This is a genomic window from Noviherbaspirillum agri (genome assembly GCF_054780595.1).
The window spans coordinates 57,672-113,482 of record NZ_BAAGWA010000009.1 but is presented as its reverse complement, the minus strand read 5'-3'; the positions used below and the strand labels follow the sequence as shown (position 1 = coordinate 113,482).

The 55,811-nt window shown below is 59.9% G+C and carries 54 protein-coding genes, 2 tRNA genes and 1 pseudogene (2 of these 57 cut by a window edge); 23 read left to right on the top strand and 34 right to left on the bottom strand.

The window, feature by feature from the left end; all coding sequences use genetic code 11:
• The 6 genes and pseudogenes from ACYVIA_RS15880 to ACYVIA_RS15855 form a co-directional block, all read right to left on the bottom strand.
• Positions 1-11: the beginning of a DUF485 domain-containing protein gene (locus ACYVIA_RS15880; RefSeq protein ID WP_460842443.1), read on the bottom strand. The gene continues 295 nt to the left of window position 1, outside the view; only the first 11 of its 306 coding nucleotides appear in the window; it begins with the start codon at positions 9-11; the stop codon falls past the left edge of the window.
• A gap of 273 nt (positions 12-284) precedes the next feature.
• Positions 285-422: pseudogene (locus ACYVIA_RS15875) on the bottom strand (IS3 family transposase); the annotation flags it as partial.
• A gap of 96 nt (positions 423-518) precedes the next feature.
• Positions 519-594, bottom strand: a tRNA-His gene (locus ACYVIA_RS15870).
• Positions 595-675: 81 nt separating this feature from the next.
• A complete protein-coding gene (murI, locus tag ACYVIA_RS15865; RefSeq protein WP_460842441.1) occupies positions 676-1,491 on the bottom strand; it encodes a glutamate racemase in 816 nt (271 codons plus the stop codon).
• A gap of 244 nt (positions 1,492-1,735) precedes the next feature.
• Complete coding sequence (locus ACYVIA_RS15860) at positions 1,736-3,274, bottom strand: fumarate hydratase (protein WP_460842440.1); 1,539 nt, start codon at positions 3,272-3,274, stop codon at positions 1,736-1,738.
• 25 nt (positions 3,275-3,299) lie between these two features.
• The gene (locus tag ACYVIA_RS15855) at positions 3,300-3,917 is read right to left on the bottom strand and encodes a YqhA family protein (protein ID WP_460842438.1); all 618 of its coding nucleotides are present in this window, start codon (positions 3,915-3,917) and stop codon (positions 3,300-3,302) included.
• A gap of 284 nt (positions 3,918-4,201) precedes the next feature.
• On the opposite strand from ACYVIA_RS15855, the gene acs reads away from it, so the two are divergent.
• The 3 genes from acs (at position 4,202) to ACYVIA_RS15840 (ending at position 7,611) form a co-directional block, all read left to right on the top strand.
• Positions 4,202-6,184: an acetate--CoA ligase gene (gene acs / locus ACYVIA_RS15850; RefSeq protein ID WP_460842437.1), complete on the top strand. Its 1,983-nt coding sequence runs from the start codon at positions 4,202-4,204 to the stop codon at positions 6,182-6,184.
• A 157-nt stretch (positions 6,185-6,341) separates the two neighbouring features.
• Positions 6,342-6,432: transfer RNA gene (locus tag ACYVIA_RS15845), tRNA-Ser, on the top strand.
• Between the two features lie 825 nt (positions 6,433-7,257).
• Positions 7,258-7,611, top strand: coding sequence for a CzcE family metal-binding protein (locus ACYVIA_RS15840; protein ID WP_460842435.1), 354 nt, complete (start codon positions 7,258-7,260; stop codon positions 7,609-7,611).
• A gap of 40 nt (positions 7,612-7,651) precedes the next feature.
• Here the strand turns inward: ACYVIA_RS15840 and ACYVIA_RS15835 are convergent, their stop codons facing one another.
• Positions 7,652-7,939 (bottom strand): hypothetical protein, encoded by a 288-nt coding sequence (locus ACYVIA_RS15835; protein WP_460842434.1) that lies wholly within the window; start codon positions 7,937-7,939, stop codon positions 7,652-7,654.
• Between the two features lie 65 nt (positions 7,940-8,004).
• Here ACYVIA_RS15835 and ACYVIA_RS15830 point away from each other — a divergent pair, with 65 nt between their 5' ends.
• Entirely contained in the window at positions 8,005-8,301 is a 297-nt protein-coding gene (locus ACYVIA_RS15830; RefSeq protein ID WP_460842432.1) for a DUF378 domain-containing protein, read from the top strand.
• Positions 8,302-8,409: 108 nt separating this feature from the next.
• Here the strand turns inward: ACYVIA_RS15830 and ACYVIA_RS15825 are convergent, their stop codons facing one another.
• The gene (locus ACYVIA_RS15825) at positions 8,410-8,688 is read right to left on the bottom strand and encodes a WGR domain-containing protein (RefSeq protein ID WP_460842430.1); all 279 of its coding nucleotides are present in this window, start codon (positions 8,686-8,688) and stop codon (positions 8,410-8,412) included.
• Between the two features lie 391 nt (positions 8,689-9,079).
• On the opposite strand from ACYVIA_RS15825, the gene ACYVIA_RS15820 reads away from it, so the two are divergent.
• From ACYVIA_RS15820 to ACYVIA_RS15790, 7 genes are all read left to right on the top strand, one after another.
• Positions 9,080-9,340 carry a hypothetical protein gene (locus ACYVIA_RS15820; RefSeq protein ID WP_460842428.1) on the top strand — a complete coding sequence of 87 codons (261 nt, stop codon included), beginning with the start codon at positions 9,080-9,082 and terminating at the stop codon, positions 9,338-9,340.
• A 70-nt stretch (positions 9,341-9,410) separates the two neighbouring features.
• On the top strand, positions 9,411-9,620 hold the full coding sequence (locus ACYVIA_RS15815) for a hypothetical protein (protein ID WP_460842426.1): 210 nt from the start codon (positions 9,411-9,413) through the stop codon (positions 9,618-9,620).
• Between the two features lie 291 nt (positions 9,621-9,911).
• The gene (locus ACYVIA_RS15810; protein ID WP_460842425.1) at positions 9,912-10,466 is read left to right on the top strand and encodes a hypothetical protein; all 555 of its coding nucleotides are present in this window, start codon (positions 9,912-9,914) and stop codon (positions 10,464-10,466) included.
• 213 nt (positions 10,467-10,679) lie between these two features.
• Positions 10,680-12,107 carry an amidase gene (locus ACYVIA_RS15805; protein ID WP_460842423.1) on the top strand — a complete coding sequence of 476 codons (1,428 nt, stop codon included), beginning with the start codon at positions 10,680-10,682 and terminating at the stop codon, positions 12,105-12,107.
• Positions 12,107-12,646 carry an AAA family ATPase gene (locus ACYVIA_RS15800; protein ID WP_460842421.1) on the top strand — a complete coding sequence of 180 codons (540 nt, stop codon included), beginning with the start codon at positions 12,107-12,109 and terminating at the stop codon, positions 12,644-12,646. Before ACYVIA_RS15805 ends, ACYVIA_RS15800 begins: the two co-directional genes overlap by 1 nt.
• Positions 12,647-12,798: 152 nt before the next feature.
• Complete coding sequence (locus ACYVIA_RS15795) at positions 12,799-12,987, top strand: hypothetical protein (RefSeq protein WP_460842419.1); 189 nt, start codon at positions 12,799-12,801, stop codon at positions 12,985-12,987.
• A gap of 49 nt (positions 12,988-13,036) precedes the next feature.
• Positions 13,037-13,954 (top strand): hypothetical protein, encoded by a 918-nt coding sequence (locus ACYVIA_RS15790; RefSeq protein ID WP_460842418.1) that lies wholly within the window; start codon positions 13,037-13,039, stop codon positions 13,952-13,954.
• 75 nt (positions 13,955-14,029) lie between these two features.
• Here ACYVIA_RS15790 and ACYVIA_RS15785 read toward each other — a convergent pair whose 3' ends face one another.
• From ACYVIA_RS15785 to ACYVIA_RS15770, 4 genes are all read right to left on the bottom strand, one after another.
• Positions 14,030-14,521: a thermonuclease family protein gene (locus tag ACYVIA_RS15785; RefSeq protein WP_460842416.1), complete on the bottom strand. Its 492-nt coding sequence runs from the start codon at positions 14,519-14,521 to the stop codon at positions 14,030-14,032.
• 11 nt (positions 14,522-14,532) lie between these two features.
• Positions 14,533-14,895 (bottom strand): hypothetical protein, encoded by a 363-nt coding sequence (locus ACYVIA_RS15780; protein ID WP_460842414.1) that lies wholly within the window; start codon positions 14,893-14,895, stop codon positions 14,533-14,535.
• 74 nt (positions 14,896-14,969) lie between these two features.
• Positions 14,970-15,869, bottom strand: coding sequence for a YihY/virulence factor BrkB family protein (locus ACYVIA_RS15775; protein ID WP_460842412.1), 900 nt, complete (start codon positions 15,867-15,869; stop codon positions 14,970-14,972).
• Positions 15,870-16,400: 531 nt separating this feature from the next.
• Positions 16,401-17,753 carry a TrpB-like pyridoxal phosphate-dependent enzyme gene (locus ACYVIA_RS15770; protein ID WP_460842410.1) on the bottom strand — a complete coding sequence of 451 codons (1,353 nt, stop codon included), beginning with the start codon at positions 17,751-17,753 and terminating at the stop codon, positions 16,401-16,403.
• 365 nt (positions 17,754-18,118) lie between these two features.
• Between ACYVIA_RS15770 and ACYVIA_RS15765 the strand changes: the two genes are divergently transcribed.
• Entirely contained in the window at positions 18,119-19,558 is a 1,440-nt protein-coding gene (locus tag ACYVIA_RS15765; protein ID WP_460842407.1) for a HupA family protein, read from the top strand.
• 147 nt (positions 19,559-19,705) lie between these two features.
• On the opposite strand, the gene ACYVIA_RS15760 is transcribed toward ACYVIA_RS15765, so the two are convergent.
• From ACYVIA_RS15760 to ACYVIA_RS15750, 3 genes are all read right to left on the bottom strand, one after another.
• Complete coding sequence (locus ACYVIA_RS15760; protein ID WP_460842405.1) at positions 19,706-20,083, bottom strand: hypothetical protein; 378 nt, start codon at positions 20,081-20,083, stop codon at positions 19,706-19,708.
• Positions 20,084-20,209: 126 nt separating this feature from the next.
• Positions 20,210-20,641 (bottom strand): J domain-containing protein, encoded by a 432-nt coding sequence (locus tag ACYVIA_RS15755; RefSeq protein ID WP_460842403.1) that lies wholly within the window; start codon positions 20,639-20,641, stop codon positions 20,210-20,212.
• Positions 20,642-21,092: 451 nt separating this feature from the next.
• Positions 21,093-21,338 carry a hypothetical protein gene (locus ACYVIA_RS15750; protein WP_460842401.1) on the bottom strand — a complete coding sequence of 82 codons (246 nt, stop codon included), beginning with the start codon at positions 21,336-21,338 and terminating at the stop codon, positions 21,093-21,095.
• Between the two features lie 467 nt (positions 21,339-21,805).
• On the opposite strand from ACYVIA_RS15750, the gene ACYVIA_RS15745 reads away from it, so the two are divergent.
• Positions 21,806-22,075: a hypothetical protein gene (locus ACYVIA_RS15745; protein WP_460842399.1), complete on the top strand. Its 270-nt coding sequence runs from the start codon at positions 21,806-21,808 to the stop codon at positions 22,073-22,075.
• A gap of 34 nt (positions 22,076-22,109) precedes the next feature.
• Here the strand turns inward: ACYVIA_RS15745 and ACYVIA_RS15740 are convergent, their stop codons facing one another.
• The 4 genes from ACYVIA_RS15740 to ACYVIA_RS15725 form a co-directional block, all read right to left on the bottom strand.
• Positions 22,110-23,189, bottom strand: coding sequence for a mechanosensitive ion channel family protein (locus ACYVIA_RS15740; RefSeq protein ID WP_460842398.1), 1,080 nt, complete (start codon positions 23,187-23,189; stop codon positions 22,110-22,112).
• Between the two features lie 302 nt (positions 23,190-23,491).
• Complete coding sequence (locus tag ACYVIA_RS15735; RefSeq protein ID WP_460842396.1) at positions 23,492-23,644, bottom strand: hypothetical protein; 153 nt, start codon at positions 23,642-23,644, stop codon at positions 23,492-23,494.
• A 482-nt stretch (positions 23,645-24,126) separates the two neighbouring features.
• Complete coding sequence (locus ACYVIA_RS15730; protein WP_460842394.1) at positions 24,127-24,435, bottom strand: hypothetical protein; 309 nt, start codon at positions 24,433-24,435, stop codon at positions 24,127-24,129.
• A gap of 189 nt (positions 24,436-24,624) precedes the next feature.
• Entirely contained in the window at positions 24,625-24,891 is a 267-nt protein-coding gene (locus ACYVIA_RS15725) for a DUF1488 family protein (protein ID WP_460842393.1), read from the bottom strand.
• Positions 24,892-25,291: 400 nt separating this feature from the next.
• On the opposite strand from ACYVIA_RS15725, the gene ACYVIA_RS15720 reads away from it, so the two are divergent.
• On the top strand, positions 25,292-25,582 hold the full coding sequence (locus tag ACYVIA_RS15720) for a hypothetical protein (RefSeq protein WP_460842391.1): 291 nt from the start codon (positions 25,292-25,294) through the stop codon (positions 25,580-25,582).
• A gap of 178 nt (positions 25,583-25,760) precedes the next feature.
• On the opposite strand, the gene ACYVIA_RS15715 is transcribed toward ACYVIA_RS15720, so the two are convergent.
• A complete protein-coding gene (locus ACYVIA_RS15715) occupies positions 25,761-26,216 on the bottom strand; it encodes a hypothetical protein (protein ID WP_460842389.1) in 456 nt (151 codons plus the stop codon).
• A 494-nt stretch (positions 26,217-26,710) separates the two neighbouring features.
• Here ACYVIA_RS15715 and ACYVIA_RS15710 point away from each other — a divergent pair, with 494 nt between their 5' ends.
• The 5 genes from ACYVIA_RS15710 to ACYVIA_RS15690 all read left to right on the top strand — a co-directional run bounded on the left by ACYVIA_RS15710 (position 26,711) and on the right by ACYVIA_RS15690 (position 32,558).
• A complete protein-coding gene (locus tag ACYVIA_RS15710) occupies positions 26,711-26,926 on the top strand; it encodes a hypothetical protein (RefSeq protein ID WP_460842387.1) in 216 nt (71 codons plus the stop codon).
• Positions 26,927-27,122: 196 nt separating this feature from the next.
• Positions 27,123-27,353: a hypothetical protein gene (locus ACYVIA_RS15705; RefSeq protein WP_460842385.1), complete on the top strand. Its 231-nt coding sequence runs from the start codon at positions 27,123-27,125 to the stop codon at positions 27,351-27,353.
• Positions 27,354-27,548: 195 nt separating this feature from the next.
• Entirely contained in the window at positions 27,549-28,055 is a 507-nt protein-coding gene (locus ACYVIA_RS15700) for a glycine zipper 2TM domain-containing protein (protein WP_460842384.1), read from the top strand.
• Positions 28,056-28,448: 393 nt separating this feature from the next.
• Entirely contained in the window at positions 28,449-30,659 is a 2,211-nt protein-coding gene (locus ACYVIA_RS15695) for a family 1 glycosylhydrolase (protein WP_460842382.1), read from the top strand.
• 108 nt (positions 30,660-30,767) lie between these two features.
• On the top strand, positions 30,768-32,558 hold the full coding sequence (locus ACYVIA_RS15690; RefSeq protein ID WP_460842380.1) for a glycoside hydrolase family 2 protein: 1,791 nt from the start codon (positions 30,768-30,770) through the stop codon (positions 32,556-32,558).
• A 24-nt stretch (positions 32,559-32,582) separates the two neighbouring features.
• On the opposite strand, the gene ACYVIA_RS15685 is transcribed toward ACYVIA_RS15690, so the two are convergent.
• From ACYVIA_RS15685 to ACYVIA_RS15650, 8 genes are all read right to left on the bottom strand, one after another.
• Positions 32,583-33,278, bottom strand: a complete 696-nt coding sequence (locus ACYVIA_RS15685) for a UPF0149 family protein (RefSeq protein ID WP_460842377.1) — start codon at positions 33,276-33,278, stop codon at positions 32,583-32,585.
• Positions 33,279-33,401: 123 nt separating this feature from the next.
• A complete protein-coding gene (locus ACYVIA_RS15680) occupies positions 33,402-34,004 on the bottom strand; it encodes an energy transducer TonB (protein ID WP_460842375.1) in 603 nt (200 codons plus the stop codon).
• A 137-nt stretch (positions 34,005-34,141) separates the two neighbouring features.
• The gene (locus ACYVIA_RS15675) at positions 34,142-34,690 is read right to left on the bottom strand and encodes a GspH/FimT family pseudopilin (protein ID WP_460842373.1); all 549 of its coding nucleotides are present in this window, start codon (positions 34,688-34,690) and stop codon (positions 34,142-34,144) included.
• 14 nt (positions 34,691-34,704) lie between these two features.
• Positions 34,705-37,980 carry a pilus assembly protein gene (locus tag ACYVIA_RS15670; protein WP_460842371.1) on the bottom strand — a complete coding sequence of 1,092 codons (3,276 nt, stop codon included), beginning with the start codon at positions 37,978-37,980 and terminating at the stop codon, positions 34,705-34,707.
• A 25-nt stretch (positions 37,981-38,005) separates the two neighbouring features.
• A complete protein-coding gene (locus ACYVIA_RS15665) occupies positions 38,006-38,503 on the bottom strand; it encodes a pilus assembly PilX family protein (RefSeq protein ID WP_460842368.1) in 498 nt (165 codons plus the stop codon).
• Entirely contained in the window at positions 38,500-39,915 is a 1,416-nt protein-coding gene (locus ACYVIA_RS15660; protein ID WP_460842366.1) for a PilW family protein, read from the bottom strand. The genes ACYVIA_RS15665 and ACYVIA_RS15660 overlap by 4 nt, the downstream gene beginning before the upstream one ends.
• Before the next feature lie 2 nt (positions 39,916-39,917).
• Positions 39,918-40,481: a type IV pilus modification protein PilV gene (pilV, locus tag ACYVIA_RS15655; protein ID WP_460842365.1), complete on the bottom strand. Its 564-nt coding sequence runs from the start codon at positions 40,479-40,481 to the stop codon at positions 39,918-39,920.
• Between the two features lie 2 nt (positions 40,482-40,483).
• The gene (locus ACYVIA_RS15650) at positions 40,484-40,921 is read right to left on the bottom strand and encodes a type IV pilin protein (RefSeq protein WP_460842363.1); all 438 of its coding nucleotides are present in this window, start codon (positions 40,919-40,921) and stop codon (positions 40,484-40,486) included.
• Positions 40,922-41,156: 235 nt separating this feature from the next.
• Here ACYVIA_RS15650 and ACYVIA_RS15645 point away from each other — a divergent pair, with 235 nt between their 5' ends.
• Complete coding sequence (locus tag ACYVIA_RS15645; RefSeq protein ID WP_460842361.1) at positions 41,157-42,149, top strand: serine/threonine protein kinase; 993 nt, start codon at positions 41,157-41,159, stop codon at positions 42,147-42,149.
• Positions 42,150-42,337: 188 nt separating this feature from the next.
• On the opposite strand, the gene ACYVIA_RS15640 is transcribed toward ACYVIA_RS15645, so the two are convergent.
• Positions 42,338-42,676, bottom strand: coding sequence for a hypothetical protein (locus tag ACYVIA_RS15640; RefSeq protein ID WP_460842359.1), 339 nt, complete (start codon positions 42,674-42,676; stop codon positions 42,338-42,340).
• A 21-nt stretch (positions 42,677-42,697) separates the two neighbouring features.
• Positions 42,698-43,144, bottom strand: coding sequence for an Lrp/AsnC family transcriptional regulator (locus ACYVIA_RS15635; RefSeq protein WP_460842357.1), 447 nt, complete (start codon positions 43,142-43,144; stop codon positions 42,698-42,700).
• A 133-nt stretch (positions 43,145-43,277) separates the two neighbouring features.
• On the opposite strand from ACYVIA_RS15635, the gene ACYVIA_RS15630 reads away from it, so the two are divergent.
• Both ACYVIA_RS15630 and amaB read left to right on the top strand, forming a co-directional pair.
• A complete protein-coding gene (locus tag ACYVIA_RS15630; protein WP_460842356.1) occupies positions 43,278-44,369 on the top strand; it encodes a saccharopine dehydrogenase family protein in 1,092 nt (363 codons plus the stop codon).
• Positions 44,370-44,399: 30 nt separating this feature from the next.
• Positions 44,400-45,905 (top strand): L-piperidine-6-carboxylate dehydrogenase, encoded by a 1,506-nt coding sequence (gene amaB, locus ACYVIA_RS15625; RefSeq protein WP_460842354.1) that lies wholly within the window; start codon positions 44,400-44,402, stop codon positions 45,903-45,905.
• 46 nt (positions 45,906-45,951) lie between these two features.
• On the opposite strand, the gene ACYVIA_RS15620 is transcribed toward amaB, so the two are convergent.
• From ACYVIA_RS15620 to ACYVIA_RS15610, 3 genes are read right to left on the bottom strand one after another with little or no spacing between them, the layout of a single operon-like run.
• Positions 45,952-48,051, bottom strand: coding sequence for a putative bifunctional diguanylate cyclase/phosphodiesterase (locus ACYVIA_RS15620; RefSeq protein ID WP_460842353.1), 2,100 nt, complete (start codon positions 48,049-48,051; stop codon positions 45,952-45,954).
• On the bottom strand, positions 48,048-48,581 hold the full coding sequence (locus ACYVIA_RS15615) for a YfiR family protein (protein WP_460842351.1): 534 nt from the start codon (positions 48,579-48,581) through the stop codon (positions 48,048-48,050). Before ACYVIA_RS15615 ends, ACYVIA_RS15620 begins: the two co-directional genes overlap by 4 nt.
• Positions 48,582-48,591: 10 nt before the next feature.
• Positions 48,592-50,637, bottom strand: a complete 2,046-nt coding sequence (locus ACYVIA_RS15610) for a TonB-dependent receptor plug domain-containing protein (protein WP_460842350.1) — start codon at positions 50,635-50,637, stop codon at positions 48,592-48,594.
• A gap of 422 nt (positions 50,638-51,059) precedes the next feature.
• Between ACYVIA_RS15610 and ACYVIA_RS15605 the strand changes: the two genes are divergently transcribed.
• Positions 51,060-53,156 carry a sensor domain-containing protein gene (locus ACYVIA_RS15605; RefSeq protein ID WP_460842348.1) on the top strand — a complete coding sequence of 699 codons (2,097 nt, stop codon included), beginning with the start codon at positions 51,060-51,062 and terminating at the stop codon, positions 53,154-53,156.
• 66 nt (positions 53,157-53,222) lie between these two features.
• On the opposite strand, the gene ACYVIA_RS15600 is transcribed toward ACYVIA_RS15605, so the two are convergent.
• Positions 53,223-55,811, bottom strand: partial view of a sensor domain-containing protein gene (locus tag ACYVIA_RS15600; RefSeq protein ID WP_460842347.1) — the 3' portion only. It continues 333 nt past the right edge of the window; the window shows 2,589 of its 2,922 coding nt (coding positions 334-2,922); its start codon lies beyond the right edge, outside the window; its stop codon occupies positions 53,223-53,225.

The following is a 55,811-nucleotide window of genomic DNA, read 5'->3' as shown; positions in this document are numbered from 1 at the left end:
TCGTCTTCCATTTTTTCGCGTCCTAGATTTGAGGGGGAATGTAATTTTTAGTGAGGCTAGGATATGCGCGCTGTCTTACTCCGCGCTTACCGATCAATATTTCTTTGTTCGTTGACTGATCGATCCCATCGGCCGACGAGACGATGGATCAACGGTGCGAATGAAATGCGTTTTCGCGAACGAGTGTTCGCAAGTGAGAAGGGTGTAGCGTTGAAGCAGAGGAGGGACGAAGGAGGGGCGCCTATCTATATTGAACGGCGCCTGACTGGTCAGTCAGGACGGGTCACGGTCGAGCGGCCTTGAATTCCGTACCGCCGCTGCGCCTGCTTGTACGTCAGCTCGCCTTTTTCCACCTCGTCAACTACCGCCAACTTAAAAGCCAGCGCGTAGTCCCGCTGCGTACGCTTGATCCCTCTGTCCATTTGACACCTCCAAAAAAGTGTCAACGCATTTCAGGACGGGTCACGGAAAAGAAAAAAGCCCAGTCCTGTTGAACTGGGCTTTTTAAATGAATGTCTTGGGGTGGCCGATGGGACTCGAACCCACGACGACAGGAATCACAATCCTGGACTCTACCAACTGAGCTACGGCCACCACTGAAACGGCTTGCCGGATGTGACATCAGGCAAGCCCGTAATTATACAAACTTAACTGTGAACTGGCAAATGCATTCTGTCAGGCACCGCTTGCGAGCGTTGAAACCGGCGGATCCAGGGCCAGCAGCCGGGAAAATGCAGTGCGCAGTGCGGTGTCGCTGCCGGTGGTGAAGCCGGCGACCGTCCCCGGACCTTGTTTGCGGAGCAGCCCGCGCTCGGTCAGCAGGCGGGCCAGCTGGCGCGCGACCGGTTCTCCGGTGTCGACGATCGTGATCGGCCGGGAGGTGAGCTGCGCTGCAATTTCTTCGATGAGGGGACGTACGAACGGATAGTGTGTACAACCCAGGACCAGCGTGTCCACACCTTGTTCGACGAGAGGTTCGAGGTATTTACGTACGAGCACGGCGGTTTCGGCAGACTGGAGTTCGCCCTTTTCGACCTGGTCGGCAAGGCCGATACATGGTTGGGGCAGGAATCGGACGCTGGTCGTTGTACTGATCTGTTCGCGCAGCAGATTGAATTTTTCGCTTGCCAGTGTGCGCTGGGTGGCGAGTACACCGACGACGCCGCTTGCGGTGAGCGCTGCGGCAGGTTTGAGGCCGGGCTCCACGCCGACGACCGGCAGCTCGGGATACTGTGCGCGCAATGCCTTGATCGCTGCTGCGGTGGCCGTATTGCAGGCGACGACCAATGCCTTCGCACCGTGCTGGGTCAGGAAGCCCGCGATGGCAAGCGAACGTGCCACGATTTCGCTTTCCGGCTTGCCACCATAGGGCGCATAGCCGGAATCGGCGAAGTACAACAGTTGCTCATTTGGCAGGCAGGCATGGATGTATTTCAGGACCGACAATCCGCCGATGCCGGAATCGAAAACGCCGATGGGATGGTCTGACATGGGGGAGGGCATTGTCCTCGGATGAATGTGTTCCTCAATGCGCGCTTGGCGGCGAGGATGCAACGGATCAAGCCGCAATTTTACACTGGTGCAACGGCTTGCCTGTGTCGGGTATGTAGACGGAAGGTGGGCACGGGAAGCGGTGGAGTGCAATAAAAAAACGGGCCGCGTTGCGGCCCGTTCTGCATTACACCAGCGAAATCGCGCTTGAATTTCGCGCTTGATTACCGCTGTTGCACGTCACTTAAGCGCTGGTCACTGCCACGTCGAGCAGCTTGCCGGAGGCGATACGCTCGGCCCATTCCTGCGGGCCGGTGTTATGCACCGAGATGCCGTTGGAGTCGACAGCAACCGTAACGGGCATGTCCTTGACCTCGAACTCGTAGATCGCTTCCATGCCGAGGTCGGCAAAGCCGACGACCTTCGCCGACTTGATCGCCTTGGACACCAGGTAAGCGGCGCCGCCGACGGCCATCAGGTAAGCCGACTTGTGCTTCTTGATTGACTCGATGGCAACCGGGCCACGCTCGGCCTTGCCGACCATGGAAATCAGGCCGGTCTTCTCGAGCATCATGTCGGTGAACTTGTCCATGCGGGTGGCAGTCGTCGGGCCTGCCGGGCCGACAACTTCGTCACGCACCGGATCAACCGGGCCGACGTAGTAGATCACGCGGTTGGTGAAGTCGACCGGGAGTTGCTCGCCCTTGGCCAGCATGTCCTGGATGCGCTTGTGTGCGGCATCACGGCCGGTCAACATCTTGCCGTTCAGCAGCAGGGTCTGGCCCGGCTTCCAGGATGCAACTTCTTCCTTCGTCAGGGTGTTGAGATCAATGCGCTTGGACTTCTCGGTATCCGGCGTCCAGCTCACGTTCGGCCACTCAGACAGTGACGGCGGCTCGATGTAGGCCGGACCGGAGCCGTCGAGCACGAAGTGCGCATGGCGGGTGGCGGCGCAGTTCGGGATCATCGCGACCGGTTTGGAGGCGGCGTGCGTCGGATACATGTTGATCTTTACGTCGAGCACGGTGGTCAGGCCGCCAAGGCCTTGTGCACCGATACCGAGTGCGTTGACCTTGTCGCACAGTTCGATACGCAGCTCTTCCAGCTTGTTCTGCGGGCCGCGCTTCTTCAGTTCGTACATGTCGATGTCGTCCATCAACGATTGCTTCGCCATCAGCATTGCCTTCTCGGCGGTGCCGCCGATACCGATGCCGAGCATGCCCGGCGGGCACCAGCCTGCGCCCATCGTCGGCACGGTCTTCAGCACCCAGTCAACCAGCGAGTCGGACGGGTTGAGCATGACGAACTTGGTCTTGTTCTCGGAGCCGCCGCCCTTGGCAGCAACCTGCACGTCAACGGTGTTGCCGGGCACCAGCTCCATGTGGATGACGGCTGGTGTGTTGTCCTTGGTGTTCTTGCGGTCGAACTGCGGATCGGCAACGACGGAAGCGCGCAGCACGTTGTCCGGATTGTTGTAGCCGCGGCGCACGCCTTCGTTGACTGCGTCTTCGATCGAGCCTTTGAAGCCTTCGAAACGCACGCCCATGCCGATCTTCAGGAACACGTTGACGATGCCGGTGTCCTGGCAGATCGGGCGGCGGCCTTCGGCGCACATGCGCGAGTTGGTCAGGATCTGCGCGATCGCATCCTTTGCTGCCGGGCTCTGCTCGGCCTCGTACGCACGCGCGAGGTGCTGGATGTAATCCACCGGATGGTAGTAGCTGATGTACTGCAGCGCGGCGGCGACCGATTCGATAAGGTCTTCTTGCTTGATGATGGTCATGATGAATGTCTGCTTAGGCTAGGGGTCAGTGGGAATTCTTTGCATCCTGCGGGCCTGCCATCAGGCGGTCGCATGCGGCAATGGCCATTGCCGACAGCAGGAAGGTGATATGGATGCCGGTCTGCGCGATCAGCGTCTTTGAATCATAGGCATTTGCATTGATGAAGGTCTTCAGCAAGTGGATCGACGAGATGCCGATGATCGCAGTGGCCAGCTTGACCTTCAGCACGGAAGCATTCACGTGCGACAGCCACTCGGGCTGGTCGGGATGATGTTCCAGGTTCATCCGCGAAACGAACGTCTCGTAACCGCCAACGATCACCATGATCAGCAGGTTCGAGATCATCACGACGTCGATCAGGCCGAGTACCACCAGCATGATGATGCTTTCGGTGAGCTTGGTCGGCTTGGCCGCGCCCTCGATTGCGACGGCGTTGATGATGTGCTCCAGCGCAGCCTGGTTGCCCAGCGCGGCGCCGATCAGGTCGACCAGCTCGACCCAGAAGTGATACACATAGACGCCTTGCGCAAGGATCAGGCCGATATATAGTGGCAATTGCAGCCACCGGCTCATGAAAATCAGGTTGGGTAACGGACGGATGGGACGGGATGCTGTGGTGATGCTTTTTTCGTTGGATGACATGTCGTCGGACTGTTGAATGCAGAAAAAAAACCCCGCCATTTTACACGCGCGGAACGCTTCGTTTGCGTGGATTCTGATGATGCAATAAACGCAACGGCAGTGACAATTCTCAAATCTGCGCACGCGGGAGGTGCGATAACAATTCAACCATGACCGTGTCGCGGCGGGACGATTTGCGGCTCGGCGTACCATGCCGCGCCGCTTGTTTAAAAGGCATGTGTAAGGCTTAAGTAAGTGAAACAGCTTACCTTCTTCCCCATTCCATTCCAATGCAGGAGACTCCCATGTCCGAATCCGATAGCCTCAAACAGGAAAACCGCATTTTCAATCCGCCGGCCGACTTCGTGAAGAATGCGACCATCTCCGGCATGGAAGCCTACAAGGCGATGTGCGCCGAAGCCGAGCGCGACTACGAAGGTTTCTGGGCCAAGCTGGCAAGGGAAAACCTCGAGTGGAAAAAGCCTTTTACCAAGACGCTCAATGAATCGGATGCGCCGTTCTACAAGTGGTTTGAAGACGGCGACCTCAATGTCTCCTACAACTGCCTCGACCGCAACCTCACCAACGGCAACGCCGACAAGACTGCGATCATCTTCGAGACGGATGACGGCAAGGTTACCTCCATCAGCTACAAGGACCTGCACGCACGGGTTTGCCAGTTTGCCAACGGCCTGAAGTCGCTCGGCATCAAGAAAGGCGACCGCGTCGTCGTGTACATGCCGATGTCGATCGAAGGCATCGTCGCCATGCAGGCTTGCGCCCGTATCGGTGCAACGCACTCGGTAGTGTTCGGTGGCTTCTCCGCCAAGTCGCTGCAGGAGCGCATCATCGACGCCGGCGCCGTGGCTGTCATTACTGCCGACGAACAAGTGCGCGGTGGCAAGCACTTGCCGCTGAAAGCCATCGTCGACGAAGCACTGGGCATGGGCGGTTGCGACACGATCAAGAATGTCGTCATTTACCAGCGCACCGGCGGCAATATCAATTTCGTCGCCGGCCGTGACCTCTGGATGCACGACGTCGTCGCCAACCAAGGCACGACCTGCGAGCCGGAATGGGTTGGCGCCGAGCACCCGCTGTTCATCCTCTACACGTCCGGTTCCACCGGCAAACCGAAGGGCGTGCAGCATTCGTCCGGCGGCTACCTGCTGTGGGCGATGCTCACGATGAAGTGGACGTTCGACATCAAACCGAGCGATGTCTTCTGGTGTACCGCCGACATCGGCTGGGTCACCGGCCACACCTACATTGCCTACGGCCCACTGGCTGTGGGTGCAACGCAGATCGTCTTCGAAGGCGTGCCGACCTATCCGAACGCCGGCCGATTCTGGGAAATGATCCAGCGCCACAAGGCAACGATTTTCTACACTGCGCCGACCGCAATCCGCTCCCTGATCAAGGCTGCCGACGCGGACGCCAACGTGCATCCGAACAAGTACGACCTGTCTTCGCTGCGCCTGCTCGGCTCCGTCGGCGAACCGATCAATCCGGAAGCCTGGATGTGGTACTACAAGAACGTCGGCCGCGAGAATTGCCCGATCGCCGATACCTTCTGGCAGACCGAGACCGGCGGCCACATGATCACCCCGCTGCCGGGTGTCACGCCGATGGTGCCGGGTTCCTGCACATTGCCGCTGCCGGGCATCATGACCGCCGTCGTTGACGAAACCGGCCATGACCTGCCGAACGGGCAGGGTGGCATCCTGGTCGTCAAGCGTCCATGGCCGTCGATGATCCGTACCATCTGGAATGATCCGGAGCGCTTCAAGAAGAGCTATTTCCCGGAAGAGCTGGGTGGCAAGACCTACCTCGCCGGCGACGGCGCAGTGCGTAACGAGAAGACCGGATATTTCACCATCACCGGCCGCATCGACGACGTGCTCAACGTCTCGGGTCACCGCATGGGCACGATGGAAATCGAATCCGCGCTGGTCGCCAATCCGCTGGTGGCAGAAGCTGCTGTGGTCGGCAAGCCGGACGAAACCACCGGCGAATCGATCTGTGCCTTCGTGGTCCTGAAGCGCTCCCGTCCGACCGGCGACGAAGCCAAGCAGATCGCAACCGAACTGCGTAACTGGGTGGCCAAGGAAATCGGCCCGATCGCCAAACCGAAGGAAATCCGTTTTGGCGACAACCTGCCGAAGACCCGCTCCGGCAAGATCATGCGCCGCCTGCTGCGCGTGCTGGCCAAGGGCGAGCAGATTACGCAAGACGTATCAACACTCGAAAATCCTGCAATCCTGGAGCAGTTGAAACAAGCGCAATAAGCGGCGATATAAAGAGGAGACAAGAAAAGCCGGCGCGGCCACAAGCTGCGCCGGCTTTTTCGTTTTCTGCATTTTTTCTACTGCAACATGAAAACTTGCAATGGTCGCGAAGATCTTTGCTATAATGTGCGGCTTCGCGAAGGCGAACCCGAATCCAGGAGAGGTGGATGAGTGGTTTAAGTCGCACGCCTGGAAAGCGTGTATAGGTTAATAGCCTATCGGGGGTTCGAATCCCCCCCTCTCCGCCAGTAATGACAAGGCCTCCAGAACGGAGGCCTTTTTATTTGCGCTATAGATTCAGATTGCGCTATTCAAACTGCAGTATCTCTTCTTACTGGCACATCAGTCGAAATTGCTCAGAGCGTGCTTTCGCTTTCTCTTGGGCAATCCAATCTTGCGTCGCTGCGTGTTGCGGTTGTCGCGCCATCGAGTCTAAGTGATCTATGTGAGCCGAAATGGCGTCACATGTGGCCTTCTTGCTTCTGTGCTGAGGGCTAGGCGGCGGAGGCAAGGGATTATCGTAGGTGCGAGTTGTCGTTTGACCGTTGCGTGTCGTGGTGCGTGTAATCGACCTCCCGGGAACAGCATTCGCCCAGTTCTCGTCCCGGATGCGGTTCATTGTGTCCGTGACGGTATCTCGATCTGGGGAGACGACGCCTGCCGCATGATGCAATTCAACTGGTCGACGTACAGCGTTATGTGGGCATTCTTCATCAGAGTAAATCGTCTTGCCGTTCACAACGCATTTGTTAATTTGTTGCCCAAAAGCGGCTAGTTGTGCGGAGGCGATTAACCCAAGGAATGTGAGGGAATAAAGTAAGCGCATACGGTAACAATTTCCTATGTGCATCAAAGGATAGAGGTGACGTGTTTATTTGTCTATTCGGATGATTGCCGGAGCGCTTTGACGAATTCTGGTTTTCTTTAAACAAGAGATCGCCTGCCTGCAATCTCGTGTCAACAACGTAGTTGCATAGCGGCTGAGCGGATGGCTTGCTGTGAGGCGCTGACGAACGGACGCGACGACGGCGATGTCCAAATGCGGTGCTGCCGACTTAAGGAGAGGGCAGAAAATGAAGCCGCGCGTCACTACCTTCATATTCGCGATCGCGTTGTCCGCTTGTGCTTACCTGCCGGCCGAACGGCCGATCGCGTTGCTTGGCGACCCCGCGCCGCCGGCTTCTGCCTCGACGACAATTGTCATCGAACCGGGCACCAGATGGGTCAATGTGACCGGCGGCGATATTGTTAACTTCGTGGTCGGCGGGAAGTCATTTGCCTGGGCATTCAATGTGGCGAAAGGCGTTTCGTCGTTCGAGTTGAACCGGGTTGCGCCACCCAACATGCTCGACCATCGAGTAGACGTCTACGTAGCACCGGATCCGCGGTATATCGGTGGCGGCGGCAACGAGCGTGACGGTAGTTGATGACGCGGGCGGCGACAAGGTTGCCTGCAAGCCACTGACGTCAAGTCGAACGGCGGCGGTCGCCTCCGGCAACCAGACTTTTCGCATTGTCGGCGTCGAAAGAAGCGACGTGCATGGCTCTGCTGCTCATGTCCAGGAAAGCAGCTGACAGCACTCCGGAGAGCGCCGCTGGGGTGTTCCCTCCCCATACCATTTCATTGATGACTGTGACGTCATCGAAGCGGATCTCCACAGTGACCCCCATTGATCTTGCGGCCAGAACGCACGCCTTCAGCATGCCGTCGGCACACCAGACAAACAGGCACACACCTTGCGTAGCAATCGACACAGTGTTCCGGAGCGATGTGCAGCATCGATTCCGGTCTTTCACTCACTTTTGCAAGGAGTTATGCCATGGCAAATACGATGAATCCGAACATGACCGAACGGCGCCACATTCCGGATCGCCGCAGCCATGCAGTGTCTTCCGGCACGCATGCCAAGCGGATGGGAGCGGTGGACTGGATCGCAATGACACTGTTGATCATTGGCGGGTTGAACTGGGGGCTGGTCGGCCTGTTTGATGTCGACTTGGTGGCGACGTTGTTTGGTGAAGGCTCCGGACTGTCGCGCGTTGTGTATATGCTGGTGGGATTGTCGGCCCTGTATTCGATCTACACCGCCAGCAAGATGTCGAGCAATCACAGATAGGGAAACGGTGCGGGTCGCATCGGCGAACGCCGGGTCGCTCTATCGCGTCGGGCCACAGGGAAGCGCCTCTACAGCGGTCCCGTCCCGCCAGGTTTGAAAAGGGATGGGTTACGCCAGGCCGACCAGCGGCGCGCGCATCCGGTAGCCGACTTTTTCACGGCGTTTGCTGATTGCCTGGAGCAGGGCGAGTCCGGCTTCGAAGGAATCGACGTGCGTGATCCGGCTGCCCCTGAGGTTGCTGTGCTTGCCGCCCCAGGAGCGGGTAACGCTCCATTGGTCGAACAGGTCGCGGTCCAGTGCAATGCTATAGGTGCGGTTGTCCGAGGTGAAGTCGAGGCGGACGGGATGGGGAATGGACCGGGTTACCGAATCCGTCGGATCAATCATTTTTTCGGCGTTTCAGAGGGTTGTTCGGGTAGGCGTTCGTGGCGCATGACGCAAATGGCCGCAATTGGCGACATTCTTGCTTGAGTACTGGATACGTCGCGAGGAATCGGGAAGCCGTCGTTCCCTTCCGTGCCGCGTTGCGTGCGCTGCAATGGATCGAGATTTTACGCAAGCGCAATTCGTCGCAGGGAAAAATTATTTTTTCCTGCCTCACAAAAACTGCAGTAACAGGAAGGATGCTGTGTGCCGGTGCCGGCATGGCGCCTGGCAAGTGATGCGCACGATGGAGCCAGTGTGCGTTCCATAGGCGATCAAATTTATACCTCAGCCGGTACGGCAAGCAGTCCGCCTGCCGGTAATACAAATACATATATATGTCGAAGGAGACAGAATGGACTCCGCAGAAATTCTTGCCCAGATCAAGTCCCTCGAAACAGCGGATATCGATCCGGACAATGTTGCAGAGATCTTCGCCCATACCGTGTCGCTGATGTCCGGCTATATCACCGAAGCCGATCTACGGCGGCTGATCCTCATTGGCGCGGCGATGTATCGCAACAGCACCCGAAAAGCCGGGGCAGAGCTTCAGATGCCGGTAGCAGAGGGGGCGGTGATGGAACCGTTTGCCGGCGGCAAGGACTTCCTGCACTGAAGTTTGTTTGCGTCGCGAGTGGATGTGGCGCGGTCGTTGTGACAAGATGTTCCAATATCTGGCGGACAACATGAAAACAACGATGAAGGAAACCTGTCCATCTTGCGGCGAGAACGAAGGGGTGCCGCTCGTGTGGGGCTCCCCGAGCAAGGCGCAGTGGGAGGCTTTCCAGCGCAACGAGCTGGTATTGGCCGGATGCATGATGCAGCCTTTCAGCGGTGGTGAGCCCGACCATGCTTGCCTGAAGTGCAGTTATCGCTGGGTTTCGCAGGATCGCTAGCAACACTGCCGCTTGGTGCTGCAACATTTGCAGCGTGAATGTGGGGACTGATCACCGGGTTCGCCCGAACTGCGGGCTAACTTCCCCCTCCGCGCTATCCCGATATTGCGCATCAGGTGAAGAAGTTACAGGGATCGTGCTCTCAGCTTGCACCTCCCGCCCGCTGCTTGCTCTCCCACGGTCGTTTTGCGGCACCAGCTTTCTGGCATGGCTTGTGCAATCTCAAATGCCTCTCCGGACACCAATGCATGACCTTGCCGCGTGTCCCGTAGTGTTTGTAGAGGTGCAATCATGCGCAGCAGTTTTATTCCTGCGTTATCGCTTTTGCTTTCTTCGTGTGCTGTCGTCACGACGTCTGGTACGGAAGAGGCGGTCTATTTCTCCGACAAGGAATCAGGTAACGGCCAAGCACATGCGGTGTTGAAGCCGCACAACGACCTGCCGATGACGATTGAATTCTCCTGTCCGGACAAGCTGGCAACCGCGATGACTTCTGTCTGGGTTCCGTTTCCGCCGGTTCTTCCGGTGGGCTTTGTCAATGAAAAACTGTCGTACCTGCGCATTACCGTGCCGCAGGATGCCGGTTATGCGAATGCGCAGATTCGCGTGACGACCCAGCAAGGGCAGCCTGTCCCGATGTTGGCAGAGCCACAATCCAGGCGCGTCGGCAAGGATAGCGGAGAGGCGCAGCTGACCTACGTACTGAAGCAGGACTGCGAGACACTGGACGGCGGCCTGCTGGAAGTGGCCGGATTCTCATACAAGAACAGGAACTATCCGGCGATCGGATCGCGACTGCACTTCGATTCCCGCCTTAAATTGAGAATCGGCCCGGGCATTGCCTGACGCCGCACGAATGGCATCCTGTTCCTGCCGGGAGCAGCCCTTGCCGCCGGAATGTGGTGGAGATTCCCGATGCGTCTCCATGCAGGCGTCATGCCGAAACCTCCCAAGGCCCTCCCAAGGCGCGCAGGGTGACTGCGGCTTGCTATTTGTCCATGCAGGCTGAGCCCGGGAAATGTTATCTTGCAAGAAAAGAACCATTCCCGGAGGAGACCAATGGACCGTGCCATTCTCGACATGGATGCGACGACGCTGGTGGCAGAAATCAAGGCCGGTACGCTGTCATCGCTCGACGCGACCAACACCTGTATCGCCCATCTGCAGCGCGCAAATCCGCATTTGAACTGCCTCGTCGAAGATCGTTTTGACGCAGCACGCGAGGAAGCCGCGCGCGCCGATGTGCTTCGTGCGCAAGGTCAAGTTAGCGGCCGCCTGTTCGGTGTGCCGATTTCGATGAAGGAGGCGTTCGACGTGGCCGGGATGAAGACGACCGGCGGGCTGCTGCACCGGCGCGCGCATCGGGCAACGCAGGACGCGCAGGTGGTTGCAAGGCTCAGGCAGGAGGGCGCAATCATCCTGGGCAAGACGAATACGCCGACGCTGTGCTTTTGCCAGGAGACGGACAACAAGCTGTACGGGCGCAGCAACAACCCTTGGGACCTGTCGCGCACGACGGGCGGCTCCAGCGGCGGCGAGGCGGCGCTGATTGCCGTCGGCGGCGCGGCCGTGGGACTGGGCTCGGACATCGGAGGATCGATCCGCTTCCCGGCACACTTCAATGGCGTAGTGGGCTTTCGCTCGGGGGACAGGCAGGTGCCGCAGGATGGCCATTTCCCCTTTGTCGAGAATCCATGGCAGGCGCGCATGCTTGGCATCGGAGCGCTGGCGAAATCGGTGGATGATGCCGAACTCCTCAACGCCATCATTGCCGAGCATCCGGCTAAGGCTGTTGATGCAGACGCCTTCGGCATCGTCATCCCGCCCGCGCATGCGTCCTATCCGCTGGACCGTGCGTCCAAGGGGCTGCTGGACGAGGTCCGTGGCTTTTTCCGGGAGCAGGGCGGCGTTGCCGAGGATGCGCCGCCTCTGTTCGACAAGATGGCCTTGTGGTGGCAGCAGGTGATGTCGGTGGATGGTGGCGCCGGCATCGCGCGGCTCGCCTTCGACAACGATGCGCCGCGCCCGTGGGCCGAGTACCTGAAGGAAGTGACAAGAAATCGCTCGTCCTATCACCGCTACCTCACATGGGCCTTGATTGGTGCGTCGATGTTCCGGCCATCGGGGAAGAAGTGGTCCGCGCTGCTTGCCGAACTGGCAGAAGCCGATGCCGCCATGGCGCGTTATCTGCACAAGCGGGTGCTGGTGCTGCCGGTCTATCACAGCGCGGCGCTGCCGCACGGCGGTGTCTATGGGGAGATTTTTTCAATACGCCGCCGCTTCCTGAAGGTGATGCCCTATGTGGCCATGGTCAACGTACTCGGGCTTCCCGCGCTCACTGTCCCGGTCGGCAGGGACGAGCGCGGCATGCCGGTTGCGGTGCAGCTGGTTGCGTCCGTGGGAAACGAGCAGGCGCTGTTCCACGCCGGCAGGAAGCTTGAAGCGCGCTTTGGCGGCTACGATCGTTGCACGGCGTATGACGGCTGATGATGAAGGCGGCCGGGCTGAACGCCGTACATCAGCCTGAACTCGTGCAGCTGGCCGTATCCAGGACATATCGAGCGTGGCGGGGGCGTATGGAAGCGGTGATCTTCATTGGCATTCAGGGCTCGGGCAAGAGTACGTTCTACCGTGAGCGCTTTTTCGACAGCCACATCCGGATCAACCTCGACATGCTCAAGACGCGCCATCGTGCCCGATTGCTGGTTGATGCCTGCGTCAGGGCGCAGCAGCGCTTCGTGGTCGACAACACGAACGTGCTGCGTATCGAGCGGGCGGAATACATCGCGCGGGCACGGGAAGGCGGCTTCCTCGTGCAGGGCTACTTTTTCGAACCGGTGGTCGAGCGTGCGCTGGCATGGAACCAGCAGCGCCACGGCAAGGCGGTCGTTCCCGTGAGGGGCGTGCTCGGCACCCTGAAGCGCCTCGAGCGTCCGCTGCTGCAGGAAGGTTTTGATTATCTCTACCGGGTGCAAGTGGACCCGGCCGGGCGTTTTATGGTCGAGGCATGGACGCCGCCTGACTAAGGTGTCCATGCGCATCAAACATCTGTCTCTTGATGACACGAAACCCGACTTCAACAGCCTTTGTGTCGCCTCAATCGCTGAAAGCGCCCAGCTCCTACGCTGAAAGAGCGCGCGGCGTGGCCGCGCATGCAACCGTCACGAATGATGCCCCTATGCCACACATGGATCCGCCGGAGAAGGCGAAGGAAAAAGTCAGGGAATACATGGAGCGCCGCCAGACTGAGCGCCGGCAGAATGCACGCATGCCATTGCACGACCCGGAGCAGATCCGGAAGGAAATCGGCTGGGATATGGTGGAGCGGCGGCACAACGACCGGCGAAGACACGAGCGCCATGGCTGATTGACCCGCACGGCAAGCTTCCCCTGGATCACTGCAGCTGGAGAAAACAATGACAAAAAAAGCCGCATGGCTGACGCTCCATGGCATGGGCGAGGCCGACGACAACTACTTCGTCGAACTGAAAGCGGGTGTTGCCAACCGCCTCGGCACGGGGATGGCGGACCTTGCTTTTCGGGCCGTCAATTACCAGAAGTCCTTGCAGCAAAATCAGGAAGAAGTCTGGCGACGCATACAGGAGCGGTCATTGCGCTTCAAGGAGCTGCGCCAGTTCTTCCTGTACGGCATCGCGGATGCGGCCGGGCTGGAGAATCGCAAGGAAATGGACGGCTCGGTGTACGAAGATGCGCAGGTCGAGATCGCCCGCCATCTGTTGAGCGCACGGCGCGAGATGCAGGGAAACGGCCCGGTGGTGGTGATTGCGCAGTCGCTCGGCGGGCAGGTGTTTTCCAGCTATCTGTACGATGCACAGCGGGCGGAGGAGGCCGCGCGCAATCCCGGCATACCTGGTCCGCAGGCGGGCATCTGGAAGAACCTCGATGCATTCATCGCACGCATCAGCGACAACGGACAGCCGCTCACCGATGCGGAAAAATGGTTCCTCGCCGGGAACACCGTTGTTGGTCTGGTGACGACAGGATGCAATATCCCGATCTTCGTCGCCGCGCACAAGCAGATGCATATCAAGCCGATCAAGCCGCCCACCGCGGGATTCCGATGGTTGAACCTGTACGACCGGCATGACCCGCTCGGATGGCCGCTGCAGCCGCTGCGTGGTGGATACGAAACGCTGGTGGAAGATCACGAGGTCAATGTCGGACGCGGCATCCTCGGCTGGGCAGCCAGCTTTACGCCGCTGTCGCATACGGCCTACTGGCAGGATGACGACGTGATCCTGCCGCTGGCGAAGATGCTCGAACAGGTGCTGGAGAATCCTCCGGCGTTTGCCAATCCGTTCTTGATTCCGTAGGGACCGTGCCCGCAGGATTGGAATCTACCGGCAACTGCGTCAGCTGCCTACGCTCAGGGAAAAAATACTCTGGAATCACCTGTCGATAGCAATGCCCCAAATGCCAATGCCTTTGGAGCGTGCAATCTTCTCCAGCGCAGCATAGTGGAAGGGCGCATCGGGCAGCGCCACCGCCCATCCCCGCTGCAGCATCCATTCGCTCAGGTCGTCGTTGCCCGCCTTGCAGCTTGCGTTGATGCTGCCGTCGGCATTCCTGCTGCGTGGCTGGCACCGGACGAAGTCCCCGGACACTTTGAATTCGAGCGCCAGCGACGCGCGCGTACCGCACGGTATCGGACGGATGAAGGTATTGCAGGTGCGGTCTGTCGGCGGAACGTAGATGCCGAACAGGCGAACCCGCTGGCCGCCCACCGTCATCGAAGCATCTTCATGTACAAAGGCAAAACTGGAGATCTCCTGCTGTGCCAGTGCATCGGCGAAAGGTGCAAGAGCTGTCAGGATGAAGGCAAGCATCACTGGCGCAGCCGGCAGTGCGCTTCTGCGATGCAGATGCGTTTTGCTCGCCATGTCGCCGGGGTTCAGGACAGCGTGCCGCCACCCTCCCGCGCACCGAACTTGCCGGTGATGTCGGATGCTCGATGAAATTGCTCATCGTCTGCGGCGTCGACAGTCAGCAGGTAGTTGCCGCGCCATGCCACCTCCTGACGGCCCAGTCCTTCATTCGGATCGTCTCGGTCCAGCAGGGAATCGAGCGCACTGCGATCAGTGTCGTTGTCCGCATCCTTGTACTCCAGCGCAAAATTGCCCTGGACCGGGCCGGCCTCATCCGCGTTCGAGCTCAGATGCACGCAGTCAGAGGAGAAGCCCGAAGCAAGCAGTGCATTGCGTGCGTTTTCCGCGTTGGCCAACGTGTCATAGACTCTCACCAGGGTATTGCTCATCGTTATCCTCCGTCGGTCGTGGTTCCAGGCATCAATCTGACCGCAGCGAGAACAATAAGTGCGAATGAAGGGCGCTAGTCGGTGCGGAACGCCTTGATCGGCGCATCCATTTCGCCCCTTGCGGCACGCTCGTACTCCGAGATCACCTGTGCGCCCAGCAACAATAGCGTCGCCGCAATCTCCAGCGTCAGCAGCACTGCAATGGCGGTTGTGAGCGAACCATAGACGACATTGACTTGCGACAGCGTGGCGAAATACCACACCAGAATGTGGCGTGTCAGTTCCCACAGCAGGGCCGCGCTGATTGCACCGATCAACGCATGCTGCAGCGACAGGCGGCCGACCGGCATCACCAGGTAAACGGACGTGAGAAGAAATATTTCACCGCCCAGGCCGAGCAGGTAGAGCAGGGCGCCGGAAATTTCGTCGAGCGCCCATGTCCGGCCGAAGATGCGCAAGCTTTCCTCGCCCATCGCCTGCAGGCTGCCCGCAACCAGTGTTACCAGCAGCAAGCCAAAACCCAGCAGCAGGATGTAGCAGTAGGGCAGTATGGCCGAGACAAGGAAGTGCCGGCGGTGGATGGCAACGCGGTGGTAGAAGATGACCGACATCGCGTTTTCCAGCACGGTGAACGCGAGCGAGCTGAAAAATATCATCGTGCCCAGCAGCACCCAGCCGATGACTTCGCGGTGCTCCAGGAAGTTCGCCAGCTCCGCAACGATGGGTTTCGACTGCCCCGGTATCAGCCACTCGAGATAGATGGCAATCGTCGCCAGCAACTCGGCCTCGTCAATGACATGCGACAGCGCAATCGCCGTCAGGATCAGCAGAGGGACGATGGACAGCAGCGCATAGTAGGCGACCGCGCCAGCCAGCAGCAGACCCTGGTTGGCACGGAAGGACTTTAGCGTGCGCAGCGCGAATGCACCCGGATTCTTCAGGATCTCCTGCGCGTGCGGACCAATCAACTGCATGAGGGAACGGAAGTAAGCAATGCAGGTAACACGTTTCTGTCGGCGTTACTGTTGGCCATCAGCATGGACTCCTTCATTGCGGTAGTGCGGCACGTCTGGAGCTGCAAGGTGCCGCAGGAATGTCGTGTGCGCGACAAATGTTGGATGCTCACCACGGACACAGCGATTGCTTGAATGAGTGCTGCAATGCATTGAACCTTCGCCTTGTCATGTGCTTTCCGCTCTGATCCTTTGCCGTCGCAGGGATTCCTTGACCGATGCAAGGAAGAGGAGAAGCAGAGTTTTCCGGGGGGCGGATTCCGTCAATTGGTTTGCATTGTGTTTTGCGGCTGGTGTAGTATGGGCCCATCCCCAACCCATACCATGGGACTTCAGAACCCGGCCACGAGCCGGTTTTTTATTGCCCGCACGTTTTTCATCGTGTGCGTGCCGTCCGCGTAGACGCGTTGGACGACACGCCATCAACTTGTGCAGCTGGCGCAGGTAATTGCGCCGGAGCGGTGTCGCCCCGACGCAAGATACTTCAAGGAATCAACCGACTTTCGGCAGGCGCGCCAGCGCTGCCTGGATCGCTTCTTCCGGATATGCATAGTCCTGCAGCTTGCCGCTGAAGTAGCTGTCATACGCACCCATGTCGAAATGGCCGTGGCCCGACAGGTTGATGAACAGCGTCTTCGCCTCGCCGCTTTCCTTGCAGCGCAGTGCCTCGGCGATACAGGCCGCGATCGCGTGGCTCGATTCCGGCGCAGGGATGATGCCTTCGGTGCGCGCAAACTGCACGCCGGCTTCGAACGTCGCCAACTGCGGCACGGCCACCGCTTCCAGCAGTTTTTCGTGATACAGCTGCGACACCAGTGCGGAATCACCGTGATAACGCAGTCCGCCTGCGTGGATGCCCGGCGGCATGAAGTCATGGCCCAGCGTGTACATCAGCGTCATCGGCGTGAGCTTCGCGGTATCGCCGTAGTCATAGGCATAATGGCCGCGCGTCAATGTCGGGCAGGAGGTCGGCTCCACCGCGACCAGCCGCACGTTCTTGCCGGCTGCCTTGTCGGCGAAGAACGGGAAGGCCGCGCCGCCGAAGTTGGAACCGCCGCCGCATGGTGCAAAGATCATGTCGGGATAGTCACCGGCAATATCGAACTGCTTCTTCGCTTCCAGTCCGATCACGGTCTGGTGCAGTAACACATGATTGAGCACGGAGCCCAGCGCGTAGTTGGTGTCGGCGCGCGATGCGGCTTCTTCCACCGCCTCGGAAATCGCGAGACCCAGCGAGCCCTGGTTGTCTGGATTCTCCGCGAGCGCGGCACGGCCGGCATTGGTGTGCTCCGACGGACTTGCAAACACTTCCGCGCCCCAGGTTTGCATCATCGAACGGCGATACGGCTTCTGGTGATAGCTGACCTTCACCATGTACACGCGCACTTCCAGCCCGAACATCTGTCCGGCCAGCGCCATCGAGCTGCCCCATTGGCCGGCGCCGGTTTCGGTGGCGATGCGCTTGATGCCCGCCTCGGCGTTGTAGTACGCCTGTGCGATCGAGGTATTCACCTTGTGCGAGCCGGCGGGGGACACGCCTTCAAACTTGTAATAGATCTTTGCCGGCGTGCCGAGTGCCGCTTCCAGGCGGTGTGCACGATACAGCGGCGTCGGGCGCCACAGCTGGTAGATCTCGCGTACTTTTTCCGGAATCTCGATCCAGCGTTCGGTGGCCATTTCCTGCTCGATCAGGCTCATCGGGAAGATGGCTGACAGTGCATCCGGCGACAGCGGCTTGCCGTCCGCGCCGAGCGGCGGTGCAGGCGGATTTGGCATGTCCGCTACGACGTTGTACCAGTGAGTGGGAATGTCCGCTTCATCCAGCAGGATCTTGGTTCTCGACATAGTGAAGTCCTAAAAAAGTAGCAAGGGGGAACGGCAATCATAGCCGGACTTGCCAACATACAAAATCCCCTCGTGCCACAAGGAATGCTCTTTTGTGGTCGGACAAACTTTCTGCATGTCGTGTGGCATTCCTTACCAGAGCACATTCCTGCTTAAGGTTAATCAAATATCACCATCACCAAACATTGCAAGATGAACATCGAAACGGGAGGGGCTTGCTCTCTCTCATCGCAGCTCCCGCTTCTGTCATCGACGTCGCAGTCATTGAGTCCCTTCTTGATGCTGTGCGGATTGGTTTAACGCACCTCCAATGCGCATCTCGCGCGGAATGCAGCAATCGCTTTGTATGGAATGAAAGGTCCGGAATGAAAAAACTATTGAACAATCGTGTGTCGACGAATATCAAGCCGATCGCCCTGGCGCTGATCGCGGCCGGTGTTCTTTCTGCTTGCGGCGGTGGCGGCGGGGGCGGTGGTGATAATCCGCCCCCAGCTACCGGCGGCGTCAGCAATCCTCCGCCTGGCGGCGGAACCAATCCACCTCCTGGTGGAGGCGGTGGAGGTGGTTCTACGCCGGACACAACACTGACCATGTCGTGCGTGGACGGCGCGGAATACCAGTGCAGTGGCGGTACCGTGCTTAAAACCGACAATGGCGTCATGCTGACTCGCTCCGGCGTGCAGGTATTCGGTATTTCCACCAGCGACCTGACGCTTGACACCGCTGTTCCTCCTGCTCCGGCTGGAACCGATGTCACCAATCCGCGCGGTTTTGCCATACCGTCCGCAGCCACCGCGCAAGTAAACGGCGTTGCCGAGGTAAGAGTCGCGAAGAATGCCACCAATGAAGTCACCCGTGTGGGCCTGCTGCTGAATGACTTCGGGCTCAAGTGGGACGGCACGACGACGCGTCCGCTGATCATCGAAACGTTCGCAACCGAGCCGGGCCGCGTTGTCCTGAATCCTGACACGCGAGCACTTGTTGTCGAGCCGTTGCGTGCAGGTACGGATGTGACTTTCTATGATCGCCGCACACAAGCCAATTACGCTAACAACACCTATCGTGCGAGCAGCCCGATCAAGAACAACCTGTTGGGTGCACTGGACGGCGGATGGCGTGCTGCCGGTGGTATCCGCGCTGACTGGGCGGAAGCAGGGCGTGAGCATGAGGACGGCGACCTGGATGCGCCAACCGAACCGGCATCAGGAACAAAGGGCTATCGCGGTTTCACCAATATCGCGTATGAGTTCGCCAATATGACTGCCTGGAACTCGCAGGATACGGTCAACATTGCTGAATGGACGACCGAGCCGAGGATTGAACATAACAAGAAGCGCCGGGGCATTGTGGCGTTCGGTAATGTCTCCAGTCCTGATGCAGTTCCAACCTCCGGTACGGCGACCTACACGGGAACGGTGTATGGATTTGCCAGCTCCGCCGATCCTGCACAGGTGGACCCGGATCCGTTTGAGGGGCGCGCAACTGTCACGGTGGATTACGCCACCGGCAATGCCAGCATCTCGATCCAGGATACGGGACGGTACGTTGAAGTGGGCGGCGTAGGCAGTGTCATTCCGGTGCCTGCTGCTTTCAGCGCGACGGCAGCAAGAGGTGCAATCAACGTCAATAACGCCAACACGAATACGCCGAACTACTTCACCGGTGAGGTAAATTCGGGTGGACTGATTGGCGGGGTGAGTGGTCGTTACTTCGGTGCTGACGCCAAAGAAGTGGGTGGAACGTTCCAGCTGCAGGGAGCATCCGGCGTTACGATCGTTGGCGGCTTCATCGGCCGCAAGCCGTAAGCCGATATCCTGCTCGCCAACCATGGCCGCCTGTCACGACAGCCATGGTCCGGCCTCAGTGCGGTGTCATGGTGCGTTGTCATGGTGCGTTGTCATGGCATTGAACACGTCAGTTGAAAGCCCGCTTCTCCAACCGGAGATGCGGGCTTATTTCTTTACGTAACTCAGGTAGAGATAACTCGCCAGCAAAACGGTAATCACAACGCAGGAAAAAGCAAACCCGATCCCGGCGCTCATGCAGGCAAGCGCAGCGCACAAGTGGTTTGTCGATTCCATCGAAGTGGATGACATGACATCCGACAGCACCCGGGTCAGTTGCAGCAGGCAGGCAGCAATGCCCACCCATTTCCAGACATAGAAGGGAAGGATCTTGCGCTGGGAACGGTTGTAGCGGTAATTGGCAATCCGCTGTTCCGCGGTGCCACGACCCGCATCACGGAAGATCCACAAGGGAATGGCCAGCCGCCAGAAATACTGAAGAGAAGAAACAATGCGCGCCAGTCGCGGCCAGCCCATCTTGTCCATTGGAATGCCACCTCCTTGCCATTAGGCTGGAATTCGGAGCAGGCGTTCACCCGGAACATGTCCGGGATGCATGGCGAGCGACGGAACGCGTTGGCTGCCTGTGAGCCGTCCACTGTCAGCTGGACGTCACATGCGCCGGAACAGCTTCCTGGAGAATTGGTCGAGGACCATGCGCATGCGCTGGATGGTCTTTGTCATGAACGATCCGCTTCGACGCGGTTCGCGGTAAATATGAAATGAGGTGCGGTGGCGCGTTCTCCTGGAAGCGTGTCGCTGCTGTCCATGGCTGTAAGCTGCAGTTGCCGGCCTTTCTGGCGGGTACTCGGCTTCCGCTTCCGTGCGTGCGATCCATGCGTCGTGTTCCTGCCGTTTGACCGGGTCCGACAGCACATCGTAGGCATTGTTGATGATCTGAATGATACGGATCGCACTCTCGCTGTTGCCGTTGCGGTCCGGATGGTATTTTTGCGACAGTGTCTTGTACGCGGCACGAATAACCTCGGGGGGCGCGTTGCGCGCGACCTTGAGATTGTCGTAATGCGTGTGAACTCGTGCCATGGTTGGCATTTCCGCTGGTGTTGATGGATGACGAGCAGACCGGACGCCACTGATCTGTAGATCAACGGTCTCGTTCATCGGCTGCAACCGTGCCTGGGCCTTATAGCGCTAGTTTGTAACGCTACTTGTAACGCTATGTTAGGCGGGAAGGAACGAACGGCTATTGCAAATTATCAAGCGCCCTTGAAAAATTGACACGCAGGAATTGCGCCCGTCGTTACTGACCGCGAATGGATCCGGCCGCGCGCCCCGTATATTCTGACAGCGCAAATGCCGAAAAGATGCAGGTTCTGATAGACGCACTTTCTGCATCCGGTTTGACACAGGCGGCAAACGGGCATGGCTGCGCCAGGGAGCAGATGTATGCGTTGCGTCATGCGTGGCTGCCATCGTAGGCGCACATCAGCCCTGAAAAGCGTATAAGTCCTGCGAAGCGGTGCCGGAGACTGTTTCAGTCGGACCCGGTCTCTAATCCCGCAGCAATCAACTCGTTGCCCGCACGTCTTGCGGCTTCAATTGCTTCCTCATAGTCCGTGAAGCGGTGGTCGGATGCGTGGCGCTTGTCGACTACGCAGACAAAGTCCTGCCGCGCGTCGTCGAACTTGAGGATAGACAGAAATGGCTCCCACTCGCCGGAACTGCCGAGCTCGTGCGCGATGAGGTGAAGCTGATACTTCCCGATGGTCTCGATTTGCATGGTGTGCCTCTGAAGTTCAGGCAATCGTAGCAGTGCCGATGAATCGATTATTGAGCTCTGTCGACCGCGGGCCCCAAATCCCTGAGGCGACCTCGTGCCGCTGCAATGCATGACAGCGGCCATTGCAGCGGCTCGTTGCTGAAGGGCGTGTGTTGGCCGTGCACCGACACTTTGCGCAAGGTGTTGGAAGTACGGTTTCTCCAAAGGATTGCCTGCACCGGAAATGGCGGCTTTTTTAGCGATTTTGTTATTTGAATTGCACGGCTTTGCACGTATTTGGATCGCGGTTGCGCTGTTTCGAAACGGCACATATTTTGCTGAAGCAGATGCAGGGGCAGCACCTGTCGCTGTGGCACAGACAGGTCATCGCCGTCGTACCGGAAGACGGTGCGATTTCATACCTGTGTCACAAAGCGCCAGCAGACTAAAGGTCGCTGCGTTGCAAGCAAGATCGAAGGAGGTAAGCCGTGAAGATTACGAACGAAATGCTCCAGGCCGCCATGAAGAAAGCCGTAGAGGCGGGGCTCTTGCCCCGTAATGCCTACCGCGAGAACATGACGGACAATCAGGAGCTGATTCGATTCATCCTGAAGGCCGCACTGGATGTCTCGCCATCGGCCCGGCAACCGTCAGGGCAGGAGCATCCTCTCTCGTATCGCCCTGCCGGCAATCGTCGCGGTGCGCAGAATGGCAAGAAAGGTGCGCGTGTTTCGGAGTACTCCTTTCGTTCCGCGTAAGAAAAGCCCGTAGTCTTGGTCTTTGCGTGCGCTGCTATCCGGCGTCGGGCAATACACGTGGCCGGCTTGATTCGGGGCCCGTGCTGCGTACGTGGGGCAGGCAGTCCGGATAGTCGCGCTGGATGAAGTCGATCAGGCGCTCGCGCACCCGGCAACGCAGGTCCCACAGATGCCCGGCGTTGGCGGCACTGACCAGGACGCGTATCTGCATTGCGCGCTCATTGGTGTCGAACACCTGGACCTGGCACAACCGGCCGTCCCATTCCGGCGCTTCCTTGCAGATGGATTCGGCTTCCTTGCGGACGGCATCCACCGGCAACCGATAGTCGACCCAGAGAAACACCGTGCCGAGTATGTCGGCGTTGGTCCGGGTCCAGTTCTGGAACGGATTTTCGATAAACCATTGCAGCGGCACGATCAGGCGGCGCTGGTCCCAGATGCGTATGACAACATAGGTGCCGGTGATCTCCTCGATGTGGCCCCATTCGTTCTGCACGATGACCACGTCCTCCAGGCGTATGGGCTGCGCAAGCGCGATCTGCATGCCGGCCAGGAGGTTGCCGAGCACCGGCTTTGCGGCAAAACCGACCACGAGTCCCGCCACACCAGCCGATGCAAGCAGGCTGGTGCCGATCGTGCGCAGGAAAGGCAGCGTCATCATTGCCGTTCCGGTACCGATCAGGATCAGCATCACCATGGCTGAGCGGGAAAGAACTTTCGTTTGCGTCTGGATGCGGCGCGCCTGCAGGTTGTCGGGCGTATCGGACGGATTGAGTTCGATGATCGTGCGTTCGACCGCCTGCACACTGCGCACACCCAGCCACGTCAGGGCACCGATAAGGAAAAGCGCATTGACATGGCGCACCGCTTCAATGCCGTCCAGCGCGTCAGGTGAGTTGCGCAGGATGACCTGGTTGAGCAGCAGGAAAAACACCAGGGCGATTGCCCGATGGCCATACTGCACCAGCTTGCGGGAGAACGGCAGGGTGAACGTCAGCCGTAGCAGGATGTCAGTGCCGATCCTGTGAAGGACCAGGATCATCAGCAGCGAAAAAAACAGCTGGGCGATGACGCGGATCCATGGAAGCCCCTGGACCAGGACGACCCAGGGCATGACCGTGTAAGCAAGCGCCTCCAACCAGTCAGGCGTCCTGTCCGTCATCGGGATGGTCTATCGCGTGCAAGCAATGTATTGGTATGCCCGGCATGTTCGCGGCGCCAGGCAACACCGAGATGTTCCATCCCTGCGGGGGCAAGTAGCGGGAGAGGGCGGTGGAAGGCTTCAGGTTCCATGCATAAGTCTGGAAAACAAAAGGAGCATGGCATCGGTCGGGATGATTGCGCTTGATGATGGATGCGCCACGCTATTGCGGCAGGGGAAGGCATTGCCCGAATGCGGGCAGGTTGGCCGGGCTGCTAATCACGCTTTCCCATATCGAATTTGCCTTCTTTGGCAACCGGATTATGGTCGGGCACGGGCTCCTTGTCCGGGGATGGATTCTTGTCCGGCATTGGGTCGTCACCGGGATCCGGCTCCGGCGGGACTTGGTGATCGTCGAGTGTCAGCATCGCAGGCTCCGAGTGGTACACGGCATGAATCCTACGCGGCGCAGGAAGGAGATCATTGAGCCATATCATGCGCACACCGCTGCTGGTTACCGAGTGTGGATGAGACGGCGACCTTGCTGATGTCTCTATCAACACGCGAACTGATGTCCGATTTTGCGTCGCAAAGGAAAATCCCATAGGAATTAGTCACTTGGCGACTAATTCACATGTTTATCCACAAGGTTGACCACAATTGCTGTGAGTAACTTTTGCGATAGTGCGTGTGAGAGTACCCGGGATCCGCGCCTGCCTATGCTGCGCAGGGAGTGCTGCTCCAACCGAAGCGTTACGTTGTTACGAGAAAACGGGAGGCCGCTTGCGATGAGCTTGCAAGTCGGCCCTGAGTAAGCACGCAATCAGCATGCAATCAGCAGGCAACCACCATGCAACCAGCGCGGAGCAGGAGCAGGTGCCGGTCAGTGTGCCAAGCTGATTGCGAACGTTCAGGCAGAGGCCGAAGCCTTTGGCTTGAACTGCTTGTCGCTGATGCGGAATTTGTTGCGGCGGTCACCCATCAGGTGGCGCAGGTCCTTGATGCTCAAGTCTGACACTTCATGCATGCGGATCAGCAGGGAAGCGCCAACCGGCAAGCGGCGATGGCGGATCTTGCTGATCAGCGGTGGTGCGACCTCGAGGGCACGCGACAGCGCTGCATCGTTCTTGAGGTTGAGTTTTTCAATCAAGGACTCCAGCAGATTGTTGGGGTCGTATTGAAATTGCTCGGAAGCGTTCATCTCTTTGGTTTCGTTCATCTGTGTTTTCCCCGTTTCTGGTTCGATCTGGACTTATTCTGAACAATCGTATGAATGTATTTTTGATAATTCTCAGAGGAGCTTATTTCTACGCCGCCAGCTGGGAAAGTGGGTACTTGCCTTGCTCTCTTTTGCATTCGGAAAAAAGCTTCGCCAGCGCAGCGAGCGGAGCCCTTCTCCTGGCATCCGTCAGACGAAATAGGCCGCGCCGAGGACGAGAGGCGTGCCGCTGACACCGGCGACCACGAGCCGGCGTGCGACGCTGTGGATCTGGTCTTCGAAGGCGCGATAAGTCTGCATAAAATCCAGCTGGCCGCCTTTCATGCGGCGCAGGTGGGCAAGGGCGTTCTTCGACACCAGGCATTCCCGGTCAACGAAACCGACTTCGACGGTGAAGGTAACTCCGTCCTCTGCCACCCGTGGCGGCGCAATCGTCTTGTGCATTGTTGTCTCCATGTTTTTTCCGATTTTGTAGGGCCTGTCTGATAACTCGCGATGTGCTCGCGCTGGAGGACGGCGGTGCCCGATCCTCACGCGCCTGCGTGCGGCGTCCCGAGACCCGCCTGTTCGCGACGATTCTCGAACAGGCTCCAGGGACGCCTGCAGTTGATAGTAATGAGTCATTACGGCAATGTTTTGACGGCAATCAACTTCTGGAGGTCAGTCGCAGAAAAGCCATGATGTGTCCGATACCGGATGGGCGGAGAGTCTGTTTTCCTTGACGGCGCAGGCTTGCGCGAACAGGCAATGTCGCGAAGAATGTCGGCTGCGCGCGGCGGCATGACGCAGTCGTGTCCGAATGATCGTTCACCGGCGGTGGACGTCGCGTTGCACGGCCTTTGAGGAGAGGGCAAACATGTACCTGGACCATCCGAAAATCACTGCCACCAACAGCAATACCGAGCCAGACCGCATCGAAAGGCTCAATCGTGTCTACGGATACAGCGTGGCGCTCGCCGATTGTGCGGCGAACAAGACATTCCTCGGCAAGCTGTCACATCTGCACGACCATAAGGGCGTGCTGACTGTCGTGTGGTACGAGGTGCCTACAGAGGAAGAGAAGGGCTTTTTTGTGAAAGCCTGGAACAGCAAGATCGGTGACGAAACGATGCATGTCGAACACGAGTTGGCGCCGCTTCCCGGGTGACCCGCCCGGGTCACCATTGCGGCGGACAACAGCACCGCAAGGCAGTTTTGCCATCGTCCTTGCGCAGATGGCAGCGTTACCGGCATTGGCCGTAACCGTCGAGGCAGTTGCATTCATCGCACCAAGCCCACCTATCGAACTGCACCGCACCGCAATGCATTCGCCGGTGCGGACCTGCCTACTTCGCCGAAGGGACCAGCATGATGACGTTGGTGTTGGAAATCTGGTCCTGGATCTTTTCGATTTCTTCCAGCAGGTTCATCAAGGCACGCAGCCAGGGATATCGCCCGTAGCGTATCGTGCGGTTGTTGGTCTCCAGGTCTGCAATGAATTGCGGCGTCATGATATGCGGATGCCGGGTGCTGCACACACCGCCGTGGAGTTGTGCGCGCTTGCCGAGGTAAGCCATCGCGCAGGTGCGTTTGTAGGCGGCGACGCTGCCGAAGCGCTCGATGATCGCGGCCTTGTTGTCCCGGCAACGCTCCAGGCAGAGCAGATACGCTTTCCAGTCACCCTCACGGATTTCGATTGCGCCCGGCCTCAGGCTGCTGTTTGCTACGGTGTCGTTCGAAGCGGCGCCTGTGGACACCACCTCTTTCGATACGATTTCTTCTGAATCCAAAACTGCTGACACACTACCTCCCGGCGTCGTGCTAACTGGCTGCTGCCCCTGTTGAATCGGCCTACTTTGACGTGACGCCAGAGGGAAAAGTTCATCGGGGAAATGAGGGGATTTCACCGGCCATCTCTGCCTTATGCTGTGCGGGACAGGGCCGATCTTTCAGTCAGTATGCAGCAGCATGACGACGCGATGAGTGCGAGGATTGTGCGGTAAACCACCCTCTGTTTTCGCCATCAGGAACACGCCCGAGCGATCCAATTTCCGCATGAACGATTGCAGGGCATTGCAGTCGAATCCGACATACTCCAAAGGCAAGGATTCAGCCCGCCACCGCAAGGTGTGCGGGCATTTTTTTGTATTGTTCTTTTGATGAAAGTGTTGGCGCGTACACACGAAATTTTTCGGATACTTTTCATCGGGCGGGAAGTTGCGACTATACTTTTTCCAGCGCTCTCGGTTTCTCTCTCGGGTGCCAGGACACTAGTTGCTGAATGGACGGCTGAATCATGAATGATGCAGACCATATCGACGACCGTAACGAACCTGTCAGGCGGGCCGACGGCATGCCATTGCAGAATCTCGCTGCATTCTCTGCATTGAAACCGAAGGGGGCTTGCTGGTACTGCAACCAGCCGCTGGATAACGTCAGGCGCTTCTGCAGCAAGACCTGCGCCGACGACTATCGCGCCGAAGAAGAAACATTCAATTCCCCGCCGGCCTGATCCTCCGAAAGCACGCTGACTTCTTGCCGGCTCCCTTGGGGCGTCCCGCGTTCCTCGATGCAACTCGCCTCGGAGCAACTTGAGCAGTCACAACGCCTGTGCGCATTTCTTCCCGCATCTTTCCGAAATATTGTCTGATAACCAAGATCGGACGTGCGCCCACGTTACGCGCACGCATGACTGCGGGGAGTGGAGAATGACACCGGAGGAAGTACTGTCGGACCTGAATGCGAAGAACCGCGACGCGCTCTACGCGTGCAAGGATTTCCAGACGCTGACGCCCGAACAGGTGCTGGCGCTGATGGATGCAGCCGCAATGCAGGGTTTTCGCATGGGCAGCAATACCGCGCTGTCGTTGGTGAAGGGATCGATCCTGGTGCAACTTGCACGCAGGAGCAAGGCGGGGAACAGCGCATCGGACGCCTGAGATGCCGAAGCACCGAAGGACTTGCCGTCGCTGCACGCAAGCCGCAACAACACGCCACTGCATCGATAGTTGCAAAGCGACACATAACGATACATTTCTCCTGTAGTCCTTTCCGCTTGCTTCCGCGTTTAATGGGCAGGTTTCCATGCATGTCGTTCCCATGCATGGCATATCAATCTAAAGGGAGAAATCAACATGAAAAATCTGCGGCCGAAGCTGGCAGTGCTTTTCCTCTGTACCTGCAGCGCCGCGGCGGCCGTCGCTGCCGAATTTGATGACTATGCGCGTGTCGTCCGCGTGACGCCGCAGGTCGAGCAAGTGAATTACCCGCAACAGGAGTGCTACAACGAATATGTTCCGGTGCAGCGCCAGCCGCAACGCGGCGTTGGCGGCTCCATCCTCGGCGGCGTGGCTGGCGGTATCATCGGCAACCAGGTTGGTGGCGGCAGCGGGCGGACTGTTGCAACCGCTGCCGGCGCGATCGCCGGTGCGATCGTCGGTGACCGTCTGGAAAACAACGGCAATTCCGGTGTCGTCGAGCACCAGCAGGTGCGCCAGTGCCGCACCGTCGACAACTGGCAGACACGCACGAATGGCTACGCGGTCACCTACAACTACCGCGGCCAGACCTATACCAGCGTCATGCCTTACGATCCGGGCGACCGCCTGCCGGTGCGCGTCTCGGTCACGCCGCGCATGTAACAGGCTGTCGAAAAACTACTGCGCGGGCCAAGTCGGGCCTGCGGCGTTCGCTGCCGTTATCAAACGGGTTCGGACAGCGCCTTGCACCCCGCAAAGGCGCGTTTTTACGCCGGCAACGCCACTGCGCATGCCGGCGTTTCACTTTGATGCACTTTGAGGCAGCTCGCTCGCTGCGCGCATCGAGGGAACGATTCACCTGCCGTCAGGTCAGCGTGATTTGTTCAATCAACAAAACGGCTATCCCGGAAAAGCAATACGCAGAAGGGTTGCAACGCTTTCCATCCCTTCCTCAAAGCCACGCAAGTGCAGGCGGTCGCGTCTGCAGGAGGCGCTTTGCAGTGCGAGGCGCTCGGCGTGCGCGCGTTACCGGTCCTCTTCCGGACTGCATAGCCAATGACCTTCATGATGCCGAAAGAAAGCAAGCACGCGAATGCCTCCGCACACCAGCCGCCGCTGGAACTCTGGGGCGGTGTGGAATGCACCATAGCCCGTCTGCAAGATACCTACCGTAACCAGATTGCCGAAACCGGCCACGCCGACCGCATCGGCGACCTCGATGCCATTGCAAGCCTTGGCATCAGGACGCTGCGCTATCCCGTGCTGTGGGAGAGCATCGCACCCGACCATCCTGACCAGACAGACTGGCGCTGGCATGATGAACGCCTTGCCCGGCTGCGTGAGCTTGGCATCGCGCCGATTGCCGGGCTTGTCCACCATGGCAGCGGACCGCGGTATACGAACCTGCTGGACCCGAACTTTCCGGAGATGCTGGCGCGTCATGCAGAGCAGGTTGCGCAACGTTATCCATGGATCACTTCATTTACGCCGGTGAATGAACCGTTGACCACGGCGCGTTTTTCCGGCCTCTACGGGCACTGGTATCCGCACGGGCGCGACGTCGACGTGATGCTGCGAGCGCTTTATATCCAGTGCAGGGCAACCGCGCTGTCCATGCGCGCGATACGGCGCATCACGCCGCATGCGCAGCTGGTGCAGACGGAAGATGTCGGCAAGACCTTCAGCCGGCCTGACCTCAAGTACCAGGCGGATTACGAAAACGAGCGCCGCTGGCTGGGCTTTGACCTGCTATGCGGCCGCATCGGCACGGATCACCCCTGGTACAAGACCTTCCTTGAGGCGGGGCTCGATGCGCGGCAAATGGCGTTCTTTGTCGACGAGCCCTGCGTGCCCGACATCATCGGCTTCAACCATTACGTCACCAGCGAGCGCTTTCTCGATCATCGCAAGGAGCTCTACCCGCCGGGCTTTGCCGGCGTAGACGCCCCCTACGTCGATATCCACGCAACCCGCGTGCATGAAGCCGAAGGCATGACCGGACCCGAACTTCGCCTGCGTGAAGTCTGGGAGCGCTACCGCTTGCCGATCGCCGTCACCGAGGCGCACCTCGGCGGTTCGCACGACGACCAGCTGCGCTGGCTGCACGAGATGTGGCAGGCTGCGATCAAGCTGCGCGAAGAGGGCGTGGATATGCGCGCGGTCACCGTCTGGTCGATCTTCGGTTGTGTGGACTGGAATTCCCTCCTGGTGCATCGAAACGGCTTTTACGAGAGCGGCCTGTTCGACGTGCGCGGCAAGCAGGTGCGGCCGACCGCGCTGGCTGCAGCGGCGAAGTCGCTCGCGACAACAGGCGCGTTTGACCACCCGGCGCTCGATGGCATGGGATGGTGGCGGCGCCCCGACCGCTACGCCGTGCCGCCGACGCAAACCATCGTCACGCCCGCCATGATCAGCTCCGAGCGCAGGCTGGTGATCACCGGCGCCAGCGGCACGCTCGGACGCGCGCTGTCGCACGTGTGCGGACACCGCAGCCTCGCGCATGAACTGCTTTCGCGTGCCGACATGGACATCGCCGACGAAGCGTCGGTGGAAGCTGCGCTCGCGCGCCACCGGCCGTGGGCAGTCGTCAATGCGGCGGGTTACGTGCGCGTGGCCGATGCGTCGCGCGAGTCGGACCGTTGCTTCCGCGAGAATGCGGACGGTGCGGAAATCGTGGCGCGCGCCTGCGCAAGACTGGGCATCCCGTACGTGACGTTCTCCTCCGACCTGGTATTCGATGGCCGCCTCGGGCGCGCGTATGTCGAAAGCGACCAGGTGTCGCCCTTGTGCGTGTATGGCAGCAGCAAGGCGGAAGCGGAGCAGCGCGTGCTCAAGGCTTTCCCCGATGCACTGGTCGTGCGCACCAGCGCCTTCTTCGGCCCCTGGGACCGCTACAACTTCGTGCATGCCGTACTGCGCGACCTTTCTGCCGGCAAGCCCTTCGAGGCGAGTGACGACAGGCATGTATCGCCAACCTACGTGCCGGACCTTGCGCATGCGACGCTCGATCTGCTGATCGACCGCATGCACGGGATCTGGCATCTGGCCAACCAGGGATCGATGTCGTGGTATGAACTGGCCGAGCGCGCGGCGCGGCTGGCACGGCTGGAGACGTCCGGGCTGGTGCGACTGACTGGCGGTGATGGCGGAATCAACTCGCTGTCGAGCGAGCGCGGCCTGATCCTGCCCAGCTTCAGCAGCGCCATGGAGCGCTACATGCAGGAAAACACCATTGCCTGGAACGAGCCTCCGCGGTATGCGGCCTGAGGCTTGGGCATAAAGCAGGGCAACATGTAATTCTTTGCAATGCCTTGGGAACAGCAAGCAATTGGCATACTCCAATCGCAAGAAAGCTGACTCCGTGAAGGAAGAAGAATGCCCGAGTACGCATACCCGCGCCCGCAACTGGTGCGTGAGCACTGGCAGTCGCTGAATGGCCAGTGGAAATTCTGTTTCGATAACGAAAAAAAATACCGGCGCCCGAGCGATCCCATCCAGTGGACCCACGAGATCACGGTGCCGTATCCGCCGGAATCGCAGGCAAGCGGCATTGGCGATCGCGGCTTTCATCGTGCGTGCTGGTATCAGCGCGAGTTCGACATCTCCGCCGAAGGCCAGCGGGTGTTGCTGCATTTTGGCGCGGTGGATTACCGTGCGCGCGTCTGGGTCAACGGCAATCGTGTCGCCGACCATGAGGGCGGGCACAGCTCCTTCCATGCCGACATCACCGATTACCTGAAGGATGCGACCCGCCATACGGTGACGGTCTATGTCGAGGACGACCCGCACGACCTCGGCAAGCCGCGCGGCAAGCAGGACTGGCAGCTCGAGCCGCACTCCATCTGGTATCCGCGCACCACCGGCATCTGGCAGCAGGTGTGGCTGGAGCGGGTGCCGCGCACGTATATCCAGAAGCTGCGCTGGACACCGCATTTCGAAGGCTTTGAAATCGGCTGCGAGACCTTCGTTACCGGCGACGCCGTGGACGAGGAGCTGTTTGTCGAGGTGCGCATCCGGCACGGCGACAAGATGCTTGCGGACGACTACTACAAGGTCATTGGCGGCGAAGCCAGCCGCAAGATTTCGCTATCCGATCCCGGCATCGACGACTCGCGCAATGAATTGCTGTGGAGCCCGGAGCGCCCGACGCTGCTCGATGTCGAGCTGACGCTGCGGCTAAAGGACCAGGTGCTGGACAAGGTGAAGTCCTACACCGCGTTGCGCTCGGTCGCTATCAATCGCGACCGCTTCATGCTGAACGGCCGGCCGTATCACCTGAAGCTGGTGCTGGACCAGGGTTACTGGCCCGATACGCTGCTGGCCGCGCCAGACGACGATGCGCTGCGCAGGGATGTCGAGCTGGCCAAGGCGATGGGATTCAACGGCGTGCGCAAGCACCAGAAGGTGGAGGATCCACGCTACCTGTACTGGGCCGACAAGCTCGGGCTGATGGTATGGGAAGAGATGCCTTCCACCTATCGCTTTACACCGACGTCGATCAACCGCCTCGTGCGCGAGTGGAGCGAGGTGATCGACCGCGATTACAGCCACCCGTGCATCATCGTCTGGGTGCCGTTCAATGAATCCTGGGGCGTGCCCAATTTGACGTCGATGCAGCCGCATCGCAATGCGGTGGAGGCGCTGTACCACCTGACGCACACCTTCGACCCGACGCGGCCGGTGATCGGCAACGACGGCTGGGAAGCCTCCGCTACCGACCTGCTCGGCATCCATGATTACGACGGTGACCCGGAGCGGATTGCGCAACGCTATTCCAGCGCCAATGCCAAGGACCTGTTCGATCGTCGGCGTCCGGGCGGACGCATCCTCACACTCGACGGCTACCCGCATCGCGGCCAGCCAATCATCCTCACCGAGTTTGGCGGCATTACCTATGCGAAAGTACCGGAGCCGGGCGTGAAAGATGTGTGGGGCTATTCGACGGCGGGTAGCGACCAGGACTTTGCCGACAGCTACCGGCGCCTGCTGGAAGTGGTGAACGAAACGCAGCTCTTCAGCGGCTTCTGCTATACGCAGTTCTCGGACACCTTCCAGGAAGCCAACGGCCTGCTAACCGCAGACCGCACGCCCAAACTGCCGCTGGAAGACATCTTCAAGGCCACGCGCAACATCAAGCCGAACGCGAAGGCGCAGTACGGCGTGTAATGGATATAGGGGAGGGCGCTGCGTTCAGGCGTCCGGCTGGTCCGCCCCGCAGCACTTCTTGAACTTCTTGCCGCTGCCGCAAGGGCAGGGATCATTGCGGCCTACCTTGGGGGCTTCACGCTGCACCTGCTGCACCGCCGATTTGCGCAGCGGCTTCCAGTAGCGATGGATATGCGGGATCGCAGCTTCCATTTCGACGGCAAGCTTGTGACGCTTGGTCGGATCGTCGACCAGCTCCGCTTCCTCTTCTTCGATCTCTTCCGCGCCGAGCAGGTAAATCGGCTCCACCATGTCGGCGATATTGGACGACCAGATCGGCTCCCATGCTTCTGCGCGCAGGTTCATCCCTTCCCAGAAACCCCAGGCCCACGCGTCGCCGTCGAGCAGCATCTTGCCGTCGACCTCATGCTCGCAGAACAGCGGCTCGAATTCCTTCGGCGCGACGTCGAAAGTCATCACGACTTCGTTCATGAAGCGCGCGATCAGCGCCGTGATGCGCTCGGCCTCCTTCTGCGACTTGAACTGCGGCTCCTTGCGCTCGGATCCCCATACACAAGGCAGCCATTCCGCCATCAGCACTTCCTCCGGGCCGATCGCCAGCGCCGTCAGGAAGCCGTGCAGCGAATCCATCGTCATGCCGTCCTCGGCACAGCGGTCGGACAGCAGGAACTGGTCGAGTTCCTTGAATTCCTTGTCGGAGAGGGGTTCGTCGAGATGCATGGGAAAGGTCATTCAGATGAGAGGAAAGCGCGTAGTTTACTCTCTTCTCTGGCTAGCCCTGCCGGGTTTGTTGCATGACATGAGTCAATACAGCCAGAAGCGCGAGGGCAGGAAGCGCGGTGCCTATTCTGCCGAGGATGGAAGCTCTTCGCTCACCACTGTCACCCGTACCTGGGACTGCACAGGCCTGCCGTTGATTTCGCCTGGCCTGAACCGGGCGCTTTTAAAGCGTTCGACCACACGTTCAGTGAATTCCCTCGCTTCTTCGGCATCCGTTGAAGGAATGACATCGACAACGGTTCCATCGACATCGATCAGGATCGTCAGGTCAACCGTGCCGGAGAATGCAATGCCGCTGACATCCGCAACATTCAGATCGATGGGAGCGAGCGGACTGGGTTGCTGCGTCAGTTTACCCGACGCCAGATAATCGTTCGAAGCTGTGACGTCCTGTGTCGCAGGAGGGCTGGGACTTTCAACTGCCGCTGGCGAAGCGGGTGACTCTTCCGTGGATGGAGCACTTTCGCTAAACACCGTGTCCGCAGGGAGCGGGCGTTCGGTCGTGGCCATGTCGCTTGGTAGCAGGCTGACGGAGACCGTCAGCGGCGTCTTCCGATCACGTGACGTACCCCCATGCTCGAAAGGACTGATGTGCCCAAACCAGGAAAACAATGCAGCATGCAGGGCGAGCGAGCAAATGGAAAACTTTGCTATGTCAACGTTCATGTCGCTCGTGAGTAGATTTGCCACCGCCGTTGGCCATCGTGAACGTCAGGCAGGCTGATGGCATTTGAGATCCCGAAAAAAGAAAACGGTGCGTCGAAACGCACCGCATTTTACTTCGGATCGAATCGACGGATCGGTCAGGAACACGCGCCGACTGACGTTTTCGATGTGGACGGGCGGCCCGTTGCGCTGATGCTGACGACCCGCTCCTGACTGCCGGCGGTCGGTGTGGCACGGCAGATCGTAAACGAAGCCTGCGTTGCCCCGACGCCGGTTGGCTGGAAGGTCAGCGACAGGGTCGGCGTGCTGCCCGCATCCACGCCGGTAATCTTGAACCCGCCCGGCACCGCCTGCTGGTGCTGGATCACAGTGGTGCCCGCCATGACGATCCAGCCCTGTTGCCAGCCGCCGGACGTGGCACAGTTGGCGCCATCGGCCGATGCACACAAGGTAACGGTCGCATTCCGCTTGATCGCCTCACTGCGGGCGACAATCGCGCTGGACACCAGGTTGTTTGCATACGACCCGAGCTTGGTCCCCAGCAGCGCATTCTCGAAGGATGGGGTCGCGACCGCAAGAAGAATGGACAACACGGCAACGGTGACCATCAGCTCGATCAGTGTAAAACCGTCCTGCGCTCTCGCCGCAATTCTCCGCGCAATCAGACTGCATCGACTGGCATTCATTGGTGTTCCTTCGGTCATTGCTGGAGGTACCAATACACCCGGCTCTTGTACTTGCTTACCGAAGTGGTAACCGGTTTGGTCTTGAGCACACCTTCAAGCGGGGATGCCGGAGCGCAGCCGATACAGAAAGGAACCGTCTGCCCGTCGTCCAGCGTCACCTGGCCGGCGACCGGGGAGGGCGGCAGGCCGTCACCCGAAAGATCCTGGTATCGCTGATCCGTGCCGTTCTTGCTCGAGGCATTGGAATAGGCAATGTTGTATACCAGGCTTGTGCCAAGGTTGGAGCCGCAGGTGCCTGCGACCGCTACCGCCGGCTGGTGGGTACTGAAGGTCGTGGTGCCGAAGACGGTCACCGAGTTGGTCACGATCTGCTCGTGCGGGGCGAGCGCCAGGTACCAGCCTTTCTTTGCATCCAGGCTTGTTTGTTCCGGCGTTGTATTGTCGGTAATGGCAAACAACGAGTTCTTGCAGATCACCGCCGTGCCATCGCAATTTGCGGTTTCGGAAGATAACCAGGTGGCGTCGGAAGGATCATCCTTGACCATGAAGAAATGATTGCTGACACCATACGTCGCCGTGTAGTTGCTCAGCGGTTTTTCACGATCGCCAGAGCCGATGAGCAGGACATAAAGCCCGTTGTCGAAAACGACATCAGGCGCATACAGGAACTTCCTGTTCGCGTTGCACCCGGCGACAGTATCGCAGCCGAGCGAAGCAATCCGGGTAATCGTCCAGTTCCCCGGCGATGTTGATTCAAACGGTGTGTTGGCATCGACGCCCGAGATACGATAGACGTTGCCGCCCATATCCGTCGCGTAGGCGTACTTCGCCATGCCGCTCACATTGTCCCTGACGATGGTCACGTCACCCGCTACGGCCCGCAGGGTGCTCAATGCGGCAAGCTGCGTCCCGGTTTCGGCGTCGAGGACATAGATTTTGTTGCCCTTCGTGGTGCCGGTGCAGCTGTGGTTGACGGTACCGTCGTCCGTGTCTTCGCAAGTGTCATAACCGCCGCCGAAGATAAGCATGGGCGTGGCGCCGTTGTCGTATCCCGACGCATGCAGCACTTTCGCCGCGGACCACGTCTGGCCGATGCCGGAGAAGCCCGTGCTGCATTCTGCATCACTGACTGCCCCCGAAGCAGGGAAATTATTCTTGCAGCCCTTCTTCCATTTCAGCGTCGGGTTGGCCGGGTCCGTGGCATCGAATGCATACAACGCACGTCCGCCACGACGCATCGCCGCATAGACGTAGACCTTGTCGGCATTGTCGATCTGGCCCTGGAAGGCCGTGATCGGGCCATCGAATCCGTATGCTTTCGGAAGCGCAGTGGCGATACCGCTACCCTTGAAGCTGACGACCTTGTCGTTGTCGTAGAGACGTTTGATGTTTCCGTAGAACTCAGGTGGCATGAATGACCACAGTTCGCTGCCCGCCTCGAATGTCGCTGCGCCCGAAGTCAGGCTGGCGGTCCGGTTTCCGTTAATCGCACGCAGCATGCCATCGTTGCCGCCGTAATACACGACAACGTTGGGATCATCATCTGTTCCGTAGTTGATTGCCACCGGCCGCGAGTGCACGACGTCGCCATGCGACGAAGGACGCATCACCGTAGTGCCTTTATTGAGCTCATTGCTGACGTTCAAGCCGCGCGCCCAATTGATGAGCGCCGTGCGGTTATTCGCACCAGTCGTCGGATCAAGAAGGCTTTGCGTGATCGCCGAATTGTCCGTATCGAAGGAGGTGAGGGCGGACGTGGTGCTGCACGTCGCAAAAACGGGGGAGCAGGTCTTGACGATACGTGTTGCCGGCGCAATGCTGCGCAGCATGTACGCATGGCCGCCTTTTTCCACCACGTTGCCGTCGGGTGAATTGGAAAATTTCGTTTCGGGCGAACATCCGCCCGCAGACTTGAGTGAATCCACCCAGTAGTTGTCCGTTTCTGCAGAAGTCCAGTAGCTGCGTGCGCACTCGGTAATAAAACCGGTTTGCGCATTCACGGTGCTGTGCTGGTCGTCAACGGAATCGAGCAGCTTCAGTTGATTGTTGATCATGCCGAGGCGGTACTGCTTCAGGTTTCCGTCCCAGCGGGGGAGCGCGTCCTTGTCCGGACGGAACATGCCGATATAGACCTGGTTCAGATACGTGCCTTGGGTATTCACGCTGATTGGCAAGCTGACTGCGGCAAACACGGTATTGACGGCCTGTATTTCACCGAGAACGGTTTTCAGTGCTGTTTTCAGCTCCTCGAAATTGTTGGTCGCAAAGTACTTGCCGCCACCAACGGAAACATCGCCCATCTTTGTCAGATGTGCAGCGTATTCGCCATTACACGTCGGACCGAGCACGCCGACGCTGTAAGTGGTGACAGATGCGGTGTTCTTCATGTAGCGCGTCCAGTTCAGCGCATAGACGCCTTTGTTCTCGGACGTTTCCAGCGTATTCGTTCCGCAAGAGGTGGTAATCGTGTCGGTGAATAGCGTTTTCTCCAGCTGCGTTGCGGGCGGATTTGCATTCATCGCAGCTGTGGCATTGGTGCCTTCCAGCGCACTCTTCGGTCCGTTGGTGGTGGTTTGATCTCCCGGCGAGCTGTTGTTTCGATATGCATTGCCGATGAAGATGACGTTATTTTTCTTGCACGTAGAACTTGGTTTGATTGCCGCGTAATTACGCCCGGAGATACCGGTGGCACCAGTGAAGTAGGCCCATGCTTCCTGCATGGAAGCGCCGTTGGCGCTGCCGTTTCCTTTGATGTTGTAGCTGCTGTTCCCCGATACCTCCCAGTTCTTAATCCAGTTCAGCAGATTGGCCCTGGTGGTCGCATTCAGAGGCACCATTGGGGCAACGAGGCAGCCGCCATTGCTGTTTACATCATCGCAAGGCGATGAGAAGGCACCGGTCAGCGCATCGAAGGATTTCATGCCGTTGGCGTTGTAAACCATGACGCCCAGGTTCACCTTTACGCCACTGGACACATCCATATCGCGAATGACGCTATACAGCGCACACTGCTCAACTGCACCTGCGGTGCCGTCCAGTTTGGTCGCATCCGCCGCAGTGAGGTAGGAAGTGGACGTCGAGACTTCCCCGTCACTGCTGATGCGGCACCGCATGTTGTTAACGCTTGCGGAGAAGTTGGCCGCATTGTCAATGACGAGCAGCACATTGGGCGCTTCCGTCGATACTGTGGGCGGCTGCGATATGAACAGGTCGATGTCCTCCGCCGGCGTAGCGAATGGAACCGACAGCATGGCTGTGCCCAAAAAACTCTTCAGGATGTGGTTTTTCATGATGGACTCCAGTCTCATCGCACCGTCAGGTGCAGTCCGAGGTTAATAACTTGCGTACGCCCTGATGCACGCGTACAGATGCGCCGCTGACGGGGTCGGTCACGCTTGCATCGATATTCCAGATCGTCACAAAGCCGATGAAGCCGCCTTCACCTACAGACAGTGCAGGGCCGAGCTCGACGCTGCCTTTTTGGCCGATACCACTCGGGTCACCGACGATGGACGAACTGATGCATGTCGGCGTGATGGATACCGAATAATCGGTATTTCCGTCATTGTTCAGGTCAATCGGGATGACCTGTGCAGTGGGCACGGTGTTCATGAATGCGGACACGACCTGCTCGATCGCCATGTTTGCGGCCGCTGTCGCCTCATCGCGGAACTGCATGTTGCCGACGGCCTTGAGATTGGTGCCGCTCAGCGTAAATGCCGTTGCAACCATGACGGTAATCACCGCCAGCATGATGAGGCCCACGATCAAGGTGGCGCCGTGCTGGAATTTCTTCATGGCTGTCAGACTCATGGTGCGTCCCCTGGTGTTTCCCTGCGGCCGGACACCGTGATCAGGCGCACGGTGCTCGAGAAGACGTGTCGCTTGAAGCCATCGTTGAACGGTCCAAGCGTGGTACTTCCCAACGCATAGGTTTTGGTGTCGGTATAACCGGGCGTGGCATCCCGGCTGCGCGCGAGAACGAAGACCTTGACGGCAACGGTGTTGGCAAGGTCCGCGACCGTGCAGACAGTCGCCGCCGGATAGATCACCGGTGCTGCGGTGCTGGCAGGCGTGTCGGCTGGCGGGCAACGTACGAAGGGACCATCGACACTGCCATCTCCGCGATTGGTCACCGTGCGGTGGTCGGTTGGGTTCTGCCACTCGACGGCCTCGGCGTAGTTGACGTCTTCATCGGTTTCGCTCTTGTCGTCGATGCCATACTCGACGCGGAATCCCTCGATTCCTTCCACCATCGCAACAGGATCCTGTTGCCCAAGCGCGCCGCCGGCAAAATCGAACTGCGAGCGGACCAGGGTCGGGATGTTGTCCCCGGGAGTGGAGGAGTAATCGCGGATGTAATAGATGTTGGAAATGAACTTGCGAATGTCGGCCGCGCTTGAGCAGTCCCTCTTGAGTAGAGAAAGACCCGTCTTGTCGAGAACGTAGTCGACACTGTCGAACGAGTAGTTGGTGGTGGCGTCTGGCGTGGTAGCCCATGGTGTGTCCACCGTTGCCACCTTGCTGGCGCCATTGTATGCAGTGACGGTGCGCGACTGGCCGCCGCCTGTTCCGGACAGGAGGCGGATTGTCTTTCCGGCATAGAAGTCGTCTGTCGATGACGAGTTAGCGGCAAGCTTGATGGTGGTCGATGCGGAGCCGAGCTGCGCCACGGCGGAGCATAGCGACGCCTGGAAATACACCTTGTTTGCATTGACGGCCTCGCAGTCGCCTGGCGACGCGCTTGAGCCGGCCAGGCAGGAGGCAGCATGGCGGACCACGAGGATGTCGGTATCAGCCTTCTGGTTGGTCACTAAGCTGGTGCAGTTTCCTGATGGGACGGTCTGGACTGGAATGCCGAGGAGGTTCGTTTTGTAAGCCGCGTCCCAGGTGGCGAAGGCGAGGCAGGGGTCAGGCACGGCAGTCGGTGCGTCGTTCGGGATGGCGGCCAGCGTCTGGTTGTCGAACTGCGGCACGAAGGTTCCCCAGAAGCCGGCATGAGAGACATCCTCTTGCAGGAGCTGGATGGCGAAGCGCCCATTCTCGATCTGGATGTTCGTTTTCGCCATTTCACTGTTGGTGCGGCTGATGTTCAGGAAGACCGCAATCAGCGCCAGCATGATCAGCAGGCTGATCGTGACGGCAATCATCAGCTCGGTAAGCGAGAAGCCCCGTTGGGATTCAGGCACTGCCCGACGTTCTGGCTTGTAGGTAAGCTTCATCATGGTCAGAGGACAGCAATTCGAACGGTGGTGGTCAGGGTGCGGCGGCAAAGGTCGTTGACACACGGCGAGCCGGCAGCACCGTCAAATGCGTTCTTCCCGCATGCGACACTGATCGGTGGTGCCGTGAGTGGCCCCAGTCCCTGCCAGGCGACGGTAATGAGGTACTGGTTATTGCCGAGGCTTTCGACGCAACCGCGTGCACCGATCATTGCACCCACCTTGTTGTTCCCGGAGACTTCGGCGGCACCCTTGAGTGCTGCGCACCAGTCTGCGACATCCCTGTCTTTTTGCGTTGTGGTCGCCGTCGGGCAGGTCATGCCGTTTCCGAGCGGCGTGTCGGCGCCGGTGTGATAGCTCGCTGCATCCGTCCGGTTCGCGTTGAGCCGGTTTGCCATATCGTTGAGCAGAATCAGGGCCTGCGAGCGCTGGTACGCCTCCATCTCCGATCCCTGAAGGCGCGACTGCAGGCCGGCCAAGCCCAGCAGGCCAAACGCCAGAATGACGATCGTGACCAGCACTTCAATCAGCGAGATGCCGGCCTGTGTCGATGTGGAGGCGGGACGCATGATTACCACTTGCCTGCGGGGCATTTGATCCCGGTGCTGCTCAGGCGAAGCGTGCCGTCGCTGACCTGCGAGCCTTTGGGAGCAAACGAAATGACGAACGAGGGGGCGGTCCCGGTATCGTCCTGAACAGCGCAGGAAGCGTCTAGGTACTTGCCCAGCTCGATATTGCCGGTAGCGCTGACGGTGTATTTATTGGTGACCTCGGATGGCGCCGCGTAGTTCAGGGTCGTCAACGAGTCGGTGAAGGCGCGGTTTGACAGCAGGTATTGCTGCTCGCGATTGGCGATATCCATCATTGCTGCCTGGGCAGCAGCGCGATTGCTCCGCACGACATACTGCTGATAGCTCGGAAGTGCCACGCTGGCGAGGATGCCGATGATCACGACTGTAATCACAAGCTCGATCAACGTAAAACCGGACGTATTTTTTCTGCTATACATGGAGGCACCGGGCGCAAGAAGATGGTTCAGACGGAAAATGTTTCTATTAAGAAACGCCTCTAGAATAAGTCCTCCAAAAGTACCGGTGCCTTTCTACCGATGACCGGTCGATTTCCGGCGATGAGCGGTAAGGTAAAGTTGACAACTATTCATATTTTGTGTGGCGTAAATGCCATTCGCCGCCGGTCGCCTTAGCTCGCCTTACAACCAGAATTTGTGCGCTGCACATCAAGACATGATCCATTCACCCCCTCATTCCTTCCACACCCTGACTCCGGACTGCGTCCTCGACGCGCTGGAAAGCATCGGCCTGTACAGCGACGGCCGCTTGATGGCCTTGAACAGTTACGAGAACCGTGTCTATCAGATCGGCATGGAAGAGGGGCCGCCAGTGGTAGCGAAGTTTTACCGTCCCGCGCGCTGGAGCGATGAGGCGATCCTGGAGGAGCATGCCTTCGTGCAGCAGCTCGCCGACCGGGAAATTCCTGCCGTGCCTGCGCTGGCGCTTGCCGGCAAGGGAACGCTGCAACACTTTCAGGGCTTTCGGTTTGCGGTGTTTCCGCGCCAGGGCGGACGGGCGCCCGAGCTGGACGACAGCGCGACGCTGGAATGGCTGGGGCGCTTTATCGGCCGTATCCATGCGGTGGGTGCAGTGCAGCCGTTCGTGTCGCGCCCGACGCTCGACATCGCCAGCTTCGGCACGGAACCGCGCGACTATTTACTCTCCCGTGGCTTCATCCCGCCGGACCTGGCGGATGCGTATCGCAGTGTGGTGGACCAGGCGCTCGATGGCGTGCGTCGCTGCCATGAACGCGCGGGCGATGTGCGGCTATTGCGGCTGCACGGCGATTGCCATTGCGGGAATGTGCTGTGGACGGATGCGGGGCCGCATTTCGTGGACTTCGATGACAGCCGCATGGGGCCGGCGATCCAGGACTTGTGGATGCTGCTGTCGGGCGAACGGGGCGACATGGTGCGCCAGCTGTCCGACCTGCTCGCCGGGTACGAGGACTTCATGGAGTTCGATCCGCGCGAGCTGTACCTGATCGAAGCGCTGCGCACCTTGCGGCTGATTCATTACTCGGCGTGGCTGGCGCTGCGCTGGGATGACCCGGCCTTTCCCGTGGCCTTCCCCTGGTTTAATACGCAGCGTTACTGGCAGGATCGGATTCTTGAACTGCGCGAACAGGTGGCGCTGATGGATGAGCCGCCGTTGTGGCCAGCATAGCAGGCTGGTGAAAGCTACTGCGCAAACCGATCTCGGCGATTGCGGTGCTCTGCGTACTCTCGTACGCGTGCGCTCCTCATCACCAATCTTGGCCTGCTCGCGACGCTTTTCAACAGCCTGAGAGTGCATCTATATATAGTGGATGGCGCGCCGAACAACGCACGCAGCGTGAGACGAATCGTAAGGGCTCAGACCCGCTGCGCCGATGCAGCCAGGCTATCCAGGTTGCGGATCACCTTGTCGACGGACGGATCGCTGTGCGCGATCAGCACGGCGCGCTCGATGGCGTCGTCACGGCCGGTCTTCGGGAAGTAGTTCAGCAGGTAGTCCGCATTCTCCATGCCCGGTGCGCCGCGCTGGTCGTCCCGCGCCAGCTTGCGCACATACCAGACGCCGTAGCCGTTGGACTCTTCGCAGCAATAGATTTCGACCGAGTGGTACGGGCCGAGCGGATGTTCTTCCGGATCGGTGTGCCAGACGACCTTGCGCCACAGGTGGTTCTTCTTGGATTCCGGGATGGAGTGCATGGTGTTTTCCTTGATGCGTGATCAGAGTGGCCTTCTATCTATTCTCTTCGTCAAAACAATCGATGTCGATGTCTGGTGCACGCCGTCGATCGCGCCGACCAGGTCCAGCAGCCGGTCGAGCTCGGCGGTGGACTGGCAGCGCAATGTCAGCATGTAATCAACCGGACCGCTCACGGCACAGAGCGTTTCGACCTCGGGCATCTTCTGCAGCAGTTTCACGAACATGGCCGCCTTGCGGGCATCGACCGTGATGCCGACATAGGCGCGCACGGCCGGCTGGTATATCTCCTTATTCAGCCTTACGCCATAGCCGGCGATGATGCCGCGCTTTTCCAGATTGCCGATGCGTGCAATGGCCGTGGTGCGTGCGATGCCGACCCGCTTTGCAATGGCCGAGGTGGGCATGCGCGCGTCGTCCATCAGCAGCGCGAGGATCTTGTTGTCGATGTCGTCGAGCACAGGAGTCATATTGTGCAGATTGTCGTGTCGCTTCGTCAGATTGTATGGCGATCATACCGCCTGACGACGGTTTGCTCCCTGTTTTCTGACATGCAACGGACCTACACTAGACATGTTCTCCACCGGACAAGAAGAGGGGATCATGACAACCAGACTCATCCTCCTTGGCGCAGGCAAGATCGGCGACGCCATCCTCAACCTGCTGGCCTTCAGCGGCGATTACCGGCTGACGGTGGCCGACCGCGATCCGCATCGTCTGGCGCATGTGAAGGCGCTGAAGCTGCCGGATGTCGACGTGGTGCATGCCGACATCTCCAACGCCGCCACGGTGCTGGAACTGGTGGACGGGCAGGACGTCACGCTGTCGGCCTGCCCGTACTTCCTCACGCCGCTGATCGCCGGCGCGGCGAAGAAGGCCGGTTCTCACTATTTCGATCTGACCGAGGACGTGCAGAGCACGCGCATCGTCAAGGGGCTGGCGGAGGATGCGAACAGCGCCTTTGTGCCGCAGTGCGGCCTCGCGCCCGGCTTCATTTCCATCGTGGCCAATGACCTGGCAGGGCGCTTCGATACGCTGCGTGACGTGCACATGCGGGTCGGGGCCTTGCCCCTCTATCCGAGCAACGCACTGAAGTACAACCTGACCTGGAGCACCGACGGCCTGATCAATGAATACTGCAATCCCTGCGAGGCGATCGTCGATGGCGAGCTGCGGGAAGTCTCGGCGCTGGAAGAGGTCGAGCATTTCTCGCTGGACGGCATCGATTACGAAGCGTTCAACACCTCTGGCGGCCTTGGCACGCTGTGCGAGAGTCTTTCCGGAAAGGTGCACAACCTGAACTACAAGACGGTGCGATATCCGGGGCACAGGGATATCATCAAGATGCTGGTGCGTGACCTGCAGCTCGGCCTTCCCGAACGGCGCGCTATCCTCAAGGAAATCCTGGAGACATCGATCCCGATCACCAGGCAGGATGTGGTGCTGGTGTTCGTCAGTGTGTGCGGCATGCGCGAGGGACGGCTGGAGCAGGAAACCTACGCGAAGAAGATCTACAGCCAGCAGGTCAACGGACGGCTGCTGTCGGCAATCCAGATCACGACTGCGGCCGGCATCTGCACGATGGTGGACCTGGTCATGCAGCACAAGCTGCCGCGCCGGGGCTTGATCCGGCAGGAGCAGGCGAAGCTGGAGGATTTTCTGTCCAACCGTTTCGGCCGCTTCTACGCCAATTGACGAAAAACGAGAGACGAGAGGAGCATTGCCATGGAATCCGTGAACAAGCTGCTTTCCTCCCTGGGCGCGGACCTGTCGCGTCATCAGGGACATGACGTCCACAGTGTGTCGCCGATCGATGGCGCTGTCCTTGCCACGCTGCATGCCGACACGCCGCACCAGGCGGCGGAAAAGATCGCCCGCGCGCACGCGGCCTTTGAACAATGGCGCAATGTGCCCGCACCCCGTCGCGGCGAACTGGTCCGCCTGTTCGGTGAAGAACTGCGCGCCGGCAAGGAGGCGCTGGGCAAGCTGGTGACCATGGAATCCGGCAAGATCCTGCAGGAAGGCCTGGGCGAAGTGCAAGAGATGATCGACATCTGCGATTTCGCCGTCGGCTTGTCGCGCCAGCTGCACGGCCTGACGATCGCCTCCGAGCGTCCCGGGCATCGCATGATGGAAACCTGGCATCCGCTCGGCGTGGTCGGCGTGATTTCCGCATTCAATTTCCCGGTTGCCGTCTGGTCTTGGAATGCCGCCATCGCCCTCGTGTGCGGCAACAGCGTCGTCTGGAAGCCGTCTGAGAAAACGCCGCTCACCGCCATTGCCGTCCAGGCTTTGCTTGCAAAGGCAATCGCCCGTTTCGGCAGCGACGCGCCGCAAGGACTATCGGAAATCGTGATCGGCGGCCATGAGCGCGGGCAGGTGCTGGTCGATGATCCACGCGTGCGCCTCGTCAGCGCCACCGGCAGCACGCGTATGGGAAGGGCGGTTGCGCAGGCCTGTGCGCAACGCCTTGCTCGCACGATTCTCGAACTGGGCGGCAACAACGCGATGGTGGTCGCGCCCAGCGCCGACCTGGAACTGGCCACGCACGCCATCGTGTTTTCCGCAGTCGGCACCGCCGGGCAGCGCTGTACGACGCTGCGGCGATTGTTCGTGCATGACAGCGTGTACGACCAGCTCGTACCGCGCCTGAAACAAGCGTATGCATCGCTCCCCATCGGCAATCCGCTGGAGGCGGGAACGCTGGTCGGCCCGCTGGTGGACGGCGCCGCGTTCGCGGCGATGCAGAAAGCACTGGAGCACGCACGTGCCGACAAGGGTCAGGTGCACGGCGGCGAGCGCGTGGCGGTCGCCGGTTGCGAAAACGGCGTCTATGTGCACCCGGCGCTGGTGGAGATGCCGGCGCAGACGGCAGTGATGCATCACGAAACCTTTGCGCCCATCCTGTACGTCGTGCGCTACCGCACGCTGGAGGAAGCGATTGACTTGAACAATGCGGTGCCGCAGGGACTGGCGTCGAGCATCTTTACCAACGATGTGCGGGAAGCGGAGCGCTTCCTGTCCGCCGCCGGTAGCGACTGCGGCATCGTCAATGTCAACATCGGGCCGAGCGGCGCGGAGATCGGCGGTGCGTTCGGTGGCGAGAAGGACTCCGGCGGCGGCCGTGAATCGGGCTCTGATGCGTGGAAGGCGTATATGCGACGCGCGACGAACACGATCAATTACAGCGGTGCATTGCCCTTGGCGCAAGGGATACGGTTCGACTTCTGAGAGCCTGTTTGAAAACTGTAGCGTAGGAAAAGGCAGAGTTCTTCCGCTACGGAGCGTCAGCTACTTCCATTGCGGACGGGATGGCGCAGACCTGGGAGCGCAAGACAAGCTCACTGAATTCGTCTGCCGGCATGGGCCGGCCGAACAGGTATCCCTGGAAGGCGACACAGCCTTGGTGGATGAGGACGTCACGCTGTTCTTCCGTCTCCACGCCTTCGGCGATGACTTCCAGTCCAATGCCATGTGCGAGCGCGGTGATCGTGCGCGCAATCTCCGCATCGTTCGGATCGCTCAGGATGTCCTTGATGAAGGACCGGTCGATTTTCAGCTGGTCCAGCGGCAGGCGCTTCAGATAGACGAGTGACGAGTAGCCGGTGCCGAAGTCGTCTAACGAGAAACCGATGCCCTTCGCCTTCAGCGCAACCATTTTCTCGGCGATGCCCTCTACGCTGCCCAGCAACATGCTCTCCGTAATTTCGAATTCAAGTTTTTGCGGTTGGGCGCCAGTGCGTTCCAGGATCGCCAGCACCTGTTCGACGAAGTCCGGATTGCGGAACTGATATGGGCTCACATTGACGGCCACCGTCAGGTGTGCCATCTCCCGACGCATGGCCCAGGCGGCCAGCTGTTTGCAGGCGCTTTCCAGCACCCAGCGCCCGATCTCCTGGATCACCCCGATTTCCTCAGCCTGCGGAATGAAGTCTGCGGGCGAGACCATGCCGCGTTGCGGATGCGGCCAGCGGATCAATGCCTCGGCGCCAAAGATATGGCCCGCGCGGTCGACCTGTGGTTGATAGTGGAGGATGAATTGCCCATCCCGTACCGCCTCGCGCAGGTCAGCGTCCAGCAGCGCACGGGCAAGGACCCGCGACTGCATTTCGGGATCGAAGAAGCGCAGGGTGTTGCGCCCGGACGCCTTGGCCTGGTACATGGCGGTATCGGCGCGCTTGATCAACTCGTCAACGGAAAGTGCATTGCCCCGGAAGAGCGTGATGCCAATGCTCACGGTGCACTGGTAATTGCGCCGGAGCTGCACTCCTTCCGGCGTCATTTCGAGCTGGTACGGCTCCGTGATGGCCTGCAGGATCTTCCGGCCGACGTTTTCCGCTTCGATCACGGCATCGTCGCTCTCGCTGAGGCCTTCAAGGATGACCACGAACTCGTCGCCGGCCTGGCGGGCGACGGTGTCGCATTCCCGTACGCATCCTTCCAGCCGCCTTGCCACCACGCTGAGGAACAGGTCGCCCACATCGTGTCCCCAGGTGTCATTGAGCCCCTTGAAGCCGTCCAGGTCCAGCAGCATCACGGCACCGTGCTTGCGATGGCGTGCGCTTGCGGCCAGGGCTTGCTGCAGCCGGTCGAGCAGCAGGCGCCGGTTCGGCAGATGGGTGAGCGGATCGTAGAAGGCGAGCTCCATGATCTCGCGGTCGCGATGTTCGATCTGCGCCAGCATGTCGTTGAAATGTCCGACCAGCTGGCCGATTTCGTCTTCGCTGCGGAAAGCGACGCGCCGCGAATAGTCCTGGTCGGTGGCCACGGCATTCGCCGCTTCGGACAGCTTTTCCAGCGGGACCGTAATCAGCCGCCGCAGGGAAAAGGCGAGCAGCAGCGCGCTGGCGAATGCCGCGCCTGCTGCTGCAAGCATGAGCCCGACATCGGCGGCCCAGCCATGCAAGGCCGGCGCAAGACTGGCGACGAGCATCACCGTGCCGAGGCGTTCACCACTGAGAACGATAGGTCGCGCGACGACCGCACGTCCCGACAACAGATCTCTTAGCGTAATGGTGTCCTTGTCCGGATCTGCATCAAATGTCGGCGAAAACACGAACCTGCCGTCCCGTGCCGGGATTGAGGCGAACAGGTGGTTATCGCGGTCATAGATGGCGGCGGTTTCCACCAGGGGATTGGACAACAGCGGCGAGAGCGTATCCCTGGCGCTTCTCGTGTCATCAAAGGACAAGGCCGCCTGACTATTGGTGCCGGTAATGTCCGCCAGCGCGAGCAGCTGCTGTTGGGCGCTGCGCTGCAGACGCAGCAGGCTGCCTGCGGATACGGCCAGCACCACGACCAGCAAGGCCAGCCCGGTGGTGACGCCGAGCGACATCAGGAGCTTTCTACCGACGGAAACGTCGCGCAGACTCTTCATCGTGTGTCCTTCGCGTTGCGCGCAAGCTTCATCAGCTGGGAGCTGGGTTTGAGGCCTGCGCGTTGCAATGCTTGCGCATTGATGTCGAACTGGAGCCGTCCATCTGCGCGTACGAGCGCGATTGCTCCGCCATAGCGGGTAAAGATTTCGGCATCACTGACCGTCAGGGTTGCCTGCCGGTCGACCCAGCGCAGCACGATGCCAAAACGTGCTTCTTCATGCTCGGGGATGTACAGCACGTCACAGTCTGCGGTCTGGTTGGGATGCGTGACACGACGCAGTCGCAACTCCCGCCCGGCAACCGGCCGGCCTTCGACGCGCGTCAGGTAAGTTTCCAGCGCATCGTGCCCGAAGAGGCAGATCGTCGCGGTCGGCTTGGCCTCCGGCCATTCGACGTACTTCAGGAAGTTGACGAGGAATGCCGCCTTGATCTGCGGCTCCGGACTCGTTTGCGCATGACATGTCCCCCACGCGAGCGTGAGCACCGCCAACAGCAGGCGGATGAAAGGGAGTGGACGCTTTGACGGCATGGCGGCGGGCTCAGAATCTCCAGCTGCCGGTTAACAGGATGGACGGGCCGATTTCGACCGGCACCGAGGGCAGGTAGTCGGAGACAAATTCATAGCGACGGGCGCCGATCAGATTCCTCCCTGTCACCGCGATACTGACGTCCTTGCGCGGCTGGACCGCATAGCGAAGATCGAGCGTTACATAACCCGGCACGCTAATCAGCTCGGTATAGGGGGCGTTGAGTCGCTTGTAGCCGGCGGACCCGCGTATCCATGCGTCGAATTGCTTGTTGGAGGAAATGTTCCACTGCGAGCGCAGCGAGCCGTAATGACGCGGGGAACCCTGTTCCGCCTGCTGGCCGGCCGCGTGCGCGAGCGGATTGGCCGAGTCGTCCATCTGGATGTTCACCCAGCTGTACGAGAGCTGCAGCCGCCAGGTCGGCATGACGAGCCAGTCCGCGCTCAGTTCCGCGCCGCTCAACCAGCCATCGGAGCAGTTGCACAGCTGAACGTCCTGCACAATGAAGTACGGATAGTACGAAACCATGTCGGTCGCTCCCAGTCGTCCCGTGACGCGTCCGCTGTAGCGATAGCGATAGGCAGATACATCGATGTTGAAGCCGGGGGAAAGCTGCGTGCGGTATCCCAGTTCGACGCCTTCCATCTTCTCGGCATCAAGGGACGCATCACCGGCCGAATGGCGCATGGCCACGGGCAGCGGTACTTGCGCGGTCGGGCGCTGGACGGCGGCGACGATCGTCACATCACGCTCTGCCTGCGCCGGCAGGCGCGGGGCGCGTGCGTACTTTGCCCAGACGGTATCGCCAGGCGTCGGCGTCCACATCAGGGTGGCATTGGGCGCGAAGGTGCTGCCGCCGACGGTATTGTGGTCGCGCCGGGCGCCGATGCCGAACTGCAGCGTGTCCGGGATGAGCGTCCAGTCATCCTGGATGAAGAAACCCGTCGTGCGCTGGGTCAGGTCGGGGTTTCTCATCGAAATCAGGATCGATCCATCCATGCTGCTGGTCGTCGTCCTGTGGCTGATGCCCCAGACAAGGTCATGCGACGCAAAGGTATAGCGCCCCTGGTAATCCAGGTCGTAGGTCTTGCGCTCCTCATCGAAGGTGGGATCGTATTCAATGCGGAAGGCATTGAAGGAGGCCTTCACCGACGACTCGATGCCGGCGCTGGTCAGCCAGCGATAGCGTCCACTCAGTACATGGCTGGAAATGTCTTGCCGGATTTCGACTTGCTGCATCCTTGGCGGCATGCCCGGTCCGAGCATGAGCACATCGTTCACGCTTGAGCGCGTCGTGCTGGCCCAGAGGGCAAGGTCGCTGCCCCCGCCGAGGTTGCGGTCAAAGCGCAGGTCGGCCAGGCCGTTGTTCAGGTCGTCCGCACTTCTTGCGTCGGCGGCGAACTGGTCCGAGCGCGACGCGTGCCGTCCCTGCACGGAGATTTTCCAGCTGCTGTCGTCATTTATGGCGCTGGCGTAGCGACCATAAAGATTTCCCTTTCCCTGCGTGCCGACCGTTGTCTCGACCAGGCTGCCCCTGTCGTCGCGGGAATGCTTGCTGATGATATTGATGACGCCGCTGACTGCATTCGCGCCCCACATGGCAGCGCCCGGTCCACGGATGACTTCGATCCGGTCGATGTCATTCAGTGCAATGACGTCGTGCTCCCACAGGACGCCGGAGAAAATGGGGTGATAGATGCTGCGCCCGTCGATGAGCACCTGCAATTTGTTCGCAAAGCGACCATTGAAGCCGCGCGCGGTCACGGCATAACGGCCGCTGTCGATCTGCGCTACCTCGATGCCGGGGACCATGCGCAGGACATCGGGCAGCGACTGGGCGCCGGAGCGCGCAATGTCTTCCGATGAAATGACGAACGCTGCCGCCGGCACACGCGTAATGCTCTGGCTCTTGCGGGCAACGGATGTGACCACTGTTTTGGTCAGATCCTCCAGGCTTAACTCGGGGATCGCCTCGGGGATCGCATCGACAGCGCTTGCATTGGCTGCAAGGGCAAGTGCTGCGACGAGCAACACATGTGTTGAAGTGGGAGTCATCATGTCGGGATAGCGGCTCCTGACTGCAATGGGGGAGGGGAAAGAGATAATTTCCCGATGGAAATATTTGTAACCAATTATAAGAAATTTCACACCTTGCAGTTATGCATTCATTTAGTGCCGCGCCTCAGGTTGTTATTTTGAATATCGTGACACCGGCAAAGTCTGGGGGACTGAATACCGAATTCGCCTCAATTCCGCTGCAAAACGGGGAATCCGACTGCGATTCGGCGCGGTGCGCCGGACGTCAATGACGACACGCGGGAACGTCCGCCTTGCCGGAATGTCCACTACCCTTCAGCTAGAAGAAGCGACGTCGCCAGACGGTGTTGCGAAAAGAGCAAGCCGAGTGAAACTTGGCATTTCCTTTTCCGGTAATACGGCAGCATGGCGACCGCATACGCCCTTGGTATCCGGACCCACCTATGTCGCCAACAAGCGGAGTACCCGCCAGTCATTCCATCTCCGGACCTGATGGCGAGGAGACGACCAGGCAACTGAGACTGGCGGAGATCTGTTTTAGCTACAGCCTCGGCGGCATCGCCATCCTTGACCGGGAATTCAACTTCGTGCGCGTGAATGAGGCGTACGCTCGTGCCTCGCGGCGCCATGTCAGCGAACTCGCCGGCCGCAATCATTTCGAGCTTTACCCCTCTGACGCAAAGTCGATCTTCGAGGACGTGGTGAAGACGAAACAGCCTTACGCTACCACCACCCGTCCCTTTATGTTCATCGACCAGCCGGAGCGTGGCGTTACCTACTGGGACTGGACATTGGTTCCCGTGCTGAATGGGAAGAACGACGTAGAGTACCTGGTGCTCTCGCTCGTCGAAGTCACGGAGCGCGTCCGCGCCGAAGAGGCGCTGCGCATTGCTGCTCTCGTGTACCAGCATAGTTCGGAGGCGATGCTGGTGACCGATCCGGACAACAGGATTGTCGCCACCAATGATGCATTTGCTGCGCTCACCGGCTACGGTGCCAAAGAGCTCATCGGACATGGCCTCGACATCCTGAAGTCGGATCACGAGCCGGCGGATGTGTTCGCCAAGATGATGGCCGCGCTGCAGTCAAGCGGACATTGGCGAGGTGAAATATGGAGCCGGCGCAAGAACGGAGAGCCGATGGCATTGCGCCTGACGGTCAAATCCGTCTGCGACGATGCGGGCAAGACCGTCCAGCGCGTTGCGCTGTTCAGCGACATCACCGAGACCAAGCAGGCCGAGGCGCTGATCTGGGAGCATGCCAATTTCGACCCGCTTACCAGGCTTCCCAACCGGCATATGTTCCACAGCCGCCTGTCAGACCATATCGAGATGGCAGAACACAAGGGCGATTCCTTTGCCTTGCTGCTAATCGACCTCGACCAGTTCAAGGACGTCAATGACACGCTCGGCCATGACAAGGGAGATGCGCTGCTGATAGAGGCCGCGCGTCGCCTCCGCGGTTGCATTCCCGCCGGGGCGACGCTCGCCCGCCTTGGCGGTGACGAATTTGCGCTGATCCTCGCAGATCGGCCCAACCACGACGCGGTCAACGACTCCGCCGGAAAAATCAATGCGCTGCTGGCCCAGCCTTTCCGGCTCGGCCTCGAGACGGTGTTTGTTTCAGCCAGCATCGGGATCACGTTTTTTCCCGAGGACGGGAGCGACATGGACGAACTGCTGCGCCATGCCGACCAGGCGATGTATGCGGCCAAGCACGCCGGGCGCAACCGCTATTGCCGCTTCACCAGCGCCTTGCAGGAGGCCGCGCAAGTGCGCAGGCACTTGATGAGCGACCTGCGCAGTGCCTTGCCGAACAAGCAGTTCGAGCTGTACTACCAGCCGATCATCGACCTGAAGACCGGCGCGATCCGCAAGGCCGAGGCGCTGATCCGGTGGCGGCATCCGGCGCGCGGCATGGTGAGCCCGACGGACTTCATCCCGCTCGCGGAGGCCACCGGGATGATCCTGGAGATCGGCGAATGGGTGTTCAAGGAGGCCGCGGCGCAAATGCAGCGTCTGCACGTAATGGGGCATTCGGAACTCAAGATCGGCATCAATATCTCGCCGGTGCAGTTTCACAACGACCGGGATCTCTACCGCAAATGGGTGGCGCATCTGGAGGAACTGGGCCTGCCGGCGCAGTGTATGGTGATTGAGATCACGGAGGGGCTGCTGCTCAACCTCACGCAGGAAGTCAAGGACAAGCTGCTTGCATTCCGCGACGCGGGGACGCAGGTGGCGCTGGACGACTTCGGCACCGGTTATTCGTCCCTGGCATACCTGCAAAAGCTTGACATCGACTACATCAAGATCGATCGTGCCTTCGTCAACAACCTCGGTGCTGGTGCCAACGACTGCGCATTGTGCGAGGCAATGATCGTCATGGCGCACAAGCTGGGCCTGGCCGTGGTGGCTGAAGGCGTGGAGACCGAGGTCCAGCGCGACCTGCTTGCTGCCGCCGGTTGCGATTTCGGACAAGGGTATTTCTTTTCCCGGCCGGTGCCGGCAAGCGAGTTCGAGGCAATGCTCCTGCAATGAAGCGGACGCGCCGTCGTCGCGGCACCCGGCAGTCAACCAGGCAAGCCATCAACCAGTCCGCCAGGCTCAACTCAGGTAACGCGTGCTGACAGACCTTTCTCCCCGCAGCGCCTGGCCGTGCGTCCAGTACCAGGATTCGAATGCCTCCCCACTCATCGGGTGGCCGAAATAATAGCCCTGCGCCAGCTTGCAACCGTGCGTGCTGATGTATTCCAGCGCGCCGGCCGACTCGACGCCCTCGGCGACGATTTCCAGGTCCAGTGTGCGGCCGAGCGCGATCATCGCATCGGTGATGGCGCGGCTGGCGACGTCGCTCTCCAGTCGGGAGATGAAGGACTTGTCGATCTTGATCTTGTTCAGCGGCAGGCGGGCAAGATAGGCCAGGCTGGAGTGCCCGGTGCCGAAATCGTCCAGCAGCACCTTCACGCCGAGCTCCTTCAGCTGGGACAGCACCGTGACCGCGTAGTCGATGTCGTCCATCATGGCCGTTTCCGTGACTTCCAGCTGCAGCGCATTGGCGTCGATGCCGTGCTCGCCGATGGTGCGGTTGAAGCGTTTGACGAAGCTCTTGTCGCGGAACTCGACCACCGACACGTTGACCGCGATCGGGATGGCCGGCAGGCCGCGCTCTTTCCATGTCTTGTGCTGGCGTGATGCTTCTTCCAGGATCCAGCGTCCGATGGGGTTGATGATGCCGCTCGCTTCCGCCACAGGCACGAAGCGATCCGGACCGATGTCCGCATTCTGCCAGCGCAGCAGCGCCTCCACGCTGACGAGCTGGCCGGTGTCCACATTCACCACCGGCTGGTAACAGAGATGGAAGGCGCGGGTGCGCAGCGCCGACTTCAGTTGCTGCTCGATGGCCAGCTGCAGCTTCGTGCCGGCGGCAAACTCCGGCGAGTAGAACTGGTAGTTGTTGCGGCCCGCCTGCTTGGCCTGGTACATCGCCATGTCGGCATGGCTGATGAGTGTGTCGATATCCTGCCCGTCGCCGGGAAAGACGCTGATGCCGACCGAGGTGGAGACCGACAGGGTCAGGTCGCCGATATGGAAGGGTTCGTTGATCCGCTCCACGATATGGCGCGTCACGTCGGCGGCGTAGGAGGCGTTCTTGACGTTCTGCAGCAGGATCACAAACTCGTCCCCGCCGAGACGGATCACCACATCCTCCGCGCGAATGCTTTGTGCGAGGCGCTTTGCGACCTCCTTGAGCAGCAGATCGCCCATTTCATGGCCGTGCATGTCGTTGATCGGTTTGAAACGGTCCAGGTCCATGAACAGCACCGCGGTGGACTGGCGCGTGCGCCGGTTGTGGGATAGCAGGTGGTTTGCGTATTCGAACAGCATTGCCCGGTTGGGCAGGCCGGTCAGGGGATCGTGCAGCGAGGCGTGGCGTGCCTTTTCTTCTGCCAGCTTGCGGTCGGTGATTTCATAGGCAATCCCGGCAAGACGCGTTGCCGCGCCATTCACCTCATAGGGACTTCCATGCACGGCGATCCAGTGGACGCTTTCGTCCGGCCAGATCACGCGGCATTCGAAGTGCAGATTCTTTATGTTGCTGACCGCAGCATCAATCTTCGCCTTCACAAGTGGCCGGTCGTCGGGGTGCACATGCGCGAGAAACTTGTCGAATCCCCAGCCGGGGTCGGCGGTGGCATAACCGAAGCAGCGCGCGTGGCGGTCGGATTGGTGCGCTGTGCCCGTCACCAGGTCAACGTCCCAGTCACCAATCTGCGCCGACTCCAGCGTGAACTGCAGGCGTGCTGCCGTTTCGCGCAGCGAATTTTCAGTCCGTATCCGATCCGTGATGTCCATTTGCGCCACCACCGCACCGACGATTGCGCCGTCGTGGCCCTTGATCGGCGCGCCCGAGTTGATGATGGTGCGCCGTACCGGCGGGTCGTCGAAGGACTCGATTTCAAGGATGTCGCGCGGGCTTTCCTCGCCCTTCAGGACGCGGGCCAATGTCCACTCTTCGGCCGACAGGGGCTTGCCGTGCCGTGGCGAGCCGTCCGCCCACCAGCCTTTCCATTCCGCATAATCGCCGATACTGCCGGCTTCCGGATGGCGCTCGCCCCACAGTGCCTTGTTGGCGCGGTTTTCCCGGATGAGCGCGCCGTGCATATCCGCCACCAACAGCCCGACCGGCGTTGCGTCCAGCACCGCATCCAGACGCTGCCGCTCTTCCTCGGCTGCGCGTGCGGCTTCCCGGGCAAGCTGCTCGCTCTTGCGCAGCTCCTCTTCCGCCTTCTTCTGCTCGGTCACGTCGCGAAAGAGAATCGCGACCATGTTCGGGTTGTGTTCATCGCTGCGGCAGGCGTATACGTCAAACCAGCGGCCAAGCGCTTGCGTTTCCGCGACAAAGCGCGTCGGCTCGCCCGTCGCCGCCACTGCGCCATACATATCGAACCAGTGCTGTTCGATGTCCTGGTTGACCTCCCGCATGGTCTTGCCCACGACGCCGCGCAAACCGGTCTGCTCTTCGAATGTCGGATTCACGTCACGGAAGAGCATGTCGACCGGACTGCCATCCGGAGCGAACAGCACCTCGACGATGCACAGCCCCTCGATCGGGGACTCGAACAGGCGGCGATATTTTGCCTCGCTCTTGCGCAGCGCGGCTTCAGCGTGGATCTGCTTCGTGATATCGATCGT

What these genes read in the sequence shown, in the direction of transcription:
- ACYVIA_RS15695 (WP_460842382.1), top strand. Translation starts at nt 28,449, where the DNA reads ATGACCTTCATGATGCCGAAAGAAAGCAAGCACGCGAATGCCTCCGCA.
- ACYVIA_RS15610 (WP_460842350.1), bottom strand. Translation starts at nt 50,637, where the DNA reads ATGATGACTCCCACTTCAACACATGTGTTGCTCGTCGCAGCACTTGCC.
- ACYVIA_RS15735 (WP_460842396.1), bottom strand. Translation starts at nt 23,644, where the DNA reads ATGCTGACACTCGACGATCACCAAGTCCCGCCGGAGCCGGATCCCGGT.
- ACYVIA_RS15860 (WP_460842440.1), bottom strand. Translation starts at nt 3,274, where the DNA reads ATGACCATCATCAAGCAAGAAGACCTTATCGAATCGGTCGCCGCCGCG.
- ACYVIA_RS15855 (WP_460842438.1), bottom strand. Translation starts at nt 3,917, where the DNA reads ATGTCATCCAACGAAAAAAGCATCACCACAGCATCCCGTCCCATCCGT.
- ACYVIA_RS15820 (WP_460842428.1), top strand. Translation starts at nt 9,080, where the DNA reads ATGGACTCCGCAGAAATTCTTGCCCAGATCAAGTCCCTCGAAACAGCG.
- ACYVIA_RS15635 (WP_460842357.1), bottom strand. Translation starts at nt 43,144, where the DNA reads ATGACTCCTGTGCTCGACGACATCGACAACAAGATCCTCGCGCTGCTG.
- ACYVIA_RS15740 (WP_460842398.1), bottom strand. Translation starts at nt 23,189, where the DNA reads ATGCCCTGGGTCGTCCTGGTCCAGGGGCTTCCATGGATCCGCGTCATC.
- ACYVIA_RS15765 (WP_460842407.1), top strand. Translation starts at nt 18,119, where the DNA reads ATGAAAAAACTATTGAACAATCGTGTGTCGACGAATATCAAGCCGATC.
- ACYVIA_RS15620 (WP_460842353.1), bottom strand. Translation starts at nt 48,051, where the DNA reads ATGAAGAGTCTGCGCGACGTTTCCGTCGGTAGAAAGCTCCTGATGTCG.
- ACYVIA_RS15750 (WP_460842401.1), bottom strand. Translation starts at nt 21,338, where the DNA reads ATGCAAATCGAGACCATCGGGAAGTATCAGCTTCACCTCATCGCGCAC.
- ACYVIA_RS15660 (WP_460842366.1), bottom strand. Translation starts at nt 39,915, where the DNA reads ATGATGAAGCTTACCTACAAGCCAGAACGTCGGGCAGTGCCTGAATCC.
- ACYVIA_RS15730 (WP_460842394.1), bottom strand. Translation starts at nt 24,435, where the DNA reads ATGAACGAAACCAAAGAGATGAACGCTTCCGAGCAATTTCAATACGAC.
- ACYVIA_RS15780 (WP_460842414.1), bottom strand. Translation starts at nt 14,895, where the DNA reads ATGAGCAATACCCTGGTGAGAGTCTATGACACGTTGGCCAACGCGGAA.
- ACYVIA_RS15775 (WP_460842412.1), bottom strand. Translation starts at nt 15,869, where the DNA reads ATGCAGTTGATTGGTCCGCACGCGCAGGAGATCCTGAAGAATCCGGGT.
- ACYVIA_RS15670 (WP_460842371.1), bottom strand. Translation starts at nt 37,980, where the DNA reads ATGAAAAACCACATCCTGAAGAGTTTTTTGGGCACAGCCATGCTGTCG.
- ACYVIA_RS15840 (WP_460842435.1), top strand. Translation starts at nt 7,258, where the DNA reads ATGAAGCCGCGCGTCACTACCTTCATATTCGCGATCGCGTTGTCCGCT.
- ACYVIA_RS15605 (WP_460842348.1), top strand. Translation starts at nt 51,060, where the DNA reads ATGTCGCCAACAAGCGGAGTACCCGCCAGTCATTCCATCTCCGGACCT.
- ACYVIA_RS15675 (WP_460842373.1), bottom strand. Translation starts at nt 34,690, where the DNA reads ATGAATGCCAGTCGATGCAGTCTGATTGCGCGGAGAATTGCGGCGAGA.
- acs (WP_460842437.1), top strand. Translation starts at nt 4,202, where the DNA reads ATGTCCGAATCCGATAGCCTCAAACAGGAAAACCGCATTTTCAATCCG.
- murI (WP_460842441.1), bottom strand. Translation starts at nt 1,491, where the DNA reads ATGTCAGACCATCCCATCGGCGTTTTCGATTCCGGCATCGGCGGATTG.
- ACYVIA_RS15800 (WP_460842421.1), top strand. Translation starts at nt 12,107, where the DNA reads ATGATGAAGGCGGCCGGGCTGAACGCCGTACATCAGCCTGAACTCGTG.
- ACYVIA_RS15790 (WP_460842418.1), top strand. Translation starts at nt 13,037, where the DNA reads ATGACAAAAAAAGCCGCATGGCTGACGCTCCATGGCATGGGCGAGGCC.
- ACYVIA_RS15700 (WP_460842384.1), top strand. Translation starts at nt 27,549, where the DNA reads ATGAAAAATCTGCGGCCGAAGCTGGCAGTGCTTTTCCTCTGTACCTGC.
- ACYVIA_RS15770 (WP_460842410.1), bottom strand. Translation starts at nt 17,753, where the DNA reads ATGTCGAGAACCAAGATCCTGCTGGATGAAGCGGACATTCCCACTCAC.
- ACYVIA_RS15720 (WP_460842391.1), top strand. Translation starts at nt 25,292, where the DNA reads ATGTACCTGGACCATCCGAAAATCACTGCCACCAACAGCAATACCGAG.
- ACYVIA_RS15755 (WP_460842403.1), bottom strand. Translation starts at nt 20,641, where the DNA reads ATGGCACGAGTTCACACGCATTACGACAATCTCAAGGTCGCGCGCAAC.
- ACYVIA_RS15645 (WP_460842361.1), top strand. Translation starts at nt 41,157, where the DNA reads ATGATCCATTCACCCCCTCATTCCTTCCACACCCTGACTCCGGACTGC.
- ACYVIA_RS15615 (WP_460842351.1), bottom strand. Translation starts at nt 48,581, where the DNA reads ATGCCGTCAAAGCGTCCACTCCCTTTCATCCGCCTGCTGTTGGCGGTG.
- amaB (WP_460842354.1), top strand. Translation starts at nt 44,400, where the DNA reads ATGGAATCCGTGAACAAGCTGCTTTCCTCCCTGGGCGCGGACCTGTCG.
- ACYVIA_RS15705 (WP_460842385.1), top strand. Translation starts at nt 27,123, where the DNA reads ATGACACCGGAGGAAGTACTGTCGGACCTGAATGCGAAGAACCGCGAC.
- ACYVIA_RS15810 (WP_460842425.1), top strand. Translation starts at nt 9,912, where the DNA reads ATGCGCAGCAGTTTTATTCCTGCGTTATCGCTTTTGCTTTCTTCGTGT.
- ACYVIA_RS15640 (WP_460842359.1), bottom strand. Translation starts at nt 42,676, where the DNA reads ATGCACTCCATCCCGGAATCCAAGAAGAACCACCTGTGGCGCAAGGTC.
- ACYVIA_RS15795 (WP_460842419.1), top strand. Translation starts at nt 12,799, where the DNA reads ATGCCACACATGGATCCGCCGGAGAAGGCGAAGGAAAAAGTCAGGGAA.
- ACYVIA_RS15685 (WP_460842377.1), bottom strand. Translation starts at nt 33,278, where the DNA reads ATGCATCTCGACGAACCCCTCTCCGACAAGGAATTCAAGGAACTCGAC.
- ACYVIA_RS15690 (WP_460842380.1), top strand. Translation starts at nt 30,768, where the DNA reads ATGCCCGAGTACGCATACCCGCGCCCGCAACTGGTGCGTGAGCACTGG.
- ACYVIA_RS15665 (WP_460842368.1), bottom strand. Translation starts at nt 38,503, where the DNA reads ATGAGTCTGACAGCCATGAAGAAATTCCAGCACGGCGCCACCTTGATC.
- ACYVIA_RS15830 (WP_460842432.1), top strand. Translation starts at nt 8,005, where the DNA reads ATGGCAAATACGATGAATCCGAACATGACCGAACGGCGCCACATTCCG.
- ACYVIA_RS15815 (WP_460842426.1), top strand. Translation starts at nt 9,411, where the DNA reads ATGAAAACAACGATGAAGGAAACCTGTCCATCTTGCGGCGAGAACGAA.
- ACYVIA_RS15725 (WP_460842393.1), bottom strand. Translation starts at nt 24,891, where the DNA reads ATGGAGACAACAATGCACAAGACGATTGCGCCGCCACGGGTGGCAGAG.
- ACYVIA_RS15825 (WP_460842430.1), bottom strand. Translation starts at nt 8,688, where the DNA reads ATGATTGATCCGACGGATTCGGTAACCCGGTCCATTCCCCATCCCGTC.
- ACYVIA_RS15805 (WP_460842423.1), top strand. Translation starts at nt 10,680, where the DNA reads ATGGACCGTGCCATTCTCGACATGGATGCGACGACGCTGGTGGCAGAA.
- ACYVIA_RS15710 (WP_460842387.1), top strand. Translation starts at nt 26,711, where the DNA reads ATGAATGATGCAGACCATATCGACGACCGTAACGAACCTGTCAGGCGG.
- ACYVIA_RS15680 (WP_460842375.1), bottom strand. Translation starts at nt 34,004, where the DNA reads ATGAACGTTGACATAGCAAAGTTTTCCATTTGCTCGCTCGCCCTGCAT.
- pilV (WP_460842365.1), bottom strand. Translation starts at nt 40,481, where the DNA reads ATGCGTCCCGCCTCCACATCGACACAGGCCGGCATCTCGCTGATTGAA.
- ACYVIA_RS15760 (WP_460842405.1), bottom strand. Translation starts at nt 20,083, where the DNA reads ATGGACAAGATGGGCTGGCCGCGACTGGCGCGCATTGTTTCTTCTCTT.
- ACYVIA_RS15785 (WP_460842416.1), bottom strand. Translation starts at nt 14,521, where the DNA reads ATGGCGAGCAAAACGCATCTGCATCGCAGAAGCGCACTGCCGGCTGCG.
- ACYVIA_RS15630 (WP_460842356.1), top strand. Translation starts at nt 43,278, where the DNA reads ATGACAACCAGACTCATCCTCCTTGGCGCAGGCAAGATCGGCGACGCC.
- ACYVIA_RS15650 (WP_460842363.1), bottom strand. Translation starts at nt 40,921, where the DNA reads ATGTATAGCAGAAAAAATACGTCCGGTTTTACGTTGATCGAGCTTGTG.